At 45.6% G+C, this 57,671-nt stretch carries 34 protein-coding genes (2 of these 34 cut by a window edge); 18 read left to right on the forward strand and 16 right to left on the reverse strand.

Annotated elements, in window-relative coordinates; translation table 11 throughout:
- On the forward strand, nt 1-123 hold the 3' portion of the coding sequence (locus tag M1P97_RS17855; RefSeq protein WP_249389780.1) for a phosphoethanolamine transferase. 1,386 nt of this gene lie to the left of the window's left edge; 123 of the gene's 1,509 nt are visible here — the last part of the coding sequence; its start codon lies off the left edge, out of view; it ends in the stop codon at nt 121-123.
- Here the strand turns inward: M1P97_RS17855 and M1P97_RS17860 are convergent.
- The 3 genes from M1P97_RS17860 to M1P97_RS17870 all read right to left on the reverse strand — a co-directional run bounded on the left by M1P97_RS17860 (nt 120) and on the right by M1P97_RS17870 (nt 4,469).
- Nucleotides 120-1,001 (reverse strand): YitT family protein, encoded by an 882-nt coding sequence (locus M1P97_RS17860; RefSeq protein WP_129730848.1) that lies wholly within the window; start codon nt 999-1,001, stop codon nt 120-122. The two genes, M1P97_RS17855 and M1P97_RS17860, sit on opposite strands and share 4 nt — an antisense overlap.
- Nucleotides 1,002-3,839 carry a leucine--tRNA ligase gene (gene leuS, locus M1P97_RS17865; RefSeq protein ID WP_249389781.1) on the reverse strand — a complete coding sequence of 946 codons (2,838 nt, stop codon included), beginning with the start codon at nt 3,837-3,839 and terminating at the stop codon, nt 1,002-1,004.
- 63 nt (nt 3,840-3,902) lie between these two features.
- On the reverse strand, nt 3,903-4,469 hold the full coding sequence (locus tag M1P97_RS17870; RefSeq protein WP_195370515.1) for an ORF6N domain-containing protein: 567 nt from the start codon (nt 4,467-4,469) through the stop codon (nt 3,903-3,905).
- Between the two features lie 249 nt (nt 4,470-4,718).
- On the opposite strand from M1P97_RS17870, the gene M1P97_RS17875 reads away from it, so the two are divergent.
- Complete coding sequence (locus M1P97_RS17875) at nt 4,719-6,545, forward strand: thiol protease/hemagglutinin PrtT (RefSeq protein WP_249389782.1); 1,827 nt, start codon at nt 4,719-4,721, stop codon at nt 6,543-6,545.
- Between the two features lie 102 nt (nt 6,546-6,647).
- Here M1P97_RS17875 and M1P97_RS17880 read toward each other — a convergent pair whose 3' ends face one another.
- Entirely contained in the window at nt 6,648-8,087 is a 1,440-nt protein-coding gene (locus M1P97_RS17880; RefSeq protein ID WP_249389783.1) for an arylsulfatase, read from the reverse strand.
- Nucleotides 8,088-8,245: 158 nt separating this feature from the next.
- On the opposite strand from M1P97_RS17880, the gene mutS reads away from it, so the two are divergent.
- Complete coding sequence (gene mutS, locus M1P97_RS17885; RefSeq protein WP_229058351.1) at nt 8,246-10,867, forward strand: DNA mismatch repair protein MutS; 2,622 nt, start codon at nt 8,246-8,248, stop codon at nt 10,865-10,867.
- A gap of 19 nt (nt 10,868-10,886) precedes the next feature.
- On the opposite strand, the gene M1P97_RS17890 is transcribed toward mutS, so the two are convergent.
- From M1P97_RS17890 to M1P97_RS17900, 3 genes are all read right to left on the reverse strand, one after another.
- Nucleotides 10,887-12,131 (reverse strand): acyloxyacyl hydrolase, encoded by a 1,245-nt coding sequence (locus M1P97_RS17890; protein WP_249389784.1) that lies wholly within the window; start codon nt 12,129-12,131, stop codon nt 10,887-10,889.
- A gap of 272 nt (nt 12,132-12,403) precedes the next feature.
- Entirely contained in the window at nt 12,404-13,303 is a 900-nt protein-coding gene (locus M1P97_RS17895; protein ID WP_249389785.1) for a DMT family transporter, read from the reverse strand.
- A 23-nt stretch (nt 13,304-13,326) separates the two neighbouring features.
- Entirely contained in the window at nt 13,327-14,547 is a 1,221-nt protein-coding gene (locus M1P97_RS17900; RefSeq protein ID WP_195370509.1) for an MFS transporter, read from the reverse strand.
- 414 nt (nt 14,548-14,961) lie between these two features.
- On the opposite strand from M1P97_RS17900, the gene M1P97_RS17905 reads away from it, so the two are divergent.
- The 5 genes from M1P97_RS17905 to M1P97_RS17925 all read left to right on the forward strand — a co-directional run bounded on the left by M1P97_RS17905 (nt 14,962) and on the right by M1P97_RS17925 (nt 21,476).
- On the forward strand, nt 14,962-16,401 hold the full coding sequence (locus M1P97_RS17905) for a glutamate decarboxylase (protein WP_249389786.1): 1,440 nt from the start codon (nt 14,962-14,964) through the stop codon (nt 16,399-16,401).
- Nucleotides 16,402-16,412: 11 nt separating this feature from the next.
- Complete coding sequence (glsA, locus tag M1P97_RS17910; protein ID WP_195370507.1) at nt 16,413-17,378, forward strand: glutaminase A; 966 nt, start codon at nt 16,413-16,415, stop codon at nt 17,376-17,378.
- A gap of 87 nt (nt 17,379-17,465) precedes the next feature.
- Nucleotides 17,466-18,395, forward strand: a complete 930-nt coding sequence (locus tag M1P97_RS17915) for a tyrosine-type recombinase/integrase (protein WP_195370506.1) — start codon at nt 17,466-17,468, stop codon at nt 18,393-18,395.
- Between the two features lie 427 nt (nt 18,396-18,822).
- Nucleotides 18,823-19,584: a DUF4469 domain-containing protein gene (locus tag M1P97_RS17920; RefSeq protein ID WP_195370505.1), complete on the forward strand. Its 762-nt coding sequence runs from the start codon at nt 18,823-18,825 to the stop codon at nt 19,582-19,584.
- Between the two features lie 170 nt (nt 19,585-19,754).
- Entirely contained in the window at nt 19,755-21,476 is a 1,722-nt protein-coding gene (locus tag M1P97_RS17925; protein WP_249389787.1) for a T9SS type A sorting domain-containing protein, read from the forward strand.
- Nucleotides 21,477-21,594: 118 nt separating this feature from the next.
- Here the strand turns inward: M1P97_RS17925 and M1P97_RS17930 are convergent, their stop codons facing one another.
- Nucleotides 21,595-23,295: a SulP family inorganic anion transporter gene (locus M1P97_RS17930; protein ID WP_195370503.1), complete on the reverse strand. Its 1,701-nt coding sequence runs from the start codon at nt 23,293-23,295 to the stop codon at nt 21,595-21,597.
- Nucleotides 23,296-23,601: 306 nt separating this feature from the next.
- On the opposite strand from M1P97_RS17930, the gene rbr reads away from it, so the two are divergent.
- From rbr to M1P97_RS17970, 8 genes are all read left to right on the forward strand, one after another.
- A complete protein-coding gene (gene rbr / locus M1P97_RS17935) occupies nt 23,602-24,180 on the forward strand; it encodes a rubrerythrin (RefSeq protein ID WP_129730887.1) in 579 nt (192 codons plus the stop codon).
- A 147-nt stretch (nt 24,181-24,327) separates the two neighbouring features.
- Nucleotides 24,328-25,221, forward strand: coding sequence for an ABC transporter ATP-binding protein (locus M1P97_RS17940; RefSeq protein WP_249389788.1), 894 nt, complete (start codon nt 24,328-24,330; stop codon nt 25,219-25,221).
- A 21-nt stretch (nt 25,222-25,242) separates the two neighbouring features.
- Entirely contained in the window at nt 25,243-28,560 is a 3,318-nt protein-coding gene (locus M1P97_RS17945; RefSeq protein ID WP_195370501.1) for a golvesin C-terminal-like domain-containing protein, read from the forward strand.
- Nucleotides 28,561-28,576: 16 nt separating this feature from the next.
- On the forward strand, nt 28,577-30,073 hold the full coding sequence (locus M1P97_RS17950) for a TolC family protein (RefSeq protein WP_195370500.1): 1,497 nt from the start codon (nt 28,577-28,579) through the stop codon (nt 30,071-30,073).
- 6 nt (nt 30,074-30,079) lie between these two features.
- Nucleotides 30,080-31,141, forward strand: coding sequence for an efflux RND transporter periplasmic adaptor subunit (locus M1P97_RS17955; protein WP_249389789.1), 1,062 nt, complete (start codon nt 30,080-30,082; stop codon nt 31,139-31,141).
- A gap of 18 nt (nt 31,142-31,159) precedes the next feature.
- Nucleotides 31,160-34,261, forward strand: a complete 3,102-nt coding sequence (locus tag M1P97_RS17960) for an efflux RND transporter permease subunit (protein ID WP_249389790.1) — start codon at nt 31,160-31,162, stop codon at nt 34,259-34,261.
- 19 nt (nt 34,262-34,280) lie between these two features.
- On the forward strand, nt 34,281-39,083 hold the full coding sequence (locus M1P97_RS17965; protein ID WP_249389791.1) for an efflux RND transporter permease subunit: 4,803 nt from the start codon (nt 34,281-34,283) through the stop codon (nt 39,081-39,083).
- 1 nt (nt 39,084) lies between these two features.
- Complete coding sequence (locus tag M1P97_RS17970) at nt 39,085-39,798, forward strand: hypothetical protein (RefSeq protein WP_195370496.1); 714 nt, start codon at nt 39,085-39,087, stop codon at nt 39,796-39,798.
- Between the two features lie 88 nt (nt 39,799-39,886).
- On the opposite strand, the gene M1P97_RS17975 is transcribed toward M1P97_RS17970, so the two are convergent.
- The 6 genes from M1P97_RS17975 to M1P97_RS18000 form a co-directional block, all read right to left on the reverse strand.
- On the reverse strand, nt 39,887-41,428 hold the full coding sequence (locus tag M1P97_RS17975; RefSeq protein ID WP_195370495.1) for a sulfatase: 1,542 nt from the start codon (nt 41,426-41,428) through the stop codon (nt 39,887-39,889).
- An 18-nt stretch (nt 41,429-41,446) separates the two neighbouring features.
- Entirely contained in the window at nt 41,447-43,525 is a 2,079-nt protein-coding gene (locus tag M1P97_RS17980; protein WP_249389792.1) for a Sip1-related alpha-galactosidase, read from the reverse strand.
- Nucleotides 43,526-43,533: 8 nt separating this feature from the next.
- Nucleotides 43,534-44,865, reverse strand: a complete 1,332-nt coding sequence (locus M1P97_RS17985; RefSeq protein ID WP_394803930.1) for an alpha-L-fucosidase — start codon at nt 44,863-44,865, stop codon at nt 43,534-43,536.
- A gap of 65 nt (nt 44,866-44,930) precedes the next feature.
- A complete protein-coding gene (locus M1P97_RS17990) occupies nt 44,931-46,391 on the reverse strand; it encodes a sulfatase family protein (protein ID WP_249389794.1) in 1,461 nt (486 codons plus the stop codon).
- Nucleotides 46,392-46,555: 164 nt separating this feature from the next.
- A complete protein-coding gene (locus M1P97_RS17995) occupies nt 46,556-48,466 on the reverse strand; it encodes a RagB/SusD family nutrient uptake outer membrane protein (RefSeq protein ID WP_249389795.1) in 1,911 nt (636 codons plus the stop codon).
- 14 nt (nt 48,467-48,480) lie between these two features.
- Nucleotides 48,481-51,717: a SusC/RagA family TonB-linked outer membrane protein gene (locus M1P97_RS18000; protein ID WP_195370490.1), complete on the reverse strand. Its 3,237-nt coding sequence runs from the start codon at nt 51,715-51,717 to the stop codon at nt 48,481-48,483.
- Nucleotides 51,718-51,987: 270 nt separating this feature from the next.
- Here M1P97_RS18000 and M1P97_RS18005 point away from each other — a divergent pair, with 270 nt between their 5' ends.
- A complete protein-coding gene (locus tag M1P97_RS18005) occupies nt 51,988-56,025 on the forward strand; it encodes a hybrid sensor histidine kinase/response regulator transcription factor (protein ID WP_249389796.1) in 4,038 nt (1,345 codons plus the stop codon).
- 323 nt (nt 56,026-56,348) lie between these two features.
- Here the strand turns inward: M1P97_RS18005 and M1P97_RS26300 are convergent, their stop codons facing one another.
- Complete coding sequence (locus M1P97_RS26300) at nt 56,349-56,483, reverse strand: hypothetical protein (RefSeq protein WP_262923242.1); 135 nt, start codon at nt 56,481-56,483, stop codon at nt 56,349-56,351.
- A gap of 34 nt (nt 56,484-56,517) precedes the next feature.
- Here M1P97_RS26300 and M1P97_RS26455 point away from each other — a divergent pair, with 34 nt between their 5' ends.
- Nucleotides 56,518-56,649: an alpha-L-fucosidase C-terminal domain-containing protein gene (locus tag M1P97_RS26455; RefSeq protein ID WP_365359294.1), complete on the forward strand. Its 132-nt coding sequence runs from the start codon at nt 56,518-56,520 to the stop codon at nt 56,647-56,649.
- A gap of 51 nt (nt 56,650-56,700) precedes the next feature.
- Here M1P97_RS26455 and nadB read toward each other — a convergent pair whose 3' ends face one another.
- Nucleotides 56,701-57,671, reverse strand: partial view of an L-aspartate oxidase gene (nadB, locus tag M1P97_RS18010; protein WP_195370489.1) — the 3' portion only. It continues 601 nt past the right edge of the window; 971 of the gene's 1,572 nt are visible here — the last part of the coding sequence; its start codon lies off the right edge, out of view; the stop codon is at nt 56,701-56,703.

A 57,671-nucleotide genomic window follows, 5' to 3' on the forward strand; every position in this document is an offset into this window, starting at 1 on the left:
TATACGAAAGCAAAAGAGAATTCAGTAAAAAGATTCAGAACCGATTACCTGTTCCATAGTATATTGGATGCAGGAGGAATCGGTTCTGAATATATAAATGATTCGATGAGTATATTCCGTTAAGTTTTTATCTGGTCAAACCCTTCTCCATATACTCCACGGACGATACTTTGTGAAATGAATGCCTGGTGGTCTATTTGTTTTACCAGCCGGAAGATAGATACGGATTCTGACTTCTTAGCCAGCAATACGACAACTTTGACAGGCTTTTTGGAATAGCCTCCTACACCATCCAGAATAGTACATCCACGATCCAGATCATGGATGATCCGATCGGCTATCTCATCATATTTTTGTGAGAATATAAGGAATTGTACGGATTGACGGTTGCCGTTTAGTACCATGTCGAGGACATAGTTGCTGATAAGCATTTCAACAAAACCGAATACGATCTTATCCACATTATGGAAGAGTAGGAAAGAAGAACTGATTATGAAGAAGTCGCAGAACAACAAGGCACGTCCGATAGATATGTTCTTGTATTTGTTTACGATAGCTCCGATAATATCGGTTCCTCCTGTACTTCCGTTAGCAGAGAATACTAGTCCCAATCCGGCACCGCAGAGGAGTGCACCGATCATGATCGCCATAAACGGTTGATCATGCAGTATAGGATTTCCTTTCAGCAACCATTCAAAAAATGACAGGGAAGCAGAAAGAGAGAATACTCCAAAGATTGTCTTTATCAGGAACTTAAGTCCTAAAATCTTTAGAGCGGCTAATAGTAAGACTACATTGATAACAAAGTAAGAAACTGATACCGGTATGGCGCCTCCGGTAGCAAAGAATATCAATGCACAGATACCACTGACACCACCGGTAACAATTTCATTAGACAGGATAAATGCGTTAAATCCGAAACCATATAAAATGGTTCCGAATAGAATCATCAGATAATCCTGTATAGAAAAAAATACTTTATAAAACTGAGCTGTTCTCATTTAGATAACGATATTAACGATCTTACCTGGAACGACAATTACCTTTTTAGGAGTCTTGCCTTCCATCCATTTAGCGGAACTTTCGTGGCTGAGAGCAACCTTTTCTACCTCTTCACGGGGCATATCAGCCGGGAGTTCCAGATTGAAGCGGGCTTTTCCGTTGAATGAGATGGCGTAAGTAACTGAATTTTCTTTCAGATACTCTTCGTTGTGCTGCGGCCATGGAGCATCGCATATAGTTGTGTCGTGACCACATACATGCCATAACTCTTCTGCTGTGTGAGGTGCAAACGGAGCAAGTAAGATAATGAGTTGCTCCAGGATAGCACGCTTATTACATTTCAGGCTGCCTAATTCGTTAATACAGATCATGAAAGCACTGATAGAAGTATTGTAAGAGAAATGCTCGATATCGAATGTTACTTTCTTGATCAGTTTATGTAATGATTTTAATTCCTCAGCTGTAGGTTCAGCGTCTGTGATCTGCAAACTTTCAGTGTTACCATAGAACAAAGCCCACAGTTTCTTCAGGAAGCGATGAACACCGTCGATACCATTTGTATCCCAGGGTTTAGATTGTTCCAACGGGCCTAAGAACATTTCATACAGACGTAAAGTGTCTGCACCGTATTTGTCTACGATCATATCCGGATTTACTACGTTGAACATCGATTTAGACATCTTTTCAACAGCCCATCCGCAGATATATTTACCGTCTTCCAGTATAAATTCTGCATTATGATATTCCGGACGCCATTTTTTGAAAGCTTCGATATCCAGTATATCATTGGATACGATGTTAACGTCTACGTGAATAGGAGTTACTTCATACTGGTCTTTCAGGTTCAGGGATACGAATGTATTTGTATCTTTGATACGGTACACGAAGTTTGAACGTCCCTGGATCATACCTTGGTTGATCAGCTTGCGGAACGGTTCTTCTTCGCAGATTGTTCCCATATCATACAGGAATTTATTCCAGAAGCGGCTGTAAATGAGGTGACCGGTAGCATGTTCCGTTCCACCGATATACAGGTCTACATTACGCCAGTATTCATTCACTTGTTTATCTACCAGGCCTTCATTATTATGAGGATCCATGTAACGCAGATAATAAGCGGAAGAACCGGCAAAGCCAGGCATAGTACAAAGTTCCAACGGGAAGATTGTTTTATTGTCTATTTTGGATGTTTCTACAACCTTTTTGTTTACAGAATCCCAAGCCCATTTAGTTGCATGTCCCAATGGAGGTTCGCCTGTGGCTGTCGGCAGGAATTTATCCACTTCCGGCAGTTGTAACGGTAATGCTTCGAATGGTAACATCTGAGGCATTCCGTCGGCATTGTAATAAACAGGGAACGGTTCGCCCCAATAACGTTGGCGGCTGAAGATGGCATCGCGCAGACGATAGTTAATCTTTACACGTCCCAGTTGATGTTCGGATACATATTTTTTGGTAGCAGCGATTGCTTCTTTTACAGTTAAGCCGTTTAATGACAAGTCGCAATAAGGAGTTACATCCGGTCTCGGTGAATTGCAGACAATACCTTCTTTGGCATCGAAGCTTTCTTCGCTTATATCGCAGCCTTCGATCAACGGAATGATAGGCAGGTTGAAATGTTTTGCAAATGCATAGTCGCGACTATCGTGTGCCGGAACTGCCATGATAGCACCTGTTCCATAGCCGGCCAATACATAGTCGCTGATCCAAACGGGTACTGCATCACCCGTGAACGGATTGATAGCATACGAACCACTGAATACACCGGTTACAGAACGATCGGCAATACGTTCACGTTCCGTACGTTTCTTGGTACGATCCAGATAAGCATCTACTTCCTGCTTTTGTTCAGCTGTCGTCAACTGAGCAACCAGTTCGCTTTCGGGAGCCAATACCATGAAAGTTACACCGAACATAGTATCTGCACGGGTTGTAAAGATGGTAAATTCTATATCACTATCTTTCACTTTGAATTGGATTTCGGCACCTTCGCTACGACCTATCCAGTTACGCTGTGTTTCTTTCAGTGAATCCGTCCAGTCGATCGTATCCAGTCCGTCCAGCAAACGTTGTGCATAAGCAGATACACGCAAACACCACTGGCGCATCATTTTCTGTTCAACAGGGAAACCACCGCGTTCGGAAACACCATTCACGACTTCATCGTTAGCCAGTACGGTTCCTAGTTCGGAACACCAGTTAACCATTGTATCACCCAGGTAAGCGATACGGTAGTTCAGCAATATAGCTTGTTTTTCTTTATCGCTTTTAGATTTCCATTCTTCAGCGGTAAATTGCATTTCTTCACCACAAGCAACATTCAGGCCTTCCGTACCTACTGTTTCAAATGCTTTGATCAGGCTTTCGATAGGTAATGCTTTCTTTGCGTCGTTACAGTAATAGCTGTTGAACATTTTAATAAATGCCCATTGTGTCCAGTGATAATACTCCTTATCACATGTGCGGATTTCACGGCTCCAGTCGTAGCTGAAACCTATTTTGTCCATTTGCTCGCGATAACGGGCAATGTTTTGTTTGGTTGTTACTTCGGGATGTTGTCCGGTTTGGATAGCATATTGTTCTGCAGGCAGACCGTAAGCATCATATCCCATTGGGTGTAATACGTTAAATCCCTGTAACCGTTTGAAACGGGAATAAATATCAGAAGCGATATAACCGAGCGGATGTCCAACATGTAGTCCTGCACCGGATGGGTAAGGGAACATATCCAACACGTAGTATTTGGGTTTATCTTTGTTTTCTTTCACTTTATAAACCCCGTTGGCAATCCAGTATTCTTGCCATTTTTTCTCGATTTCTCTGAAATTGTACTCCATAATATCTAATCGTTTTTTATCGTTTTCAGTTTAAAGCCACAAAGTTAGTCAATTTATTTTGTTTTACTTCACATAACCTATTTTCGGTCTGGAGTTACCAGGCTTTTCTTTATTTTTAGAGGCAAGTTCTGCCAGGGCAAGATAGATATCGTCAAAATGTTGCTCATAGTTTTCATGATCTTTACTGAGACTTTCAATGTCTTCCTGAAGAAATTTGACTTGCTGCTCCAGTTCTGATAGCTTCTTATTAGTAGACAGTTTATCACAATTTGAGATAAACTGTTTTCTCATTTGAACAAAGGCACGCATGATGTTACGGTTTATTTCTATGGCAATGTCACTATTTAATACTGAAGATAACATGGCTACACCTAATTCGGTGAAAGCGAAAGGCATGTATTTGAAGTTCTTTCCTCTTCCTTTGTTCAAGGTCACAATTTGTGACCTTGAAAGTTCCTCTTTAGAAAGTTCAAACATAAAGTCCTCACCTTCGAATCGCTTTATATTACGTTTTACGGATTGTTTTAATACTTTGGTTTCAATGTTATATAATTCTGCAAGATCAAAATCCAACATAACTTTTTGTCCTCTGATCTCATAAATCTTGTTTTGTATTATCTGTAAATTCATAGTTTATAAATTTTGGTGATTAATAAGTGGCTAAATGTATGAATAATATTTATTTGTCAGAAGATTTCGATATACTTATTTTAATGATCTATGCATTCTCATTCAAATAAAGTGGAAAGGAAAACTATTTTTCTCCTTTCTTTGTTATAAGAACACCTTTATTAAGGAATTAAGTAAAAAATGCCATTAATACCCTTCAACCAAACCTCTGATAAACGCAAACTAAGTTTAAACTAAAAAATGACGAGTATGAGAAGATGTACTTTTATTTTCTTTATCGCCTTGTTGACAATGTCGATAAGTGCTGCACCTATTGATGTAAAACAGGCGAAGAGCGTAGCCCTCAGTTTCCTGAAAAGTAATTTTCCGCAGACAAAAGCTTCGGAGTCGGGAGTGACACTGGTCTGGTCGGATGCCGGAGCGGTTACCAAATCAGCCGGTTCCGTACAGGATGCTACCTTTTACGTATTTAACCGTGAAGATGCCGACGGCTTTGTCGTTGTAGCCGGTGATGATGTCGTATATCCTATTCTAGGTTACGGTATGCAGCAACTGTTTGAAAAAGACTCCATGCCGTCCAACCTGCGTGGATGGTTTGAAAGTTACCAGCGCCAGATCAACTGGATACGTGAAAATAAACCGGAGGTTTCGAAGGACGTCACAGCCGCCTGGAACGAAGTTCGCCAGGGCAAGATGCAGTTGAAATCGACCGGAACGTTGTTAACAACTGTCCTTTGGGATCAGATGACACCTTATAATAACTTATGCCCGGTAGTAAATAGCCAGCGTACGCCGACGGGGTGTGTTGCCACCTCGACGGCTATCGCGATGCAATATCATAAATGGCCGGACGTAGGGCAGGGGAGTCATTCTTATACTTCGCAGACCTACAATCTGTCTCTTTCCGCTACTTTCGATACTCCATACCAGTGGGATAACATGCCTTCTACCTACACGGCAGGGCAGTATACAACTGAGCAGGCCCAAAATGTAGCTACCCTAATGTACGATTGCGGTGTTTTCTCAGAAATGAATTATGCTCCCGGTAACAGCGGTGCCTTGACATTGACTGCAGCCCAGGGGCTTGTCAATTATATGAAATACGATAAATCCCTTCATGTCCTGCAACGCGATAATTATCAGAAAGACGAATGGGAAGCGATTATCAAAGGTGAACTGGATGATAATCGCCCTGTTGTCTATGGTGGTGAAAATGATCAGAAAGAAGGTCATCAATTTATCATCGACGGTTACAACGATGCCGATTATTATCATGTGAACTGGGGATGGAGCGGACTGGCTAACGGGTATTACCTGTTATCTGTCCTCGAACCCGAAGTGCAGGGAACTGGTGGTAATAGCGGAGGTGGTTTCTCGCTTGGTCAAGATGCTATTATCAGTATGAAAAAGCCGGTGGAAGGTTCTACTTATCAGGATGTATTAGCCTTTTTCTATGGGGAAAATCAGGGAACAGTCTTTGCCGGCCTTGAAGCCACCACAGAAGATTTTGAAGAAAATCAGCTTTTCGGTGTTCAGTATGGTTATGTAGGCAACATGAGTATCCGTGATTTTTCAGGTAACCTGGTTGTCGCTCTTGTAGACAAAAACGGGAATACAAAAGAATTTATCTCCAGTGAAGAGCCTGTTACTATCCAGATCGAACGTGGAGTAGGACAGGAAGTTCCTTGTACGATCACAAAAACGATTGCTCCCGGTGACCGTATCCGTTTGTTATATAAAAGTAGTGACGGGAGTGAATGGAAATGGGTGAGAGGCAATAATAATACGACCGGTGAGATCGTGGTAGCTGCCGATTCTTCTACTTCAACGGAAAATATAACAGCCGAAACAGGTGTTTCCGTTTCTTATGACGTAGCCGGAACGGTTCAGATAACTGCCCCTATTGCAATTAAAGAAGTGGTCTTGTATGATATGAACGGACGATTGATGAAAAAACAATCAGCCAGTAATAATACTCAATTATCACTTTCTTATGATAGCTATCCGGCCGGAGTTTATGTATTGGAAGTTATGACTGTGGAAGGACGAAGTAGCCATAAACTGGTAAAGAAATAATTAGGTATTATAAATAAAAGCAGGCTGGATTATTTTATTAATTAATCCAGCCTGCTTTTATATTTATCTTCGATCATTTCGTCGAAGCCAACGATATGGTTTTTACTTTTTCAGCAATGGCCAGTTCGGATCTTCAATATGTTCACGAACCATGATCTCTTTCAGCTCGGCCACCTTTTCTGGATATTTATCCAACAGGTTGTATTTTTCCGAAGGATCGGCTGCTAAGTTATAAAGTTCATAATACGGTTTATCTCCACGGATATTCATGTGTACCAGTTTCCATGAACCCTGGCGTACAGCCTGACGGCCATTCATTTCCTGAAATTCGAAATACAGAAATTCATGTTCCTTCTGTCCTTTGCGGTTTTGCAACAGCGGCAGCATGCTTACGCCGTCCATTTCTTTCTGTTTTGCTTTCGGATGGATGATCTCTTCGAAAGTAGGCAATACATCCCAAAAAGAACACATGAAATTTGTTTCTGTTCCCGGTTGTATATGTCCCGGCCAGGAGATGATCATCGGCACACGGATACCGCCTTCATACAGGTCACGTTTGTAACCACGGTAGATGCCATTGCTGTTGAAGAAATCAGGATCGGCGCCACCTTCCATGTGAGGGCCGTTATCGCTGGCGAATATAATAATCGTATTATCGTATAATCCTTTGTCTTTCAGTTTCTGTACGATCTGTCCCACATATACGTCCAGGCGATAGATCATCGCTGCGAATGTAGCATGCGGATAAAGCTGTGTGCAGTAACCCCCTTTACGGAATCCCGGATTGCCCGGTTCTGTTCCTTTATAAGCTTTTTCCGGATACATACCACGGAACTTTTTGATGATGCTGTCTTCCGGCACGATCAGTTCGGCGTGAGGTAAAATAGTCGGATACCACATGAAGAACGGTTCGTCTTCTTTTAGATTATCCAGGTAATCGAGTGCTTTGGAGTGGATCAGGTCTTGCGAATAGGTTCCTTTTCCATATTCAACATCCAATACGTTATCTTTCAGTTCGACACGTTGGTCGTTATCCCACAGATGGTCAGGATAATAGCTGTGAGCCAATAGCTGGCAGTTATATCCGAAGAATGTCTCACAACCCTGGTTTTTAGGATCACCGGTAGTGCCAATGTAACCTAATCCCCATTTACCGAAGGCAGAAGTCTTGTATCCTGCTTCCTGCATGACATGGAAGATAGTACGTGCATCGGCGGGCAATGGGAATTGTCCTTCCGGGTCTAATTCCTTGTTTCCACGGATAGGAGTATGTCCGCTGTGCGTACCTGTCAACAGGCAGGAGCGGGAAGGGGCACTGACAGTTGTTCCTGAGTAACACTGGGTGAAACGCATACCGTTTTGTGCCAGTTGGTCGATGTTGGGAGTGCTGAACTTTTCCTGTCCGTAACAACTCAAATCGCCGTATCCCAGGTCATCTGCCAGGATGAATACGACATTCGGTTTTTTGTCTTTGTTTTTCTGTGCATGCACAAAAGGGATGGCCGCAATCAGGCCGGAAGCGAGTAAAATAGTTTTTTTCATGAATCTAAGATGTTTCTTGTCAGACATATCGGCAAAGTTATGTTTTTTTTCTGAATTATTTCCTACCTCCATACTTTCACAAAAAATTGTACCTTTGTACGGTTTAGTATAAATGATAAAAGCATATTCCCGTGGCAAAAATAGTTGAAACCCCCTTAATGAAGCAGTATTTCGATATTAAAGCGAAACATCCTGATGCTGTCCTTCTGTTCCGTGTAGGAGACTTTTACGAAATGTATGGCGAGGATGCCGTGGTAGGAGCCGAAATACTGGGTATCGTGCAAACTAAGAAAGCCAACGGGCCGGGCCAGTTTATCGAAATGGCTGGTTTCCCGCATCATGCCCTCGATACTTATCTTCCCAAATTAGTGCGTGCCGGCAAACGTGTAGCGATCTGCGATCAATTGGAAGATCCGAAGATGACCAAGAAGCTGGTGAAGCGTGGGGTGACGGAGCTGGTGACACCGGGTGTTTCTATCAATGATAATATCCTGAACCATAAAGAAAATAACTTCCTTGCAGCCGTTCATTTCGGTAAAGATGTCTGTGGTATCTCTCTATTGGATATTTCGACCGGCGAATTTCTGACTGCTGAAGGGACAATCGACTATATCGATAAATTGCTCAATAACTTCTCTCCGAAAGAAGTATTGATCGAACGCAATAACCGCAAACGTTTTGAGGAGTCGTTCGGTCCCCGTTTCTTTACCTTTGAAATGGATGATTGGGTTTTCTCCGACGAGGCAGCCAACGATCGCCTGTTGAAGCATTTTGAAACGAAGAACCTGAAAGGTTTCGGCGTGCAGCATCTGAAACTGGGTATTGTTGCTTCGGGAGCAATCCTCTACTATCTGGATCAGACGGAACATAAACATATTTCGCATATCACCGCCTTGTCCCGTATCGAGGAAGACCGGTATGTGCGCCTGGATAAATTTACCGTACGTAGCCTGGAACTGGTAGGAACGATGAACGATGAAGGTACCAGCCTGTTGGATGTGATCGATAAGACAGTTTCTCCGATGGGTTCACGTATGCTGCGTCGTTGGGTACTTTTCCCTCTGAAAGATGCGAAACCGATACAGGAACGACAGGATGTGGTGGATTATTTCTTCCGTCATCCGGAGGTAAAAGAACTTTTGGATGCACATATCGACCAGATTGGCGATTTGGAGCGTATCATCTCGAAAGTGGCCGTGGGACGTGTATCGCCGCGTGAGGTCGTACAGTTGAAGGTGGCTCTTCGTGCCATCGAGCCGATAAAGGATGCTTGCATGGGCAGCGACGAACCCAGCCTTTGCCGTATCGGTGAGCAGTTGAATGCCTGTCTGGAGATTCGTGAAAGGATAGAGAAGGAGATTAATAACGATCCTCCTGCCTTATTGAACAAGGGAGGCGTTATTGCCCAGGGGGTAAATGCCGAATTGGACGATCTGCGTGCGATTGCTTACTCCGGTAAAGATTATTTGTTGAAGGTGCAACAGCGCGAAAGTGAAAAGACCGGTATCCCCAGTCTGAAGATTGCTTTTAATAACGTATTCGGTTATTATATCGAAGTGCGTAATGCCCATAAAGATAAGGTTCCGGCAGAGTGGATTCGTAAGCAGACACTGGTGAATGCCGAACGTTATATCACTGAAGAACTGAAAGAATACGAAGAGAAAATATTAGGTGCCGAAGAGAAGATTCTTGCATTGGAAGGTCGCCTGTTCAATGACCTGGTGATTTGTCTGGCTGAATTTATTCCTCCCATCCAGTTGGATGCGAACCTGATCGGACGTCTGGATTGTCTTCTGTCTTTTGCCAAAGTGGCTGAAAGTAACCGTTATATCCGTCCGATGGTGGACGACTCGGAGGTGATCGATATCAAGTTGGGTCGTCATCCGGTGATTGAAAAGCAATTGCCGCTGGGAGAACCCTATATCGCCAATGATGTGTATCTGGATAGCGAGAAGCAGCAGATCATAATTATAACGGGGCCTAATATGGCGGGTAAGTCGGCTTTACTGCGCCAGACTGCATTGATTACGCTGATGGCTCAGATCGGATGTTTCGTTCCGGCTGAAGCAGCCCGTATCGGTATAGTGGATAAGATATTTACCCGTGTAGGGGCTTCCGACAATATTTCTGTCGGCGAATCGACTTTCATGGTGGAGATGAACGAAGCTTCGAATATCCTGAATAATATGTCGTCGCGAAGTCTGGTTCTTTTCGATGAATTGGGACGTGGTACGAGTACTTATGACGGTATCTCCATTGCCTGGGCGATTGTCGAATATATCCATGAGCATCCGAATGCCCGTGCCAAAACGCTTTTTGCCACTCACTATCATGAGTTGAACGAGATGGAGCGTTCGTTCAAGCGTATCAAGAATTATAATGTATCGGTGAAAGAGGTATCCAATAAGGTGATCTTCCTGCGTAAGCTGGTTCCCGGTGGCAGCGAACATAGTTTCGGTATCCATGTGGCCAAGATGGCGGGAATGCCGAAGAGTATCGTGAAACGTTCCGACGAGATTCTGAAACAGCTGGAAACGGATAACCGCCAGGAGGGTATCGACTGTAAAGACAAGGCGAAAGGAAAAGGCAAGGTAAAAGCCAAACCTGTAAAAGAGATCGCTTCCGCCGCCGAAGGTTATCAACTTAGTTTCTTTCAGCTGGACGATCCCGTACTCAGCCAGGTACGCGACGAAATAAAGAACCTCGATGTCAATAATCTGACTCCGATCGAAGCGCTCAACAAGTTAAGCGAGATACGGAAGATCATTACAGGGAAGTAAGGAAAATGTGAAACATTTTTTACCTGTGGAACGTCGGATACTTGTTATTGAACCGGTATCCGATACCCAGCATCAGGTAATTGGGGGTATGGAAGTTTTGTAAATTATATCCGATATGGATAAAAGAACTGCGGGTGACTTCTATTTTAAGAGCTAGAACCTGGTATAATCCTTTTAAGTCACCACCGCGGTGGATTACATTTCCTCCCAGACCGATACCGACAGTGAAGTAAGGCATCACATACTCTGCCCTGGCGGAAAGTCCCAGCGCCATCTGGTAGCTGAGCGGCGGACGGTAAAAACGATCGGAAGAATATTGGTCGGCATAAATATTGGCACTTTCATCATAGACACCATCCAACGATACTCCTGCCCGGAAGTTATACCCGAAATTATACATCGGATTAATGTTGAATCCCGCTACGGCAAAAGCTCCCGGGGCGGCCACTTGCCCATCTCCGACATAAACACCTTTGCGTCGCCATGAACCGAACAGAACGACATCATAGCTGATATGACGGGGGAAATTTGGTACAGGGGACTGGAAAAAAGGCTTGGAAAAACAATCTCCGTTCCTGTTGAAGTTATAAACTAATCCGACTTTTAACCCGACCGTATTCAGTCCGGCATTCGGGAATCGAGTGTTTCCATTCGAGAAATGCGTCAAGTCAACACCTGCTGTCAGATCTATCTGCTTCGAAAGTATATAGTTCAGATAGAAGTTTACATTGATATAGGCATTTATTTTCGATCCGATGACCTTGTTGTACGTATTGTAATATTCATCATAAGGTTTCCAACCAAACGATACCCCGAAATTCCATTCGTAGTTAAGCGACAGGCGGGGATTGAACCGGGCGATACGGGCTCCCTGGAAGAGGTAAACAGCCAGAGGGTTTCCAAGTTCTTCTTTATTCTCAAACGAATACCAACTTAATCCGATGCCCTGGTAAGCACCTCTGTAAATACGATCGGTATAGCTGTTCGGGTAGTATTGGAAAGAGTATTTCAAATGGGCGGAGATAGATTGCCGGATCGGTTTCTGATCCCAGTTATCTCCTTTCAGAAAAGAATTGGTAGGGAAAATGTAAGCCGGGCGTCCGTCGATGCCTAATCTATGTATCAAACGACGCGACCAAGCGACAGAATCGACCCCGTCTCCCGGTATATTTTTATTTCCTTCTTCTGCAAATACGATATCAGACATGAAAAGCATTGTTACCAAAGTAACCAGTACTTTCAACCTCTCTATTCCACTTTTCATACGCTGCTCCACTGTTTGTTATTTGATAGGTACTCCGGATAGTAAGCCGGAGTATCCGCAAATGTAAGGATATATTTGGAATATGAAAAGGGATATCTTTTTTACTTATTGATCTCTTTTGTAATCTCTTGAATGTCTTTTAGTGTGAAATTCCCGGATAATTGGATCACATTGAAGCTGTTGTTCCGGCCCCTCTGATGCGTGCTTTGTGGAGAGCCTTCATAAGAGAGACGGGATCGAAGAATAAGTTGTTACAAAGAAAGGGAAAATATTTACTTTTTATCCTTACTTTCCGCTATTTCAACGAAGTAGACACTTGAGCAGATCAGTGCAATAGCAATCATCTGGTACCAGCTGAAACGATCCTGTCCGATGGAAAGGGAAACGATGGTGGCAACGATCAGTATAATGTAGCCGTATAAAGCGACCAGTGTAGTACTTAAGTATTTGAGGCCTATCGGAATTAAAAGGTAACTGATTGTGGTAGGAAAGATCAGAACGAACATCAGTATAAGGAAAGGCTGCCATTCGAAATGACTGAACAGATGACCGTCGAAACCGGTAAAAGCCATAACGATCAAAGAGGAAACAGCCGCTCCCAGAAAGCTATACCGCAACATATTAAGTGAACTGACCTTTCCCAGTACTATATTACTAATGATCAGATAGGCCGCATAAGCAATTGAACTGAATAGGCAGAGCATGTTACCCGTAAAGGCATCCGAGGCCAGATCATCGCTTTTCTGTGTCAGGATACAGAGCAGTGCACCGCCTAGCCCGATCGCAATACCAATTATTTTCATAACTGTAATCCGTTCCCGCAGGAAGAGGACCGACAGGATAAATACCCAGATCGGCTGCAGGCTGCTGAACAGCGAACTGGATACCGGTGTCGTCTTGCTGACCCCGAGCAGATAGAAGAACATAAAGCCATATAAACCGATTGCCCCCAGCAGGAACAGGGTGATCTTCTCCCGCCGGGTCGTTTTGTCCTGTTTCCAGAAGATACTGATGATCCAGAACATGATGGCAGCGAATACGCAACGGAACATAACCCCTGTCAGCGGAGCGATCCATAAGGGAAGGAGATATTTGAGTGCATTCGCATTCAGGCCGCTGAAGGTTTTCGATACGATCATACTAAGGTTGGCTTCTGTCTTCTTATTCTTCATACTGTTTGACGTTTTTAAGTTATTTACATATTGTCATTGAACAGGAATGAGTCCTGTTTGATATACGCCCATACGGCAGCAATCAGTGCAATGATCAGATTGAATATGAACGCAAACTGCTGTGTTTCTATATGTAATAAATCTTTGAATACATTTATAATGAACGGACAAAGCAGGATAGCCAGGTAATTCATCGCCATGACGAAAGCCAGTGCCAGTGTTACCTTTTCCGGGATAGCTGTCCGGGTTGTTTTGTCATAGGCAATAGGCTGGATAACGCCGTACCCTAATCCGGTAAAGATACAACCTAATCCGATCAGCCACTCTGTCCGCGAGATAAGGATCAAGGCCATACCGAGGGCGATGGAGAGCAGGCTGTAGAATTTGGTTTTCTTCCCGCAATAATCGACGATCTGGTTCAGTACGAATCCCGGAGCCATAATAGCCAGGAAGAAAAGAGAGATCATAATACCCGAGTTACCGCTGGTGAAGTGATATTCCTTCATCAGGAAAGGCAGATTGAAGCTAACGATAATCACCAGATAAGTTGCCAGCCCGTAGAACCCCATGATTTGCATCAAATGCCTGATCTGTATGCCCCGTTTTCCGAATGAAGGATCGGTTGGGGCCGCCTTGTTTTCAGCAGAAGCCGTTGCATGGACGGGTAGGGGGCTGATATTCTTTTTCAGATAGAATGACAGTACGATCGAAATAAGCGGGAACAGATAAACGAGGAACGGCAGATGCCAGTTGATTTCCGCCAGATAACCCGTCAGTACGGTTGCCAACACCAGCGTCACATTGGTGATAGCCGAACTCAGCCCGAATTGCTTTGTCCGGTAAGTCCCGATAAAGAACCTCGAAATAAGGCCGGTCGACAGTGGAACGATCAACCCCGAACCGATACCCAGCAATGCGCTGACGGCGATCAGTTGCCACATCTTCGTCGAAAGCAGATACAGGAGACCGCTGACGGCAAAAATACTTAGCCCGATTTGTAACAACCATATATTATTGATCTTCTCAGTCAGTTTTCCGGACAGGATAATAAACGGTATGATCAGCAACGAAGGTAGCGATGATAACATCTGTATATCCAATTCCGTCGAATGCGGAAATATAGCCGAAAGTTTTCCCAAGATAGGGGAGACTGCCAACCCCGGTAGCGCATTCAATGCCGAGATTGACCATATACCTATTAATGTAATAAGGGGAATCGTCCCTTGTCCTGTCTGTATTCTCATACTTAAATAGCTGTTTTATAAGACAGGAAACAATTCTTATGGCTGAATGTTCATTTGAAAGGTTATTTCCGTTACTAAAAAAACTATCGGTATCGGCAATCCTTAGAGGAAGCAGAGCTTCCTTGGAAAGGCCTCAGCTGGCGAGCGTTAAGCGCAGCAGCCGGAGTGAGCGCCCGGAGGCTGCGTTGTTTGAGCGAAGCGAGTTTCGCAGACGACAGCGAACGTAGGATGCGGAGTAGCGAGGCAGGTGCAGACTTGATCTTTTGTTTACTTTTGGATCAAGCCAAAAGTAATTAAATATTGCAGGATTAACCAAAATCGAAGAACAATTGCCGATGGAGGCTGTTTTTGCACTACAAATCGACGCACGAATGTCGGTTGCGCCAATTCTTAAATAATTAAAAACAAAAAGACATGAAAGATTCAAGTTTTAGAGAAGGTGATGCCAAAACTGCGATTTTTGGCTCGAATGCAATGTTGCATCCGGCTCCGGTAGACGTAATTCCTGATGGCCCTACCACTCCGGAGATTGCGTATCAAATGGTAAAAGACGAAACTTTCGCCCAGACACAACCCCGTCTGAACCTGGCTACATTCGTTACTACCTGGATGGACGATTACGCAACTAAGTTGATGAACGAAGCAATCAACATCAACTATATCGACGAAACTGAGTATCCGCGTATCGCTGTGATGAACGCGAAATGTATCAACATCATGGCTAACCTGTGGAACAGCCCCGAACAGGCACAATGGAAAGCCGGCGCGTTGGCTATCGGTTCTTCCGAAGCGTGTATGTTGGGTGGTGTTGCAGCCTGGTTACGTTGGCGCGAAAGAAGATTGGCCCAGGGCAAACCGGTCGACAAACCTAACTTTGTGATCTCTGCCGGATTCCAGGTTGTATGGGAAAAATTCGCCCAGTTGTGGCAGATCGAAATGCGCCAGGTGCCATTGACACAGGAACATATCACGCTCGACCCGCAGGATGCCCTGAAGATGTGTGACGAAAATACGATCTGTATCGTTCCTATCCAGGGGGTTACATGGACAGGTCTGAACGACGACGTGGAAGCTCTCGACACTGCCCTCGATGCATATAATGCAAAGACTGGCTACGATATTCCTATCCACGTGGATGCCGCTTCCGGTGGTTTCATCCTGCCATTCCTGAAACCGGAACTGAAATGGGACTTCCGTCTGAAATGGGTACTTTCCATCAGTACTTCCGGACATAAATTCGGTCTGGTATATCCGGGTTTAGGTTGGGTCGTTTGGAAAGATAAGAAATACCTTCCGGGTTCCATGTCTTTCAGTGTAAATTATTTAGGTGCAAACATCACTCAGGTCGGTTTGAACTTCTCCCGTCCTGCTGCACAGATTTTAGGACAATACTACCAGTTTATCCGTCTCGGCTTCCAGGGTTACAAGGAAGTACAGCAGAACAGTATGGCTGTAGCCGATTACCTGCATGCTGAAATAGCAAAGATGGCTCCGTTCCAGAACTACAGTAAAGAGGTTGTGAACCCATTGTTTATCTGGTATTTGAAACCGGAATATGCAAAGAATGCCAAATGGACATTGTACGACTTGCAGGACAAACTGAAACAAAGCGGATGGATGGTTCCGGCTTATACATTGCCTGACAACCTTGAAAACTGGGTAGTTATGCGTATCGTTGTCCGCCAGGGCTTCAGCCGCGACATGGCCGACCAGTTACTGGGTGACATCAGCAATGCGATTGCCGATCTGGAAAAACTGGAATATCCTACTCCTACCCGTATTGCACAGGACAGAAACCAGAAAGTAAAAGGTTCTGTTTTCACTCATACAGGTATTCCCAAATCAACTAAGTAAACTATTTGAGTATGGATAAAAAGATTTCCGTTTCACAAATAAAGGAGGCGGCTCAGGAAGCCTATGGGATGTACAAGGCCAACACGGACGGAAAGAATGCCGATTACATCCCTTATCTGGCCAATATAGATAAGAACCTGTTCGGTATCAGTGTCTGTCTGATGGACGGGACGATCATCCAGTTGGGTGATTCCGAATACCGCTTCGGTATCGAATCTGTATCTAAAGTACATACCGCTGTACTTGCTTTGCGCCAATACGGTGCAGAGAAGTTACTGCAAATGATCGGTGCCGATGCAACCGGACTGCCTTTCAACTCTATCATGGCTATCTTGCTGGAGAAGGATCATCCTTCTACTCCGTTGGTCAATGCGGGTGCGATCACTGCTTGCAGTATGGTTCAGCCGATAGGTGACGCCGCCAAGAAGTGGGATGCCATTGTTGCCAACATTACCGATCTTTGCGGCAGTGCTCCCCAGTTGATCGACGAATTGTATAAGTCGGAATCGGCCACCAACTTCAACAACCGCTCTATTGCCTGGTTATTGAAGAACTACAACCGTATTTACGACGATCCGGATATGTCGCTCGACCTGTATACCCGTCAGTGTTCACTGGGAATCACGGCAGCTCAATTATCTGTCTGCGGAGCTACTATTGCTAACGACGGCCTGAACCCGGTATCGAAGAAGCAGATATTCGACGGCTCATTGTCACCGAAGATCACATCTCTGATCGCAACCGTAGGTTTCTACGAACATACCGGTGATTGGTTATATACTTCCGGTATCCCTGCAAAAACAGGTGTAGGTGGTGGTGTAATGGGCGTAATGCCCGGCCTGTTCGGTATCGCTGCTTTCGCTCCACCAATTGACAGCGCAGGAAACTCTGTGAAAGCTCAGTTGGCGATCAAATATATAATGAATAAACTGGGTCTGTCCATTTTTAATGGCGACCGGGTAACAATTACTGAATAGAACAGTTTATTCTTTTAATTGGCAAGCCTCTTTGTTCCTCGTTCAGAGGACGGGAGGCTTGTTTTGTTTATTTCTAAATTATATTGTATGATAACCTTTTTCTTCACTTATGCCGACACTTTGGTGAAGCGTAAACGTAAGGCCGGGCATTTTTCGACTGCCGACCTCTACCGTGCTTCCTCCAACTGGCTCCGGCAGTTCCGGGGTGATGATTCCCTGTCGTTTGACGATATCACTCCCGGCTTGATCGATCGTTTCCGTGAATGGCTTCAGTCATTGGGACATCTGAAAACAAATTCGATAAACAGCTATCTGAGTAGCTTTCGTGCCATCTTTCATATGGCTGTGCGCGAAGGGTTGGCACCGTCGAACTGCCTTTCGCCTTTTGCGCACCTCAACCTCCGGCAAGGAGAAACTGCCAAACGTGCCCTTCGTAGGGAAACAATCGAAGAGATTGTGCAGATGGATTTGTCGGATAGTCATGAGTTGGAGATGGCAAAAGACTTTGCCCTTTTCTCCTTTCTGGCTTGCGGACTGCCTTTTGTCGATCTGGCGCATCTGACAGCCGACAATATTATCGCCGGTGAATTAGTCTATAACCGCTGTAAGACTGGTACCCTGGTACGTGTCTGCATCACCCCCGGGATGCAACGACTGCTCGATAAATACATGCAACCCGGTAGCCGTTATCTCTTCCCCATTCTGTCCGAAGAGAGTAATGGGGAGAAGCAGTATGAAGCCTATAAGAAAGCCCTTCATCATTACAACAGTTGTTTGAAAGAAATCGGTCAACGTCTGGTCATCCCTATCCATCTGACTTCGTATGTTTTCCGCCACACCTGGGCGACAGAGGCATTGCGTAACGATACGCCGATAGCAGTTATCAGCCAGGCCCTCGGCCATACGTCGGAAAGGACAACACGTAACTATCTGACTACACTCGACCAGTCGAGGCTCAATGCTGCCAACAAGATTATTATAAAAGGACTGGATAGTTTGATAGGAGTGAGGGCCTAAGAGACCTTATTTGTGAAATAAGGGTGTTTGCCCCATTTTATGCCAGCTTTGAAAATCACAGCCTTTTTAGTATGGGGACGGGGCAAAGATAGAAATTATATTTAAACAAAGACAAACTTGCTTGCTTATAATTTAGGTGGGTGGGGGATGATTTGTGCCTTTATAAAGAATTGGGGCGTTTTCGGCTGACGTATGGACATAGCGGGGCTAAGGGTAACCTTTCCCCTCTGGAGAGGGGGCAGGGGGTGTGTCACTAGCCGTCTATATAGCTCGTTTTAACACACCCCTCCCCCCCTCTCCGAAGGGGAAAAGTTACTCTCTACCACTAAATATCCAATACAAAGAACTACCCTTATTTCACAAATAAGGTAATCATCAAAAAAGGAAACGCCCAGCCCAACCAGCAGGCATAAATTTATTGTTAATCATGGCTGAAAAAATCATTTTGACTGCCGACCTTTACGACAACGCCGTCACGGAACGTAAAGGTGACTACACCGCAAAGCCCCGTATCACCGGAACGGTACGCAACAAACAAATTGCCGAACGCATTCTGGCAAGAGGTTCTGAATTACGCCTGGATACGATCGAATATATCCTGGGTATGAGTGATCAGGAAAAAGTAACCGCTATTGCCGAAGGTAAAAGTGTTGTTGATGGTGTAGGCCAGTACATGGCTACTATCACTGGTTCTTTTGAGGGTGAAAAAGCAGCTTTCGACCCTACTAAAAACAAACTCACTGCCAGTTATGTACCCGGTAAACTACTACGCGACACATTGAAGAATGTAGAGATAGATACCCGTACTGCCGTTACCGGCCCAGTCATCAACTCGATTATCGACTCTACTACCGGTGAAATGAACACACAACTTACCTCTGCAGCTCCTGTCGTTATCTCCGGATCGAATATCAAAGTAGCCGGCGATGATGCAAACCTGGGTGTTTTCTTCACTAAGACAGGCGGTACAGCTCAGAAATGTCCGTTGCTGGTTCACAACAATCCTTCTGAACTGACTGTGATGTTGCCTGCCCTCGAAGATGGCGAATACACATTAAGTATTGTTACCCAGTCTGCAGCCGGTAACAAACTTGTAAAAGAGCCACGTACTTATAAGTTTCCGGTACTACTTTATGTAGGTGAAAAACCGGGTGGCGGTGGTGAAGATGACCGTCCTGTTATTGAATAGTCTTTCTCAGTGCCGTTGGAGAGACTGTCTAACCAACGGTACTTACACACATTTACCAGAGGCACTTAGTTCGTCTAACCAATGTTGGTTAGACGGTGCGCCTAAAATATGTTAATGCCTGAAAACAATATTTGAATTTAGTAATATGTCTAACTTAATTTTGAATGAGTATGAAGAAAATTTTTACTTTGGCAATGGCTTTTCTGGCTGTTGCGTGTGGTGTGAATGCACAAACAAATGAAGGAGCATTCGCTTCTATGGAGATTGATAAACCTGTCAAGTCATTAGATTATGTCGTATCACCAGTTCAAACAAAAGCTGATGCCTCTTCTTTCGCTGGTGGTTCCGGTACAGAGGCAGATCCCTATCTGATCGCTACCAAGGAACATTTACGTAATCTTGGCGCATTGTCTTCGGATGATTCGGGTACATTCCCACAGAAATTGAAGGGGGTTTACTTTAAGCAAATAGCCGACATCACTTTTGGAGAAGATGACCCGATGACCTTTATCGGTAACGGAGCCTGGTTTACCGGAACGTATGATGGCGATGGCTATGCTATAAAGAATTATACATTGAAATACAATACACAAAAGGCTAGTAATATGTATATGGCTCTTTTCGTGAATTGTGGAGGGGCAACTCTTAAAAATATTCGTATGGTCGGTACAAAGATCGATATTGACGTGGAAGGTACCGATTACTTAATGATGGCTGCAGGATTAGCGGCCAATGTCCAGTATGGGAAGATAATCAACTGTACAACAGATGGTACTTATAACTTACGGACTAAAGGAAAAGTATCCGGATCGGTAATTGGTGGTTTGGCTGCAGCTTTAAGTAATAGTACAGTTGAAAACTGTCGTACTTATGGAAATTATCAGAATGAGACTGTACTGAAAGATGGAGAATTATGTTACGCTGAGGTCGCAGGTCTTGTGGCTGAAATGTACGATTCGAAAGTTATTGATTGTATTAGCCACGTTAAATTGGACAACCAGGTTTCCGGGAATACTACTGATTTGGTGGTTCGTACGGCAGGGACGGCTGCTTTTACCCAAAATAGTCAAATTATGAACGTTGCAAGCGTAGGAGAGTCTATTGTATCGATAGCTGATAATAAGCAGGAAGAAGGTAAGACAAATGTATATACAGCAGGTGTTGTAGCTGTTTTGAATACAAAAAGTATACTGTCAAATGCGTGGAGTGCAATAACAACGTTGAAGAGTGAAAATGTAACTACTCCCACTGAACCTGCTTTTACTTCTTTCGTGTTTGGAGAATCTAAAGCAGAAAACTGTTTGTATGTGTTAAAAGAAGAAGATGCAAAGGCAGAGGAGTTTGTAGAAGAACTTAATAAGTTATTGCCTGAAGGTACTACACGCTGGCAGTTTAGAAAAGACGATTACCCAGCTCTTCAAGCCTTGCATAATGTGACCTTGCCTCTTCTGACAGGTGCAACAACCACGCCGGGCGAAGGTGTCTCTGCGATAGAAGATGGCGAACGTTTCCGTTTCTCTTTGGTATTGGAGGAAGAATATAATCAATCCAAACCGGTTGTAACCGTTGGCGATAAAACACTGGAACCGGATGCCAACATGAATTATGTGACAGAACCGGTAACAGCCGATATGGTCGTTAAAATCGATGGCATTGTCAAGAATACGGAAACAGCCAATGAAGAGATCAACGCTACCGCTCAGAAAGTATATGCAGCAGACGGTATTCTGTATATCCAGCCGGAAGCAACTGCCCAGGTGAACGTATTCAATATGCAAGGCCAGTTGGTGAAATCAGCCTTGGTTTCCAGCGAAGCCCAAATACAACTGCCGCAAGGTCTTTACATTGTCCGTTTGAATGATCAGAGCTATAAAGTTCGCATAAGCGAATAAACAGCTGTCATGGCATAAATAAGGCTGTGCTATCCCTTTCATGGGGGAATCAGGCACAGCCTTTTTTATTAGAAATAGGTTTGAATTTATTGTTTAGCTAAATAATCGGTAACTTACATCAGTGCATATTTTCAGCAGGTTTTGATACCACTGCCTCTTCTGCCTTCTTCACAGCCTCGTTTATGTTTGAACATATATTATACGCACCTATCTTTTGATCGAAGCCGGATTTGATCAATACACGGCGCACATCATCGTTTACTCCCGAAAGGATCATGTGTATATTTTCAGCTTTCGATAAACGGAACAAACTTTCCAGGTTATGCAGGCCTGTCGAATCCATGAACGGGACTTTACGCATACGGATGATACGTACTTTGGGTTTGTCACCGATCACCTTCATCACATCATCAAATTTGTTCGCTACACCGAAGAAGAACGGACCGTCGATTTCGTACACTTCAACCCCTTTCGGCAAAACCAATACCTCTTCATCATGGCGTATCTCTCCATCATCGGACAGGTCGATTTCGTCTTTGGTTACTGAAACGCGAGTTGTCTCTGCCACACGATGCATAAACAGGAACATGGCGATCAATAAACCGATCTCGATGGCAATAGTCAGGTCGAAGATAACGGTCAGGAAAAAAGTAACCAGTAGTACGGAAACATCGCTTTTCGGGTTTTTCATCAATGAACGGAACGTGCGCCATTCACTCATGTTGTAAGATACGATAATCAACACACCTGCCAGGCAAGCCATTGGGATATGTTTGGTTAACGGTCCCAGGAACAGTAAGATCAACAACAGTACAATAGCATGGATTATACCGGCTACCGGTGTACGGCCACCGTTATTGATATTGGTCATTGTACGGGCGATAGCTCCGGTTACCGGAATACCTCCGAAAATAGGGACGATGATATTGGCAGCTCCCTGTGCGATCAGTTCGGTATTTGAATTATGTTTATCTCCGGTCACACCGTCGGCCACTGTGGCAGAAAGAAGCGACTCTATCGCACCCAGCATCGCAATGGTAAATGCCGAGGGGAGCAATAGGTTGATTGTTTCCATATTGAAAGAAATGGCTTCCGGTTGCGGGAGGGAAGCATTAATGGTAAAACGGTCGCCGATCGTTTCTATGCCTGTTATACCCAGCTGATTTCTCATGATATAGACAATGATCGTCATCACAATAATAGCAATCAATGAACCCGGAATCTTTTTGGAAAACCTGGGTGAGACGGCAATTATAACAATGCTGATAATTCCGATCACGAACGACCAGGGATTGATCGTATGGAAATGTTCGAAGTAAGCAATCCATTTGGATATGAAATCGGCCGGAACCTTTTCCATTGTCAGCCCGAACAGATCCTTCATCTGTGTAGTGAAAATGGTCAACGCAATACCGCTGGTAAAGCCGACAACGATCGGATAAGGTATAAATTTGATAACCGTCCCCAGTTTTAATGCTCCCATTACTACCAATATAATTCCGGCAATCACCGTAGCTATAGCCAATCCTTCGATACCGAAATTCTGTATAATTCCGTATACGATAACGATGAAAGCTCCGGTCGGACCACCGATCTGTACGGAATTTCCTCCCAGAAGAGAAACGATAAATCCACCGATTATTGCCGTAATCAATCCTTTTTCCGGACTTACTCCCGAAGCGATACCGAATGCGATGGCCAGTGGAAGGGCAACAATACCCACGATGATTCCTGCCATCAGATCGGTCATAAACTTTTCTTTGGAATAATTTTTCAGCGCCGATATAAGTTTGGGCTGAAAATCAATTTTGCTTTTCATCTTTCTGCCTATTATGTTAAATTTTGATGCAAAGATACAATAATATTTATCGAAAGTGTATATAATCGGGTATTTTGCAATGTCGACATTTCAAAAAAGCCAAATTTGGGTTGGGGTTTATGCAAAGTCGGTTACATTCTTCTAAAAGCTATCGGTAAATACTGCCGGATGATAGACATAGTTTATAATCCGATAGATATATTTTAAGTAAATGAATGAATTAAATTATTAAACAATTTCATAACTTTGAGAGTTATTTGAATAGGGCGATTTAGACAAACTCATTTTATATTACATATTAGCATTATGGAAAAAAGTATTAAAGGTACACGTACAGAACAGAATCTGTTGAAATCATTTGCCGGAGAATCTCAGGCAAGAAGTCGTTATACATTCTTCGCAAGCACAGCCAAAAAAGAAGGCTACGAACAAATTGCCGGTGTATTTATGGAAACTGCAGAACAAGAAAAAGAACATGCAAAGCGTTTCTTTAAATTCCTGGAAGGTGGCATGGTTGAGATCACAGCATCTTATCCTGCCGGTGTAATCGGCACAACAATGGAAAACCTGGCAGAAGCTGCTGCCGGCGAAAACGAAGAGTGGGCTGAACTATATCCTGCATTTGCCGATATTGCAGAAGAAGAAGGTTTCAAACAAATCGCTGTTGCTTTCAGAATGATTGCAAAGGTTGAAGCTGAACACGAAAGACGTTATCGTAAGTTGTTGGCAAACCTGACTGAAGGTAAAGTATTTGAAAAAGACGAAGCTATCTTCTGGCAGTGTCGCAACTGTGGTTTCGTGATCGAAGCAAAGAAAGCTCCGATGAAGTGTCCGGCATGCGAACACCCGCAGGCATTCTTCGAACCAATGAAGCAAAATTATTAAAAAATTTCCTTATCAGGATTTAATTTAGGACGTTCCCAACTAATATATTTTGGTTGGGAACGTTTTTTATTTGTAGTGAAGTGAATAAAATATATCTTTACCAACGTATTACGACTTAATTCTAACTTTTCGTGAACCTTTGACTGAATGAGTATATCGATAAAGAACCTTAATAAGGTATATCCGAACGGAAACCACGCATTGAAAGATGTGAATCTGGAGATACCGACAGGAATGTTCGGACTGTTGGGTCCGAATGGTGCCGGAAAGTCTACATTGATGCGTATCCTGGTTGCTCTGATGGAGCCGACTTCCGGTCAAGTGGATATCTGTGGGTATGATCTGCTCAGGCAGCGCAAAGAGATCAGAGGCATATTAGGTTATCTTCCGCAGGACTTCCGTTTCTTCGCAAAGTACAAAACACATGAGTTTCTGGATTATGCTGCCCGTCTGTCGGGTATGACTAACGGTAAACAAAGAAAGCAGGCTGTAGATGCTATGCTCGAAAATGTAGGTTTGTTCGATGTGCGCGAACGGTATGCAAATAAACTATCGGGTGGTATGAAGCGGCGTTTGGGGATTGCCCAGGCATTGATCCATCATCCGAAAGTGATCATTGTGGATGAGCCGACCACCGGACTCGATCCTGAAGAACGTATCCGTTTTCGTAATCTGCTTTCGGAAGTGAGTGAGAATGACGTAACGATCATCCTTTCTACCCATATCGTGGGAGACATATCCAGTACTTGTAATTGTATGGCGCTGATGAACAAAGGACAGGTTTCTTTTTACGGTTCACCGCAGGATATGTTGAAACAAGCAGAAGGAAAAGTCTGGCGTATAAAAGTAACCGGCGACCAATTGCACGAGGTAGATAAGAAATACCCCGTAATCTCGACCATTCCTTCCGGCTCCGGTTGGGAAGTGCAGGTTGTGGCTGATGAGATCGTAGGATATGAAGCTGAATCGTATCCTCCCAATCTGGAACATGCTTATGTGTATTATATGGAGAATAAACTGAACCTTTGGACCAACGATTAATAACCTTTTAATTGACCCTCTATGTCGTTTATCAACAATATACAATCGGTAGCAAAATACGAAAGTAAAATTCTGATCCGGAGCTGGTTCTTTAAAGTGTTTACCATACTGGCCATTCTGATACTCGGATTTTTTGACTTTGCTCTGCTGATCATGGAAGACTCCGGTGGTTTTTGGCTGGTGAAGGCCATACCGGCCAATCTCCCTTACTTGAACCTGCTCTTATTAAATACCGGACAGGCGGTGATCTGTATATTTCTTTCTTCGGAATTCCTGAAGAGGGATAAGAAACTCGATACTTCGGAGGTGTTTTATGTCCGTCCGTTAAGCAATGCCGAATATGTGATCGGTAAAATATGGGGAAACCTGCGTGTTTTTCTGATCCTTAACCTGATCATCATGGGAATAGCTTTGCTGTTTAACTTTATGACTTCAGGAATGGCGGTAGACTGGATGGCGTATATTCTTTATTTCCTGTTGATAAGTATTCCGACGTTGGTTTTTATCATCGGGTTATCCATTTTCCTGATGCTGGTATTGAAGAACCAGGCACTTACCTTTATTATCCTGTTGGGATATATCGGTCTGACAATCTTTTATATCAGTGATAAATTCTATTATTTATTCGATTATATGGCTTACAGCCTGCCGTTGGTAAAATCTACGATTGTCGGTTTTACCAATTGGGAGACAGTCTTAAACCATCGGGCGATCTATTTCTTTGCCGGCCTGGCCTTTATCTTTTTTACGATCTTTCTGTTCAGACGTCTGCCTAATTCTTCACGCAGCAATTATCCCTGGTTGTTGCTTTCCCTTTGTATGCTGTCGATCAGTGGAGCTGCCGGTTATAAACATGTACATTCCATATTGCTGGAGAGCGATATGCGTGCGTTGTATACCGCTATTAATAATAAATATGTGCATACCCCTAAAATGATTATAGACCGGTATGATATTTCATTCGAGCAACTACCGGAAACATTCTCTTCGGAAGTGACAATGAAAGGAACGGCATTGGAGCCTGCTTCTGTCTTTACTTTCTGTCTGAATCCGGGTTTGCAGGTACAGGAAATAACATGGGGAGGGAAGAAGCTGGATTTTGAGCGGGATAACCAGATCCTGTTGGTCGATTTCGGTGAAAAGATCGTTCCTTCCGATACGGTTACTTTCTCTGTTAAATATGGTGGAAGAATAAACAGCCGGTTTTGCTATCTGGATATTCCGGCTAAGGTATTGCAGCAGGAATATAAAAATTTCCTGTTCAATATAGATAAACAATATGTGTTCCAGACGCCGGATTATGTATTGTTTACTCCCGAAACATATTGGTATCCTCGTCCCGGTACGGCTTACAGCGATCTTAGTTCTGATTGGCAACAGACTTATTTCAGTAAGTTCGGGTTGCAGATAAAACCGCTTCCCGGCTTGGTTCCCTTATCGCAGGGAGAAAGTGTGAAAGCGGAAGACGGCAGCTATTCTTTTGCCGCCGAATATCCGGCACAGACGGTTTCATTGATTATCGGTAAATATAAACAACAAACACTGGAGTCTGACAGTACCCTATATAGTATCTGGCATATTGAAGGGAACGATTACTATACGGCTACTTTTGATTCGATCCGCGATACGATCCCTTCTTTTATTCATAATATCAGGGAGAATCTGGAGCGTACCTACAAACTGTCTTATCCGTTCAAGCGTTTTTCTGTTGTAGAGGTTCCCGTGCAGTTCTCTACCTATCCCCGCGCTTGGTCGCAGGCACAGGAAGCAGTACAGCCGGAAATGGTTCTTTTTCCGGAAAAAGGTTGTGTATTCGGACAGTTGGATGTCGACAGGGCCTGGAGGAACCAGCTTAAATGGTCGAAAAATGGAGGCCGTGAAATTACTGAGAAAGAAGCAAAAATACGGACATTGAATAACTTTCTTTGGATATTTACCCGTCCGGAGGGGAATTATAACTTCTCATCCAGTGGTCGTGGAAATTATAATATCTCGTCACAAGCAAACCCCTACTTCCTGTTTCCACAGTTATACAATTTCCGGTATAATATATTTTCTCCCGAATGGCCGATAGCGAATACGGCTATTGAACTGTACTTGCAAAAAAAGTCGGATAACTCGGGTTGGGAACGTGATATCAATGGTATCAGTAATAATGAAAAGGCAAGCCTGCTGATGGAGAAGCAGACTTTTAAAGAACTGCTTACGGACGTGGAATACCGCGATCTATTGAATAATATCATCAGTCTGAAGACGTACCGGCTGTTTGCCGTACCCGAAATCAATATCGGAGTGGATGCTTTCAGGGATTCTCTTTATACATTGCTGGAACGGAATACGTTCCGGAATATCCAGTTTGAAAACTTATTGGATACGCTAGGCCGGGTGAGCCATGCAGATATTCGTTCGGGTTTTTCGGAGTGGGAACGTCTTACGCCTCTTCCTTATTATAGTGCTGAACGGTTTGAGGTAACTAAAGTGACAAACAGAGGGGAGGAGAATTTTGTGTTGAAAGTACAGATAAGTAATAATTCGGATAATGAAGGTATCGTCCATCTCGAAATACAGGGGGTACAACGGGGTGGTGGGAATCCCGATCCGCGTGCTAACCGTAAAATCGTACTGGAACCGCATCAGACGAAATTGTTGGTATCCGTATGGGAGAATGCTCCGCGGTATGTAATGGTCAACACTATGATCTCCGGGAATTTGCCGAGTGTAATCAGTCAGCAGATAGGAAATATAAAAGAAGAGAGAAGGCGAGATGTGGATGTCGAAGGAGATTTTATCATTTCCGGTTCTTCACGTGAAAATACGGATGAGATCATTGTCGATAACGAGGATGATTCTCTATTCGTTCTATCTGAACCGGATGTAGTGGGACTGCTTCCTAAATGGTTGGATAAAGTGGAAGATACCTCCTTTAAATATTCCGGTGTTTCCGACTGGCGTCCGCCGTTACAATGGACGGCTACAACCAATAACAACTATTATGGTAAATACATCCGCTCTGCTTATGTGATAAAAAGCGGCAATGGAAGTCAGACAGCCACCTGGAAGGTCCCTATACCGGCCGAAGGACAATATGATCTCTATTATTACGTGAGCAAAAGTAATGAATTGCGGTATAATGACCGGGTAGAAGGTGAATACCATTTCAAAATAAGGCAGGGAGAGGAGCCGGAAGATGCCTATATCAACCTGCGGAGAGCCAATGAAGGCTGGGAGCAGTTGGGTGTTTATTATTTCACGGCCGATACGGCTTATATCACCCTGACAAATGAGTGTAAACTAAGAAGTGTAGCGGCGGATGCCGTTAAACTGGTCAAACGATACTAATTAATATGATCTGAATATGCAAAGAGAGTTACTATTGATGAAAAAGATGATCCTTACGATTGCCGTACTGCTGGGAGTGCCGCTGACAGTTCACGGACAACTGTCTCTGACCATTGAGAAAGCGTTGGATATAGCGGAAGAGAACAGTCCGACTCTGCGTCGTTCGCATATGAATCTGGACCGGTATCAGGAGAATCTGGTTGCCCAACGGGCTTCCCTTAAATCCCGGTTCTCATTAGATCTGAATCCGGTGGATTATAATAAAAACCGCCGGTTCGATAACCGCCTGTCGCAGTGGTACACCAATGAAACGTTCAGTTCGAGCGGTACATTCCGGGTAGACCAGCCTATCTTGTGGACGGATGGTGTAGTCTCTTTGATAAACACCTTCGGCTGGCAGGATAATAACTCGGATGTGGAAGGTTCGACGAATAGTAACAAGGCATTTAACAATAACCTTTACCTCCAACTCTCGCAACCTATCTTCACTTACAACAAGCGGAAAATGGAGCTGAAACAGATCGAGTATGATTACGAGAATGCCAATATCAGCTATGCCCTGCAACGGCTGAATACCGAAAAGGATATAACTAACCAGTTCTATAATGTCTATATGGCGCAGAGCCAGTTGGCTATCACCCGCGAAGAACTGGTGAATGCCCGGCAAAGTTACGATATTATAAAGAATAAGGTAGAAGCCGACCTGGCGGCAAAAGACGAACTCTTCCAAGCGGAACTCAACCTGGCTACCGCCCGTTCATCGGTAGAGGAGCAACAGGTTTCACTTGAAAATGCGAAGGATAAGTTAAAACAGACATTGGGTATGAATCTGAATGAAGACTTGATGGTGTTTGCCGAAATAGATATCAAACCAATCGATGTAAATCTGCAACAAGCAATTTCACACGGCCTGGAATCGCGCCTGGAACTTCGCCAGCGTGAGATAGAGAGTGATGAACTGGGGTTTGAAATGATTAAAACGAAGGCGCTGAACGAGTTCAAAGGTGATATTGCCGTCTCTTTCGGTTTGATCGGTGACAACCGTAACCTGAAGAATATTTATGATAATCCGACACAGAACCCACGTGTTGCGATCAGCTTCTCTGTACCCATCTTCGACTGGGGAGAAAAGAAAGCCCGCGTTCGTGCACAGAAAGTAGCACAGAAGATTAATGAACTCGATTTTCATGAAGACAAGGTAGACATCGAATTGAATATCCGTCAGGTATGGCGTAACCTGGAGAACCTGCGTACACAAATAAAAATTGCCGAACAGAACGTAACGAATGCCCAGCTGACTTATGATCTGAACTTGACCCGCTACCGGGAAGGGGATCTGACCGGTATGGAAATGAGCCAGTTCCAGACACAGCTTTCCAATAAGAAGATCTCTTATACACAGGCCCTCATCAACTACAAGATCGAGTTGCTGAATCTTAAAATACTCTCGTTGTACGACTTCGAGCAGAATACTCCTATCGTTCCTATGAAAGACTTAATATCAGAAAAATAATCAGTCATGAAACAATATAGTCATACCCTTGCTACTCTTTTATTTGTAGCAGTAATAACTACCGGTTGTAACAATCAGCCGCAGAATGCTCCCAGTGATATTGCCACGCCGGTTTCTGTAACAGAACTGAAAAAAGGCTCTATTAGCAAGCTGATCAATACGACCGGCACGGCACAGCCAACCTATGGCGTGGACCTCAACTCTGAAATGAGCGGTCTTTATAAACTTCAGACTAATCCGAAGACAGGCAAACCTTTCAAACTGGGCGATCTTGTTGCGAAAGGGCAACTGATCATCCGCCTGGAAGATAAAGAATATGAGAATGGCATTGCCATCGATGCCAAAGAACTCAGCCTGGAGATAGCCGAGCAGGAGCAAAACAAACAAAAAGCACTGTATGAAAAAGGAGGAGTAACACTCAGTGAAATGCGTAACACCGAAGTAAAGGTGACCAATGCCCGTTACGATCTGGAGAATGCAAAACTTAGTCTGGAAAAGATGAACGTAAAGGCTCCTTTCGACGGTGTGATCGTCAACCTTCCTCATTATACGGCGGATGTGCGGGTGGAACAGGGCAAGCCGATGGTCGGAATTATGGACTATGCCCGGATGTATATGGATGTCAACCTGCCGGAAAGTGCTATCGGTTATGTGAAGGCGGATCAGCCGGTATATATCACCCACTACACATTGCCGGAAGATACGCTGAAAGCAGTGATCAGTGAACTGTCGCCGGCTATCAGTACAGAGACACGTACTTTCAAAGGAAAGGTACTCATACAGAACGGTGATCTGAAACTGCGTCCCGGAATGTTTGTCAAGGCTGATATCGTGGTAGACCGTGCCGACAGTGCTATTATCATTCCGAAAGATGTGGTACAGTCCAACCGTCGCCGCAAATATGTATTCATCGTGGATAAGAACACCGCCATTCTCCGGAATATTAAGACCGGAATGGAAGATGAGAATACTATCGAAGTACTGGAAGGATTGAACGAAAATGACAACCTTGTGACCAAGGGCTTCGAGACGCTGAAGGAGAATAGCAAAGTGAAAGTACAAAAATAGTGACCGATAGATTATAGTATGAAGAAGATCGTCAAATTTGCGGTAAGCAATCCGGTTACTATCTGTATGGTTGTACTGGCTATCCTGTTGTTGGGAAAGATCTCATACGACCAGCTGAGTGTCGACCTGCTGCCCGACCTGAATAACCCCCGGCTGTTTATCGAACTGAAGGCAGGCGAACGTCCTCCGGAAGAGATCGAGAAGCAGTTTGTAAAGAATATGGAGTCGCTGGCGATCCGTCAGAGCGACGTCACACAGGTCTCGTCGGTGGTGAAGGCCGGTTCGGCCCGTATCACGGTAGAATATACCTGGACGAAAGATATGGATGAGGCCTTCCTCGACTTACAGAAAGCCATGAATCCGTTTTCGCAGAATAAGGATATCACCGAGTTGAAGATCACACAGCATGATCCAAACCAGTCGCCTGTCATCCTGATCGGTATGTCGCATCAGCATATTACGGATATGGCGGAACTCAGGAAGGTTGCCGAAAGTTATATCCGCAACGAGCTGATCCGGTTGGAAGGTGTGGCCGAAGTAACACTGTCGGGGCAGGAGGAAAGTACATTGACCATACAGACCGATCCCTATAAACTGGATGCTTTCGGGTTGAAGATAGAAGATATCGCTTCCCGTATCGAAGCGAATAACCAGAGCATATCCGGTGGACGGGTCAGCGAGTTGGGTTTGCAGTATCTGGTAAAGAGTTCGAGCCTGTTCGCTTCGGAGGAAGATTTCGAAAACCTGATTGTCGGTTATAAACCGGTCAGCAAGCAGGAAGCGGGGACGAATGCAAACACTTCTTCTACGGCTTCTGCGGCGGCAACAGGGGATAAAGCCCCTCTTTTTCTCCGTGAAGTGGCAACAGTGAAGTTTGAAAATGCCCGTCCCGATAATATCGTCCGTATCAACGGGGAACGGAGTATCGGATTGTCTGTTTATAAAGAGATGCGTTATAATACGGTAAAGGTGGTGGACGGTGTCGCCCGTCAGCTGGGCATTATCGAACAGGCATTGCCCGGTTATCATTTTAAGGTGATAAGCAATCAGGGTACGTTTATTAAGAACGCGATAGGCGAGGTAAAGGACAGTGCTGTATTGGGGATCATTCTGGCGGTGGTTATCCTGTTCGTCTTCCTGCGCCGTTTCGGGACGACATTGATTGTCAGTATGGCTATTCCTATTTCGATTGTGGCGACATTCAATCTGATGTTCTTCAACGGGCTCACATTGAATATAATGACGTTGGGCGGACTGGCGCTTGGAGCCGGAATGTTGGTGGATAATGCGATTGTAGTGATCGAAAGTATCTTCCGCAACCAGGAGAAAGGCCTCTCTGTGCGCGAAGCTGCTATCAAAGGAACGTCGGAGGTGGCAGGGGCTGTGATTGCTTCCACGTTGACGACGGTGGTGGTCTTCCTGCCGATCGTTTACCTGCACGGGGCTTCGGGCGAGTTGTTCAAGGATCAGGCCTGGACGGTGACGTTCTCGTTGGTATCGTCCCTGTTTGTGGCCATCTTCGTTATTCCGATGTTGTATGACCGGTTGATGAAACGACCCTCTGCGTCGTCTGCGTTCGGTAATACTTTTTTGACTGATCGTTATTCTCGTCTGCTGCGCCGTCTGATCGGCCATCGCCGGATCGTTATTTCCGCAGCCGTTTTATTAATGGTGGCAACGGCTCTTCTGATCCCGTTTATCGGGACGGAGTTTATGCCGCGTATGGAAAGCCGGGCGTTTACCGTGGTAGTGAAGATGCCGGAAGGAACCCGTCTGGAACGGACATCCTCGGCTGTAGGAAACCTGGAGGAGATGCTTTATACTATTTCGGGAGATTCCTTATTGACGGTTTACAGCCATATCGGCGAAGGCAGTGGCTCCGAGAACGCTATCTTCGAAGGGGAGAACACGGCGATGATGAAGGTCCTTCTTTCACCGGAATGTCCTGTATCACCGGAAGCCGTGATCGAACAGTTCGTGCGCACGGCCGAAAATCCCGACGGACTGGAACTGACCATCCGGCAGGAGGAAAACTCCCTGAGTTCGCTATTGGGGAGTGAAGGTGCCCCTATCGTGGTAGAAGTAAAAGGGGAAGAACTGGATGAAATAGCCGATATCACCGAAGAGGTAAAGACCCGTATGCAGGGCGTAGGCGGATTATACAATATCGTTTCTTCCATCGAAGACGGTGCCCCGGAAATAACTATTTCCATCAACCGCACGATGGCGGGTATCAACAACCTGAGCGTCGCGACCGTTATCGAACAACTCAAGCAACAGCTCGGCGGCAAGGATGCCGGAAAGATGGAATACCGTGGTGAGATGCGCGATATCATTATTAAGACGCCCGATATTCCTCTTTATGCGCTGGGCGACCTGGTGATAAAGAACGGGGAACAGGAATTCCGCCTGCGGGAGATCGCTACCTTCGGCGAGTCGCAGGCCCCGAAAGAAATATACCGCCGGGGTCAGAACCGCATCAGCCGGGTGATGGCGAACATGGATGCCGGCCGGTCGCTGGACAAAGTGGCGGAAGAGATCCGCCGGTCGGTACGTGGCATTGAGCTTCCCGCCAATTATTCCATCACCGTGACGGGAGAGGAGGAAAAACGGCAGGAGTCGATCGACAGCCTTTTGTTTGCCCTTGCCTTGTCCGTCATTCTGGTTTATATGGTGTTGGCATCCCAGTTCGAATCGCTGTTGCATCCCTTCACGATCCTGTTGACCATTCCGTTGGCGGTGGTGGGAGCCATCCTGCTTTTCTTCATCACCGGAACGACCATTAATATGATGGGTGTGATCGGTATCGTGATGCTGGTGGGTATCGCTGTAAACAATTCGATCATCCTGGTAGACCGTATCAACCAGTTGAAAGCCGACGGTGCCCCGCTGACCGATGCTATCGTAGAGGCCGGGCAGCAACGTATCCGCCCGATCATCATGACCACGCTGACGACCATCCTGGCGCTGCTCCCGATGACGTTTAGCTTCGGGGAAGGTGCTTCGCTGCGCTCGCCGATGGCCATTGCCGTGATCGGAGGGTTGGTGACGTCTACTTTGATGAGTCTGATGGTGATACCATGCGTTTATTATGTATTGGAAAGGATGAAGAGCAGATGAAAAATAAAATGTGAATGATATGAACTTTTTACTACATAGAAGAATAACGATCTCGATGCTGTTCATAGCACTGTCCCTGTTGGGTTATGTGTCGTACCGACAGCTTCCGGTGGAGTTATTGCCCAATGCCGAACTGCCGATGCTCTTCGTCCAGGTCTCTTCCGGCCAGGATATGGACCCTTCGTATGTGGAATCGGAGGTGATCATCCCGCTGGAAGGCGCCATCAGTTCGATCGGAGGGGTGGATAAGATACAATCGACGATCGACAGCCGGCAGTCCAGTATACAGGTGGACTTTAAGAACACGGTCAACTTCAAGATCACCTCCCTGCGCCTGCAGGAGAAGATCAATGAGGTGGCAGCCACTTTCCCCGACGGCTTCACTGTGCAATTGCAGAAGGTGGATGTTTCGCAGTTGGCGAATAACTTTATGGTGCTTCAGGTGCGTGGCTCGGGCGGTATCGACCGTGTACGTAATATCGTGGATAAAGAGATCCGTACCGACCTGGAGAATGTCGACGGGGTGGCCTCTGTCAATATCTACGGCGGAAGGGAGAAAGCCATCGAGATACGCCTCAACCCGGAGGCGTGCCGGGCGTTGGACCTTACTCCTTCTAAAATAAGCAGCCTCCTGACGCAGAATACGCAGGATAAGGCCTTCGTGGGCTTTGTAGACGAGCCCGACAGTAAGTATTTCATCCATGTCAATTCGCTTTATACCCAGGTGGGCGATCTCGAGAACATTGTCGTGGCCCCCGGCCCTGTCCTGTTGAAAGATGTCGGAACCGTCTTCTTCGACTTGAAAGAAGAAAACTCTTTCAGCCGCGTGAACGGGAAAGATGCCGTGTCGGTTGCCCTGATGAACGACTCGCAGGCAAACCTGATCGACCTGTCGCACCGGGCTACCGAAGCAATCGAAAAGCTGAACCGGAAACTGGAATATCTCGACGTGCAAGTGGTGGTGCAGGAGAATACGGCAGAGACGATGGAGAATAATATCAACCAGATCATCAATCTGGCACTTGTAGGAGGCCTGTTGGCCATATTGATCCTCTGGCTTTTCCTGAAGAACCTGCGACTGGTGTTCTTTATCGCCCTCTCGATCCCGATCTCCGTCTATACGGCATTCAATTTCTTCTATGCTTTCGGGATAACGATAAACAGCCTGACATTGGTCGGCATGGCGTTGGCTATCGGGATGCTGCTCGATAACAGTGTGGTGGTATTGGAGAATATCTACCGCCTCTCCGCTTCCGGCGCTACGCCCGAACGTTCCGTGACGCAGGGGACGCGGGAGGTTTGGCGCTCTATTGTGGCGGCAACGCTGACCACGGTGACGGTCTTCCTGCCCTTTGTCTTTTCCGATAACTTTATGATCAAGCTGATCGGACATCATATCGGTGTTTCGATCATCTCCACGCTTACTATCTCGCTGTTTGTTGCCCTGTTGTTTATCCCGATGGCGACTTACACCTTGCTCCAAAGAAGGAACACGGACCACGCGGACTCGCACGGATTTAGTATAAGAAGTCTCTTTCCGCGGAAATCCGCGTGGTCCGTGTCGTCCGTGTTCCCAAAGAAGGACACTGTCTTCTACGAAAAAGTATCCATTAGCCAGCGTCCCGTACAGATCTACCTGGTTGCTCTCAAGACCTGTATGCGTAATCCGGGAGCTGTGATATTCGGTGCGATCATCCTTCTTTTCGTCACCCTCATCCTCTCCATCACCCTGAATGTCCAGCAGATGAAAGATGTCGATTCCGACCGTTTCAACATCTATGCCACCATGCAAACGGGCAGCACGCTCGACAATACCGACAAAGTCGTAAAGGTAATGGAAGAACGGCTGGCAGACTTTCCTGAGAAGCAAGACCTGATCTGCCGTATCCGTGAGACAGATGCCGTCCTTACTTTAGTCTTAAAGGCAGACTACCGGAAGATCGGAAAACGTCAGATAGCCGATATCAAAGCCGATGTGCAATCGAAACTGGCCAATATCCAGGGTGCCGAAATATCCGTGGCCGAAGCGATGGGCGGTGGCGGAGTCGGTGGCGGTAGTTCCGCTATGAGTGGCCTGGGTAGCTTTATGCGCCTGTTGGGTATCGGCGACAACCGTGAACGCATTGTGATAAAAGGTTCCGACTTCGACGTGATGCAACTGGTGGCTGAAGACTTCCGTTATTATCTCGATGAACAGGAGTTTATCCGCAATTCCAATGTATCCTACAACCGTCGTCAGCCGGAGATACGGCTTGATTTCGATCCTGTCTTGCTGACCTCGTATGATATATCCCGTGCCAATATCTCCACCGGACTGACGGCACTCAATTCGGAGTTCTCTTCCGGCTCCTCGTTCAAGATCGGCGAAGATACATATGATATTATCATTCGCAACGATGTCCCCGAAGAGGAAACGGACGGCGAGGAATCAAAGAAGAAAGAAAAGACAGTCGACGACCTGCGTGCCGTGCAGATAGAAAATGCCGCCGGAGGATTGCATAACCTCCAGGATCTGGCTTCTATCAATTATGGGCGGGGACGGTCGCGTATTATGCGTGTCAACCAGGATAAGCAGATCGAGGTGTTCTATAATTTCTCTAAGGACGTGGAGTCGTCCAAAGACTTGCTGGAAGGTTATCGCTCGGATATCGACCGGTTGGTGGCAGGTTATAACCTGCCTGCCGGAGTGGCCGTAGAGGTCTTTCACGAAGAAGACGAGTTTGCCGATTTTAAGTTCCTTATCCTGGCAGCCTTTGTCTTGATCTTTATGATACTGGCTTCTGTGTTCGAATCGTTGGTGACGCCTTTTGTCCTGCTCTTCTCCATTCCGTTGGCAGCTATCGGTTCCTTATTGGCCTTATTATTGACAAATAACAGCCTATTGAATGCCAATACCTTGACCGGATTCCTTATCTTGTTGGGAGTCGTGGTAAACAACGGTATTATCCTGATCGACTACTCCAATATCCTCCGTAAGCAAGGGTATCGCCGCAACCGGGCCCTGATGACAGCCGGCCTGTCGCGTATCCGCCCGATCCTGATTACTTCGATCACTACGATCGTTGCCATGTTCCCGCTGGCGATGGGCGATTCGGAATATGCCGGAGCGATCGGTGCGCCGTTTGCCATTACGGTCATAGGAGGTTTGGCTTTCTCAGCCTTGCTTACATTGATCCTGATCCCGACCGTTTGTATGGGGTTGGAAAATACATTGCAATGGTATCGTGGTTTGTCTCCTAAAATATGGATACTCCATCTTGTATTGTTTCTTCTGGGACTAGCCTGTATCTGGCTGTATGCCGATGGCATGTTGTGGCAGGCCATTTATCTGCTAATCCTTGTTTTCGGTATTCCGGGAGTGACTTATTTTGCACAAACCAGTTTGCGGCGGGCACGCTCGAAAGTGATTGATCCCGGAGAGGAGATTCATATCTCTGTTCGTAATCTGGTGAAGATATACGATTGGCCGGGGCGTATCAGTCGCCAATGGAATAGCGGTCTGTATATTCGCCGGCATTTGGGATTGAGTAATGAGTACCATTCCCTGAAGGATTTTGTGAATGTGATCTGGCAGTTCGGCATGTTGCATTTCGGTATCTGGTTCACCTGGTTCTTTATCAGTAACAAGCTTTGGATATTCCTGTTGTCGTTTGCCATTTATGCGACCGCCCTTTACCTGTGGCGGAAAGTCCGGGAATATCTCTACTTCCGTTTTGCGGAGAGTAAGGCTGTGAAGTATATAAACCGTATCATCTTCTGGAGTATCCCTCCGGTAATCCTGTTCGTCTTATTCCGGAAGATGGATAATACGAACCTGGTCGGTGTAGTCGGATTGATATGGGTGTTCTGTATAGCCGTTTATATCTCTTCCCAATATCTGTATGAGAAAGAGGTCAATATTGAGCGTATCAAAGGACGTCTGGCCGGTCTGCGCCGTTCGTGGTTCCGCATGGTGAAAAGTATCCCGCTGATCGGGAAACAACGGAAGCCGTTCAAGGCTTTGCGTGGAGTCTCTTTCGAGATCCGCACAGGGATGTTCGGTTTGCTGGGACCTAACGGAGCCGGTAAATCCACCTTGATGCGTGTGATCTGCGGTATTCTGGAGCAGAGCTACGGAAGCATTTGGATCAATGGCCTGGATACCCGTATCTACCGGGAAGAATTGCAAAGCCTTATCGGATTCCTTCCACAAGAGTTCGGTACCTACGAGAATATGTCTTCCTGGGAATTTCTCGATTATCAGGCGATATTGAAAGGTATTACGGATAACGAGGTGAGGAATGAACGCCTGGAATATGTCTTGAAAGCTGTCCATATGTATGAACGGAAGGACGACAAGATCGGTTCTTTCTCCGGTGGTATGAAACAGCGTATCGGTATTGCCCTTATCTTGCTCCATTTGCCGCGTATCCTTGTGGTAGATGAACCTACGGCCGGGCTCGATCCGCGTGAACGTATCCGTTTCCGTAATCTGCTGGTCGAACTGAGCCGCGACCGTATCGTTATTTTCTCTACCCATATCATTGAAGATATATCCAGTTCCTGCAGTCAGGTAGTGGTGATCAATAAGGGTGATCTGAAGTATTTCGGTGACCCGATAAATATGGTGGATATGGCTGCCGGTAAGGTATGGCAGTTCCATATCGGGCGTGATGAATTCGAGAAAGTACTGGATAAGACAATGGTGATACATCATATCCAGGATGGCGATACGATCCAGGTGCGTTATCTCTCTATCGTATTGCCTTATGAAGGTGCCGTACAGGTGGAGCCAAACCTGGAAGATGCTTATCTCTGTTTATTAAAGAATATGAATAACTGATATGACGACGAAACAACTCATACAATTACTACCTAAAGTAGTTAAATATAACCTGAAGATCATCTTTGCCGGGAAGTTCATCTGGTTCCTGTTGGCAGCCTTTGTCTTCTTTGCTTACTTCATGTTTCAGGCTGCTTGGAATCGGGCGGAGATCAACGAGGGGCTTATTTATAACCTGTTGATGTTCCCCTGTGTGTTACTTGTTTTCTATCCGGCCGTTTTCGGTATCCAGAACGATGAGGACAACCGTATACTGGAGATATTGTTCGGTATCCCTGACTATAAGTACAAGGTGTGGGGAGTGCGCCTCCTGATGATTTATGTGGCTATCTTCTTTATCCTTGTGGCCTTCTCCTATGTGGCGACCTTATTGCTTTATCCGGTTAATCCGTTTGAAATGTCCATTCAGTTAATGTTTCCATTAGTCTTTTTCGGAAATCTGGCCTTTATGCTATCTACCATTACCCGTAGTGGCAATGGGACAGCGGTACTCACGATAATCCTGGCAATCCTTCTGTTGATAACCAGTGAAATGGATATAATAGAACGTTCCTTCTGGAATATCCTATTGAACCCATTTAAAGTCCCGGAAAACTTTCTTCCGGTGATATGGGAAGGACTTATCATTAAAAGCCGTATTTTCCTTTTTATCGGAGGAATCGTCTGGATGATGATAGGATTGCTGAATTTACAGAGAAGGGAGAAGTTTGTATAAAAAGGAAGAAGGTGTTGTAAAATTATATTTACAGCACCTTCTTTTATAAGACATATTATTGAAAGAGAGTGGTGATCCTCGTTAATATTTATATCTCATCCGGCCAGGGGCAAGGCTTTCCTGTCGCCTTGAACGATGGGCGCTGTGCCTCCATTTTTCGTAATTGCTTGCCCAGGTCTTTGGATAGTTTCTTTACCAGTTTGGGATGGGTAGCGGATAGATCATTCTTTTCTCCTATATCGTCGGGAATGTTGAACAATTCCTTCTTTCCGGTCTCGTAATAATAGATCAGTTTCCAATCCCCCTGGCGGATCGTGCAGGTTGCCCCGATACCCGGGCCGGTGTTTCCCCAAAGATTCGGGAAGTTCCAGTAGAGACTACGACCTTTCGAAGGATCGCCGGTGTTGGTCAGTAACGGCATGAAGCTGACACCGTCGACAGGCTGGATCGTTTTGTATTTCTTTATGCCTGCCATTTCGAGGATGGTAGGGAAGAAATCTTCGATGATGAGGTATTTATCTGTCTTGGTTTGCGGCTGTACTTTTCCCGGCCAGCTGACGATCATCGGTTCGCGGACACCACCTTCATAGGCGGAACCTTTACCGCTGTTCAGCGGGGAGTTCTGGGTATGGGGGACACCGTCACGCCATTCCGGTTCGGCAGCAAGTCCGCCATTATCCGACATGAAAAGGATAATGGTATTATCTGCCAGGTTATTCTTCTCCAGGTAATCCATGATATCTCCCAGGCTCTTGTCCATTCCCTCGATCAGGGCGGCATAAGCGGCCTCTTTCTCTCCCAATCCCTTGTCGATATACTTCTGGTAGAAACGCATATCCTTGTCGATCGGGACGTGGATGGCGTAATGCGACATATACAGGAAGAACGGCTGGTCGTATTGTTGTGCCTTATCCAACGCTTTCATGGCTTTCTGGGTTAAGGCTTCCGTGATGAAAATATCTTTTCCCCAATACTCATCCAGTCCCGGAACAGCAAACCAGGGACTCGGCTTCCCGTCTGTCCGGTTACCGAAATTGGCTTCTCCCAGATAGCTTGCCAGTCCGCCACCGGCATGTCCTGCAATATTCACTTCAAAGCCAAAATGATAGGGGTTCTCTCCCGGTGTATCGAGAGCTCCCCAATGGGCCTTCCCGCAATGGATGGTATGATAGCCGTTATCTTTCAGTATTTGGGCCATAGAAGTAACCTGGTAGGTATGTTCGATACCGGGAACTTCGCAGATACCGTTCACATTCCAGTCCGGCAATTCCAGTACATCGCTTTTACGGTCGGTGGAGGCATTCTTCGGATAGGTCCAGTTCGTTACCCGGTGACGGCCGGCATTCATACCGGTGTAGAGGCTGCAACGGCTCGGCGAACTGATACTGGAAGCATAAGCCTGGGTAAACATCATACCCTGACGGGCGAGACGTTCCATATTGGGTGTTTCGTATACTTCGTTGTAATGTGTCTTTTCCTTCCAGAAGGGAAGGGAAGTATCCTGCCAGCCCATATCATCTACTAAAAAGAGAATAATATTCGGCCGGTCCTGCGGGGTTGCCGCTTCGGCTTGTCCTGTCGTTCCCAGTAAGGGAATTGCAGCCAGGGAAAAGAATAGTCTCTTGTTCATATTCGTATCTTTTGAATGTTATTTGTTGATTGTTATTCTGCCCGGAGCAGATACCGGGATGCTCCGTAGTTCCCGTTTATTTCCTGATTCTACCCATACTTTAACGGTGCCCGGACAGAGAACATCCAGAGTGAGTTGTTTATCATTACGGGTAAGGATGCGGACTGTCGACGGCGAAAGGAATTTTTCCTGTACACCGATGACTGCCCAACCGTTAGCAACAGGGCAAAGATGATATAATTGGTCAGTGAAACCTTCCAATATGATTTGTTTATCCGTAGTCAGTTCGGTGGCAGCCTGTTTAGCCCAGTCATAAAGGATAATCCGCTGATCTTTGGGGCTTGCTTTCTCCGTCATCGTCTCACGCAGCAGATAATCGGCTTTACTGATCATAGCTTGCACGTTATGATACTGGGGAGAGGTGTTCAGGTTATAGCATATCAGCGATACGGCTTCATCACCGGTAGGGGCAAATACCCGGTAAGCTTTACCATCCTGTAGCGGGTTTGTGATAACCGATTCGGGTGTCGGGATGGCTGGAGCCTCGGGACGGAACAGCTTTCCTTCCTCATCGATCAGCGGTAATATGTTTTCTTTGATAAAATCAGCGGGAGAGTCTGACAGATAAACCGGACCACCGGACAGGGCTTTCGACCGGGCCATCAGGCTTCCGCAGACGGTATCGCAGGAATGGAACATATCATGGTCGGGCCATACGGTCTGCCCTTGCAATAACGTGTTGGTATAAGACTGGAACAGATGAGATTTTGCCATGTTCTCGCCATATTTTTTGTAATCGATGCTGACACGGGTTACACTACTATACAATGTATGGTCGATGTTCAGGATATTCTGTGCCATACAGTTCATCAGGCCGACCTGCTGGTTGTGCGTTTGCTCTTCCAATGCCAGGTTACACGCTTTGGCCTGACGTATAACTTCCGTATTTCCCATGTAAAGGGGCAACAGGAACGACTGGTTATCTATTTTAAGGAAATCGAAACCATAGTCTTTCAATGTCCTGACATAATATTGGTAGAATGCCCCGATATTCTCCTTCTCTTTTCCGGGAAGCATGCTGCCGTTATAGAGGTAAAGCGATTGTTTGATCTTTTCCGGGAAGTCGTTTTCCGGTGATATTCCCATCCAGTAACCGCAGAAGTTATACCATAATCCCATCCATTTTACTTTATTCTCCTTTTTCCGGGCCATGATGTTTTTCCATCCGTCAGGGAATCTCTCTTTATCCGGAACGAAGCTGGTAAGCTGGCGGTTCTTATTAGCCAGGTGTCCGTCGTCTATCAGGACATAGCGGATAGGGAGGCCGGACGCTTCGATACCGTCCAGGTCGTTCAGCATTTTTGTTTCGTCGATGTCAAAGTGGTAGTGCTCCCACGAACACCAGCCCAGATACTTGAAGGCTTCGAAGTAGTCTTTGTCCGACCTTTTTTGTAATGCCGAGATCTCCTTATTGCCTGTTAATGTTGTATATGCTTTGCGGATAGCGTCATAAGCCGTTTCCCCTTTTTGTACTAACAGGACGGGAGCTTGCGGACTGAGTCTATCTGTTCCTAATGTAGAGAGACAGACGGTGAGCGAACTGTCTTTATTTATCTGGAACCAACTGATGCTGTTATCTCCGGCTACCGCTTTGGTATATAAGAATTGCCCGTCGGTCAGCTCCAGTAATAAGGCATCTCCCAATACGGAAGGCGTTCCGTTTGAAGGAATGCCCGGATAAGTATCTTTTGTCAGGTCTTCCAGGCGGGTGAATACCCAGGGCAATAACCGGTTGGTATTGTTGGGCCACTGATAGTCGCCGGGACGGAAATCGCGGCTGAAGAAGATGCCTTGTTTATATTCCGGGACTTCTATTTTATAAGACAGGGTTTGCTGGCCGTCGGGAATTGCCTGTTCATAGAATACAGGTGCCTGTAATTTTGCCAGGCTGACAGCCTTAGTCATTTGAAAGGTTATTATATCATTGAATATTTTCCCTTTCTCGTAGACAAACGATGTCTGCCCCAAGACGGGAGGAGATAACCATACAGCACTCCCCAGCAACAGTGAAAAAAGATATGTTTTATGTTTCCTCATCTTCTCATTTATTCAACGTTATAAACACTGAAGTTGCGTATATCCGGTTGTGCTACCGATTGAGAGACCGTCAGGCGCAGAGCCGATGCTTCGATTGCCGGGAATTGTTCGATACGTTTATGTCCGACCGACTCACCCTCGCAGACGGTTTGCCATTTACCGTTTACTTTGGCTTCCACTTTATACCGGCGGATACGTTCGCCATTAGCGATATTCTCCTGGATAATGCAATGGTTGACTGCTTGTGGTTTATCCAGTTTCAGTGTCAGGCTTTTCTTTTGTCCCGATGCAGAGGCAATGGGAGAGGAGAAGCGGCGGTTGATCTCGTCGCCCCATTCTTTCAGCCGTTGCACATCGCCGGTAGGGATCAGTCCGGTCGTATCGGGAGTCAGTCCGACGATCAATGTAGCATTCCTTCCGACCGACTTGTAATACATGTTCATCAGGCTGTCTACCGGATAGACGGTATTCTCGTCGTCCGGCTCCCAGAACCATTCGTGACGTCCGTTCATGCCACGTAGCGGAGTGTCTGCCATAGCCGGGACCCAGTATTTACCATCCTGGTCGCCATGTTTCAATAGATCGTTATGGTTGCGACTTCCTTCCGTGTTGTTACTGTGTGAGTAAGGGTAGGGGAAAGAGGACCAGCAGGGATAACCGACCGTACCCGACTCGGAACCGCCCCAGCGGAAATCCGCCCGGTCTACATTATGATAGAAAAGGCATTCCGGCTGGTACTTGCTGACGATTGGCAATACATCCGGCCCGTCGCCTTTCGGATCGTCTGCGCCACCGTCAAACCAGATCATAAACAAATCTCCGTAGCGGCTGCAGAGTTCTTCCACCATGCGCTCGCAGAAATGTTTATACCATTGTTGACGGTTGGCGGCAAACTCTCCTTCTCCCTGCACCTTGAAATTATGAACGCCAAAAAGTGAATTCCATCGGATGCCGACATAGATGCCGGGCATTATATCGTATTTTCTACATGAATTGACGAAGTCGCGGATGATATCTCCTTTGCCGTCGCGCCATTTCAACGCTTTCAGGCAATAGGGGTTGACATCGCTCTGGTAAATGGCGAAACCCGTTTCGTGTGTTGCGGTCAGTACGGCGAACTTGGCTCCTGCCGCTTTGGCGGCCTGTACCCATTGATCGGTATTCAGTCGAGTCGGGTTGAAGATATTATAATCTTCTATCGGCTGGACGCGGTTATTACCCTGACCGTATTTAATGCCATCGAAGACATGGAGGTCATAATGGAAGACGACGCCCATTTCCGATTCGTGCCACTTCAACTGGTGAGGTGCCGGACGGGGGATCTCCGTTTGTTGTCCCATTGCCGGGAGAAAACTTACTATCAATAAGATTGCCAGGTAAAAATGTGCTTTCATGTGTATATTATTTACAGACAGTTTATAAAAGGATCGTTTGTCTTCTTCAACCAGTCTTTCAGCTGGCTGGAAAACTGGTTAATCAATTCCGGCTGATCGGGGGCGATGTTGTTTAGCTGGAAGGGGTCCTGTTCACGGTCGAACAGTATCCATTCGTCAGTCCGGCCGTTTGTAGCATGTACCGCAAATGTATATTTTTTTGTCCGGAAACCTCTGTAACCAGTCGTTAAATTTTCAGAGGAGACTTGATAATAAGGCTGTATTACCTCCCGGGCCTTGTCGGGGGAAAGGATGGAAGCAGACAGATCGAACGTCTCCACTTCGGCAGGTATCTCTTCCTTGAACCCCATTAACGACAATAGCGAAGGATAGAGATCGGCAAAACCGATCATCAGTGTCGAGTCGCGGCGCGGTGCGATCTTCTCCGGCCAGGTAAGTATCATCGGGACGCGCATGGCTTCCTCGTAGTAAATATTCTTTCCGATATGATCGTGCATCCCCATGCTGTCGCCATGATCGGAGGTGAATACCACAATGGTATTGTCGAAGAGGCCACGCTCTTTCAGTGCACGGATAATGCGGCCGACCTGGTCGTCTACGCCGGTCATGCAGGCATAATAATCCAATACGCTCTTCCGGTAGAAATCACCGTATTCCGTTCCTTTCGGTGCGATGATGGGAGAGTGGCACAATGATTCGACATCTACATTCCGGTATACCTCTTTGTATTTGTCGGGAACCAGGTTGTAACCGGTGTGAGGCGGGTTCATGGAGACGACCAGAGCGAAGGGCTTATCCCCGTCGCGGAGTTTATTATCTTGATTGGCGATATAGTCGATGGCCCGGTCGGCTTCATATTCCGGCCCCCATTGGTCGACGAAATAAAATTCTTCGCGGCCGGCATCCGTATTCCAGTACATAGGCTTCAGGTGATAATCGTAGGTGCCGTAGGCGATCCAATGGCTGAAACCGTGGCGGCGTTCTTTGGGACACCATTCGTTCCAGGCTATTTTTCCTTTGTTGTTATTTGTTTCGATGTAAGGTTGGTAAGGGGCATCCAGATGCCATTTCCCGATGTAACCCAATTCATATCCCTGGTCTTTCAGGACGTCCGACCAGCAACGTGCCGAGGCGGGTAGTTCGACATGATAAGGTGTATTATCCGAATTACAGTTACCCGTAACCTTGCTGCCGATCGGATATCTGCCCGTCATCAGCATTCCACGGGCGGGCGAAGATACGGGATAGCTGCTGATAGCATCCGTAAAATGTATGCCTTCGGCGGCGAGTTTATCCAGATTGGGAGTCTGTACGGGTTCTACACCCAGATAACCGATTGCCTGGCCGCGCCATTGGTCGGCCATGATGAAGACGAGATTGGGAGCGTCCGTTTTTACCTGTGCCTCTACCCGGTTCGGACAGGCTAAAAGGCCGGTAGCTATCAACAGCAAGTATTCAGATTGTATTTTCATATTCTTTTCGGGTATTATAAACTGTTTGCAGGACCGATTTTCCGGGTTGCCGAGGGAGTCGGATCGCTTTTGAACTCGAATTCGATCCCTCATGAGCTATTTTTTATCGCTTGCGAAGTCAAATTTAGATGTTGTTTGTGACTTCGCAAGCGATAGGACTTGATTTATTTCATGGCACTTGTTCCCGCCTGGACTTCCCAACCCGGGTTCTGGTAGATGTAAGCGGTGCTTATATCGCCACCTTTTTCCGGTGTACTCAGGCGGATCACGTCGTAAGCGATAGGAGCCAGGTAATGAGCTTTCATGAAAGTATATCCGTTGAATGCCTTGTTGTTGCGGTGTATCTGGTACGGGCGGAGATACTTGCTCGACTTACTGCTCGAAACGTTCGGTTCGTCGGTTTCGCCTTCCACTTTCAGGTCGTCATACAGTTTGTATTGTTCGTCCCAAAGGTTGAAACCTTCTACCTGGTAATCTTTCATCCGGTCGAGCGCTCTCCAGCGATACAGGTCGTCAAGACGCAGACCTTCGGCGATAAATTCCGAACGACGTTCGCGACGGATGTTATATAAGGTAGCATCCACCTGCTGTTCACCGGAATATACGGCGAAGTCGTTTTCTTTGGAAAGATCGGTTGCTGCAATCGTTTTCTGGATATCGTCGTCTACGCCGGCACGGTTACGCAAGGCTTTCCAATAAGCGATACTCTTGGCATCCAACGAATTGTTCAATACATAATGAGCTTCCATATAATTCAGGTAAGCTTCGGCTGCACGGAAGATTACACAACCGGTGTTGCTAGGCAATGTTGCTCCCATATTCGGGTCTTGATTCAAACCTTTACGCAAGCAATAGCCGGTTGTATTCTTATTTTCGGCGATAATCGTGATACCTGGACGACTGAATATATTGCTCGGGTTGATCTGGTCACCAGTGATACTCATTGATTCACGCAGGCGGTTGTCGCGGTTGGTAGCCACATCTGTCAGTGTTTTGTCTCCTTTATAACCGGAACCGGCTGCATAGATCGGCAGACCGTTTTTCATCAGATAACTTTCTACCAGCGAACGGGTAAAGCCGGTATTACCGCATCCGTTGCCACCAGGGTAAACGGCTTGCAGATAGGATACCACATAATGGAATATTTTCAATCCGATGTCATATTTTCTCCAAAGAATGACTTCGGGTTTGTCTGAAAGATCGATGCTGTTGAACATGCTGGAGTAATCTCCCAATGGGAACTTGTCTGCTACCTGTTCTGCAGCCTTCTTGGCTTCAGTCAGGAAGAACTGTACTTCGCTGTCCAGGTTGATGCTAAAACCGTTCAGGTAACTGGCGTTGGCACCCGGCCATCCCGGTCCACCCGGTACGCGGTCGGTTCCTGCGTGATATTTCAGCCAGGTTCCTTCATATAAAGCTACTCTCGATTTCAATAGAAGAGCTGCGTATTTTGTCAGACGATTAGCTTCGGGAGGTGTTTCCTTCAACATATCGGTAGCCTTATCCAGATCGGCGAGGATGAAGCGTGCCACTTCGTTCTGAGGGCGGCGCTGGTTGGCTTCGGCCAGTTCGACATAGTCATCCGAGAGCGCTTTGTCTACGATCGGGAAGTCGCCGTATTTCTTCATAAATGTGAAGTACTGGAAGGCACGGAAGAAATACATTTCGCCGATATAGTGACGGATATTTTCATCCAGGCCGGTAATCTTACCTTCTTCATATTTAGGTAATACGGTTTCAAGGAAATAGTTACAGTCGCGTATTTTCTTGAAGTCCCATTCTCCGCTGGTCGGTACGCGGCGTTCACCAGGTACGAAGTTGTCTTCTTCGGTTGTAGCGCATTGGTTATCGCTGTTGTTGTCTGTTTTGAAGACACCGATGCTGTATTCACCCGGTTTATGTGATGGTAATTCGCTGTACTGGGCAGCTCCGAAACTGGCTAACTCGGCTTCTGTGTTCAGATAGTGATCCGAAGTAACGGACGATAGCGGTTCGCGGTCGAGGAAGTCGTTACACGCAGTGAAACTCAGCGAACCGACTGCCAACGATAATATAATGATTGATTGTCTTTTCATGATGCTTTTAATTATTAAAATGAAACATTTACTCCGCATGACAGTGTTCTTGAAAGCGGATAGATCTTACCGGCACCCATTGCTCCGCCTACTGCTTCAGGATCGAATACGCCGAAGATGGAAGAGATGGTAAACAGATTATCACCGGAGAAGAATACGCGAACCTTGCTCAAACCTGCTTTTGATGTCAGGTAGTTAGGTACGGTATAACCGATTTGAAGGTTCTTCAGACGCAGATAGGCGGCGCTTTGCAGATAACCCGATTGGGTCTTATGGTTCTTTGTCGCATTCCCATCGAAGTAGGGTTTCGGGAAATAAGCGTTCAGGTTCGCTCCCATCTCGTCGCCGGACGGACGGAAATAGTCGAAATGCTCTTTATATCCGATCGATTGCCACAGGCCGCCGTCTACTGCTCCCCAGAAGAAGTTCCCGTCCAGCCAGATATCGCGTTTGCAGACACCTTGGAAGAAGGCGCGGAAGTCGAAACCGTTCCAGTCGGCTCCCAGTGTGATACCTACTTGGTAGCGGGGAGTTTCGTTACCGATGATCTTGCGGTCGCCCGGATCACCTACCGTATTGGAGCCGGTTGTGATCTTACCGTCGTTGTTGATATCCTTGTACATGATATCGCCTGCCCCCCATTTGCTGCCGATCTGTGACTGGTCTGTTGTAGCCAGGTGATCCTGCATTTCCTTGTCAGTTTTGGCAATGCCGATGGTTTCAAATCCCCAGATGTCCCCCATGTATCTGCCGTTGTAAGGAACGTATTCCATATTCCCGTCTGAGTTTTTGCGGTCGATGATCTGTGCGTCATTCGGGTATTTGGTGATCTTGGTTCTGGCATCTGCCAATGTAAATCCGACTGTATAGCCTACCTTGCCGATTTGGTCGTTCCAGGTCAAAGCCAGCTCCCATCCTTTGCTTTGCATGGCTGCGTTGTTAATACGCGGCAACTTGTCGTTATCGATACCGATAATCGGCGATTTTTCTTCAGGAGGACCAACCATGTCGTCTGTCTTTCTCGTATACCATTCAAATGAACCGGTCAGGCGGTTGTTCAGGGCACCAAAGTCAAAACCGATGTTGGTTGTTGTGATCTTTTCCCAGGTCATTAGGTCGCTGACCATCAGCGGAGCAGTAGCTGTAGTCGGTTGTTGTCCGCCGATTAACCATTTACCGTCTTTCAGTCCCAGGGGCTGTGCTGGATAGAACGGATAGAATTCCTTGGTGTTCTGGTTACCTAGTTTACCCCATGAGAAGCGGGGTTTCAAAGTACCTACATATTCCGACAGGTCTTCCCAGAATGCTTCACGTGCGATGTTGTACCCCAAAGAGAAGGAAGGGAATACATTCCAGCGTTTGTCGCGCAGGAAGCGTGAAGAACCGTCATAACGAATGTTGATTTCAGCTAGGTAACGACCGTCGTAGTCGTAGTTCAAACGTCCGAAGAAACCGGCAGTAGCCCATTCCTTTTTGTTGGCAGATGTATAGTCCTTACCCATGCTGGTGTCGATACTCGGTACTTCGTCGCTGATCACATCGTCGCGTTTAGCATACACATAGTTCTGCTTGTAGAGTTCGGTGTTGAAACCGACCATTACCTTGAAGTTGTTTTTGTTGAACGACTTGAAGTAATCGGTATACAAGCTGGTTGTCAGTAAATTGTTGTCCTGTGCGGAAGACCATGCATACGTCGCACCAGGACCGTAGCTACCGGCAAACGCCAGAGGCACCGGTTCGTTTTTTGAGTTCCATTCATAGATTTTAGCCAGGTTTTCGTCTTTGTTTATATGTTCTGCTTTCAGACTTACGTCTCCGCGGATGTTCCAGTCTTTCAGTGGAGTAATAGTTACGTTAGCTTGTGTATAGATGATGTCTTTTCTGCGTTTGTAACGTCCTCCGTCTTCTATCTGGATGATTTTGGAGTTACGCATGTAATGGCCGTTCGGATCCTGGAAAGGCATAGTCGGCCAAGTACGTGAGATGTCGTGATAATATAAACCTACACTGATACCGTTTGCCGTATTATCCGGATCGTCGTTAGCATAGGTCGGACGGTCCAGCTCTTCACGGATAAAACGGGTACTCAAACCAATCTGTAACCAGTCGTTTACTTTCGAGTTAATCTTGGCTGATGCGTTCATACGTTTGAAGTCGTCATCGCCGTAACGCATATTACCGGCCTGATTCATGAAGGCACCCGACATGAAATAGGTCAGTTTCTCAGTACCGCCGCTTACGTTTACGTTATGTTCGTGGCTGAAACCTGTTTTGAAATGGTTGCGTGTCCAATTCTGATTGTCGTTCGCTCTTTGGTGGAATTCATACATTCCATTGCCTGGATTTGGTACGGTTGTTGTCGAAATTTCTCCTTTTTGATAAGCAATGATACGTCCTAATGTTTCGTCATTGAACGGAGTATCCTGACCGCTGTTCAGTGCAGCTGCATTAAAATATTTAGCAAATGTATAGGAATCCATCATATCTGGAAGATTGGTGGCGGTAGACCAGCGGAAACTGTTATTATAGGTAACCTGTGTCTTTCCGCTCTTTCCACTTTTCGTCGTGATAAGGATGACTCCGAACGGGGCGCGTGAACCGTAAATACTGGATGCGGCTGCATCTTTCAGTACCGAGATGTTTTCGATATCATCCGGGTTCAAAGCATTCATATCTCCCTCGATACCGTCGATAAGGATCAATGGAGCATCATTCGAACCTTCGCCGATCGTACCTGTACCGCGGATGTTTACTTTCAGTGCATTACCTAGAGCACCTCCCTGATTGTTCAGTGAAAGGTTCAAACCGGGAACAACACCTTGCAGGGCTTGTCCCACTTGGGCGACCGGCCGTGACTCCAATGCTTTGGTATCGACGGTGGAAACGGCTCCCGTCAGGTTTACTTTCTTCTGTGTACCGAAACCGACAACCACTACTTCGTCCAGTGCCTGTGTATCTTCACCCAATTGGATGGTAAAGACTTTCTGTACGCCGTCTATTTTGATAGTTTGCGGTTGATAACCGATATAGGAAATATGCAATATATCTCCTTTTGAAGCTTCTATGGAAAACTTACCGTCCATATCGGTAACAGTTCCATTGGTGGTCCCTTGTACCAGGATGGTTGCTCCGATAACCGGATCGCCCAGACCTTTGTCTATAACAGTACCAGTAATGGTCAACTGCTGTGCGTATATATAGGATATACTGGCCATCAGCAGCGCAATTAATAATGTGACTCTTTTCTTCATCCTTTTTTAGTTTTAAGGTTGTGAATACTAAATTTTAAATAATCTTTGATGAGCAAAAGTATTTGCTATATAAAGAAGAGGTAACAGGCATTTTATTCATTAACAGCAGGTGTTTTCTTATATTTACTTCTTGATATACAGTATAGTGGGTGATTTGTTCATAAACAACTGGTGTTTTAATCAATTATTCTTTTTCATCTGTTTTATTTGCTCCGATCAGGAGTATTCTCCTTCTTTTTTTCTTTCTTTGTATGACTTATCGTTTTATGTATGGGGAGATTTATCGTTGCGTTATTATTGTTTGCCTTCTGTCATACTTCCGGATATGCTTTTTTTGAGAAAGACATTCGGGTACTTACTATGCAGAACGGATTGGCTGATAATACCGTTTCCTGTATCCATAAAGACAGCAACGGTTTTATGTGGTTCGGTACGGATAACGGGCTGAGTCGTTATGACGGGAAAAATATAAAGAACTTCGGACCTGATAATAGTTATGTAAAAGTATCGCAGGTACGTGAAACACCTAACGGTATCCTTTGGCTGGTAGCCAATCAGCAGATCTATTGTTTTGACCGGAGGCTGGAACGGTTCATCCCTGTTCAGTATACCGGAAAGAGGGATCGGGATACCAGAGTCCAGGATGTACTAATTCAAAACGACTCTTCTTTCTGGTCACTCTCTTATGATAATCTTTCGCTGGTTTCAATAGATTATGTGAAAAGCAAAGCAGGAAATATCGAGGGAGTAAACCTCAAAGTAGAAATGGAGTTTGCTTCACTGGTTAATGAAAAGACAAATTTACTGGCTTTTTGCCAGTCACCGGACGGAATTATATATATCGGAACGGACTGGGGGAATATTCTCGCTTTTGATCCTGCCACTTATACGATCCTGCATAAGGGAGATCTTCCCAAAGTGGAGAAAATACATATTCATCGCCTGCTATATTCAGAGGGTTATGTTTGGATCTCTACCTGGGCGAACGGGGCTATCCGGTATAATCCGGTTTCAGATACTTATTCGCAATACACGTATGACCCTAAGAACAAGAAGAATTCCTTATCTCACTGGGATGTCTATGAGATCGTTCCGCTTAGTAACGGACGTTACCTGACAGCTACCTGGAATGGGTATGCTATCCTGATACCGGATAAAGAAGACTCTACCCAATATTCTACGGAAGTTTATAATAATACGGCCTCACAGCTTCACCGCAATCTGGAAACCCGCATGATCTCGGCTTATTACGATTCGGATGGACTCCTCTGGATCGGAACGCAGGGAGGTGGTGTATATTCTTCCGATCTGAGAAAGCAGTTCTATCAGCGTTTTCATCAAGACACGCATAATGAAATATGTGCGATGACTACCGATAAGGACAATCATATCTGGCTGGCGACGTTCCACAAGGGTATTATGAGGAGTACGGAAGCCTTTGATCCGCAACACCGATTGTCTTTTGAACTGGTTCCGAACAATGCCGGGAATACTGTACTGAGTACGGCAGCCGATAAGGACGGTGATATCTGGTTCGGAAATACAAACTCTGAACTGATCCGTTATCATTCGGCCGATAAAACATTCGTTATCTACCCGATACGTTTGTCTGATACCCCGGCGTGGAATGGTTCTGTATGGTCCCTGTTCTTTGACAGTCTGGATCGTTTATGGCTGGGGACGTCGGATGGATTATTGCTATTCGATAAAATCTCCGGACTATTTATACGGTATGAGATCTGCCCCGGTACGATCCGGACAATAGCGGAAACGACGGATAAAAACTTATGGCTCGGTACTACGTCCGGACTTAAGAAATTCAATCTGAAAGAAAAAAGCCTGCAAGGTGACTTTGAAAAGGAGGCTACTATTCCGGCACGTGAGATACGCTCTCTTTTCTCTTCTTCCGATAAGAACCTTTATATCGGATATACGGACGGGTTTGGTGTTTTGAACACAACCTCCGGCCGGATCGATACTTTCTATACAACACATGACGGTTTGAGCAGCAATTTTATCGGTTGTATCAGCGAAGATACGAAAGGACATCTCTGGTTAGGCTCCAATTCCAGTATCTGCCGTTACAGCAAGCATCAGAAGCTATTTTACAATTACTATATATCAGGAAATAACCGCTCGGTGATGCTTTATAACGACTATTTGTTCTGGGGTAATAACAAAAACATTACTTACTTTACATCGGAGGATGTAATGGATGAACATCCTGTCCCGGATAAAGTGGTAATAACCCGGATAGAGGTGGATAATAAACCTGTAGAAATAGGGGAAAAGATAAACGACCAGGTCATTCTTACCGAAGGGGTTCCTTATATCCATGACCTGACATTGTCCGGCACGAATAATAGCTTCTCTCTTCTTTTCAGCAATCTGACCTATTCGGAGACGTTGCAGAAATATAGTTACCACCTGGCTCCTTATCAACCGGAGTGGTTGATCTCGGGGGAGGGAGAGAAGGTATCCTATACGAATCTTCCACAAGGCGAATATCTGTTTGAAGTGAAAAGTATCTTTCCTGACGGTTCCAGCGGTGATGTGACATCCTTTGTCATAAAGATCTTGCCTCATTGGTATGAAACGGTCTGGTTCCGCCTGACTGTGTTGTTTTTTGTGGTATTGGTCCTGTATTACTGGATGCGCCGCGTAAAGATCCAGCAGGCCCGCTTGAGGAAAGAGGAACGTTTGAAGCATGAACTGTTTGTTGCCAATCTGGAGCGTGAGAAGGAAAAACAGATTAACAAGGAACGTGAGAACTTTTTCACCAATGTCTCTCATGAATTGCGGACACCGCTTACATTAATTCTTTCACCTTTACAGGAGTTGTTGCAGGCGGATCGTCTTTCACAAGCTTTACATGAAAAGCTATCGCTTATCTATAATAATGCGTCCTCATTATCTACCCTGGTGAACCAGCTTTTATATGTTCAGAAAATAGAAGCCGGAATGGTGCAGCTTTATTTGTCAGAAGTTGATATTGTTGCTTTGGTTAAGAAGGTTATGGTCTCGTTTAAACACATGGCTGAAATAAAGAATACGGAGTACATCCTGGACTCTGGTATCCGGTTTCTCAATCTCTGGCTAGATCGTGAAAAAATAGAATCCGCATTAAAAAACCTTTTATCGAATGCGTTCAAATATACTCCCAGCCATGGAAAAATAAGCGTTTCATTGTCTGAAAAGGAACTCGACGGAATAAAGTTCTGTCTTCTTTCTGTTGCAGACAATGGCCCCGGAATTGCCGAAGAGTTGCAGGAGCATATCTTCGATTCTTTTATTACGGGGAAGAATGAACCCTCATTTTCTACCCGGATGGGTATCGGTTTACGTATCGTAAAAAACACGATGGATATGCATCACGGGAATGTTTTATTGGAGAGTTCTCCGGATAAAGGGACAGAATTTACTCTTTATATCCCATGTGGAAAAGAGCATTTCAGGGATGATCACTATGAATTGATTGAAAAAACGAACGAGCCGGATGGAAAGGATACTTATTTTGAAGTGGAGAAGCAGAGTGAACCTTCCCAACCGAATTCGGGTAAAAAGCTTCTGATAGTAGAGGATAACGATGAAATAAGGGGTTATATCAATACCTTATTCAGCAAGGAATATCAGGTTTTGGAAGCACATAACGGAAAGGAAGGAGTGGAGACTGCCATAACAGAAATCCCCGATCTGATCGTTTCGGATATAATGATGCCGGTAATGGATGGATTTGTTTGTGTACGGGAGATCAGGCAACATTTGCAGACAGCCCATATCCCTGTCATCATGCTTACGGCAAAGGCTGAGGAGGAGGATCTGCTGAAGAGTACCCGGATGGGTGCGGACGATTATGTGATGAAACCGTTCAACCCGGAAGTGCTCAAAGCAAAAGTTGAGAATCTGATTCATATGCGGGAGCAGCTGAAACGTATTTATACAAAGACATTGATGCTGAAACATACGGCAGAAGAGCCGGAAGAGGAAGGGAAAGATCCATTCATGCAACAGGTTATCAACATCATCGAAGTCAATCTGACGAATCCCGATTTCAGCGCAAAAGCTCTTGCCGGATTCTTGAATATAAGCCAGCCGACTTTATACCGGAAGATCAAACAGCAAAGTAACCTGTCCATCATAGAAGTGATCCGCAGCATCCGTATCAGTAAAGCGGCTTCATTGATCATGCAGCGGAAGTTTTCTGTCCAGGAAGTTGCAGAAATGGTCGGATATAACGATATAACAACGTTCCGTAAGCATTTTACGAACCAGTTCGGGGTATCGCCGTCGCGGTATAATGCCTTATAGTCTCCATTACCTTCCGGATATAGCAGATTATCCGGCAGATGTTGCTGTTTACCCGGAATGTACTGCTACTAGTAACCGTTTCTCTTTCATACCACAGTTGTGGTATGAAAGAAACTCATCTGTGGAACAAACGAAATGCAGCTGTTATTTATTAGGTGTTCAGAATGACATCGGATTTTATAATAAATATTGTCACAGGAGGAATAAAAGATTACATTTGCATAATGTTGATAGATGAAAAGATCCTTCAGGAGGTTTGATTGGGATATGGATAATATAAGTTTCAGTGATATTTAGAAACTGTTTTGAATTTATTGTTTGATTCAGTTCTTGACAGATTTGAATGTAGTGTCGTTGGTAGGGGCGGTTCGCGAACCGCCCTTACAGGCGCCGTCACAATGGAACAGGCAGGTTCGACCGTAGGGGCGGGGTCTGCCCGCCCCTACAAAACCTGTCATTTGGTTTCACATTTTGCTAAAGTAGAATCAAATTCTGTTAGGATGTGATAAAGAAATACAATGGAAACAGGAAGGTCGTGATCTTCTGGTAACAATGCCTGTATTCGCTTTTGATGAACTTCCATGCCATTATACATGGACACTCAAATTAGAGCGTGTGAAGTGATGGAAGAGAAAGGCCGCCATTATTTTTTGAAAAGCGGCCTTCTTTTTATCTTTATTCCTTTTTAATAGGCGGATAATCCAGCGTATAATGTAACCCTCGGCTTTCCTTTCGTTCGATAGCCTGTCGCATGATCAGATACCCCACATTGATCATATTACGCAGTTCGCAGATATCCTTTGAGGCAACCGACCGTTTGAAGAGGCTTTCTGTTTCTTCATAGATGATATCCAGGCGGTCCCAGGCACGTTTCAGGCGCAGGTCGGAACGAACGATACCGACATAAGTACTCATAATCTGTCCCACCTCTTTGACACTCTGGGTGATCAATACCATTTCTTCCAGGGAAGTGGTACCTTCGTCATTCCATTCCGGGATATTCTCCTGATATTTTAACGAGTCGATGATATTGAGACAGTGTTTAGCAGCAGCGTCTGCATAAACAACCGCTTCGATCAGTGAGTTGGATGCCAGGCGGTTTCCTCCGTGCAGGCCTGTACATGAACATTCTCCAACAGCATATAGGCGGTCGATTGAAGAGCGGGCATTCAGATCGACCTGAATACCTCCGCAAAGATAATGGGCAGCAGGAGCGACCGGAATATAATCTTTAGTAATATCAATTCCCAGGCTCAGACATTTTTCGTAAATGTTTGGGAAATGTTTTTTTGTTTCTTCCGGATCTTTGTGAGTGACATCCAGATAAACATGATCATCCCCCCGAGTATCCATTTCGTTCTTTATGGCACGTGCTACAATATCACGCGGAGCCAGTGAGAGACGTTTGTCGTATTTCTGCATGAATTCTTTGCCGTCTTTCGTACGGAGCACACCACCATAACCGCGCATTGCCTCCGTGATTAGGAAAGATGGGCGGTCGCCCGGATGGAACAAGGCAGTTGGGTGAAATTGTACGAATTCCATATCTTTTACAGTCCCTTTGGCACGGTAAACCATTGCAATTCCGTCACCGGTAGCCACCAACGGGTTGGTGGTTGTCTGATAAACGGCACCGACACCACCTG

Source organism: Parabacteroides leei, from assembly GCF_023369805.1.
Lineage (GTDB): Bacteria > Bacteroidota > Bacteroidia > Bacteroidales > Tannerellaceae > Parabacteroides > Parabacteroides leei.

Coding starts and splice junctions, on each gene's coding strand:
- mutS (WP_229058351.1), top strand. CDS start 8,246: ATGAAGCAGTATTTCGATATTAAAGCGAAACATCCTGATGCTGTCCTT.
- M1P97_RS17950 (WP_195370500.1), top strand. CDS start 28,577: ATGCAAAGAGAGTTACTATTGATGAAAAAGATGATCCTTACGATTGCC.
- leuS (WP_249389781.1), bottom strand. CDS start 3,839: ATGGAGTACAATTTCAGAGAAATCGAGAAAAAATGGCAAGAATACTGG.
- M1P97_RS17860 (WP_129730848.1), bottom strand. CDS start 1,001: ATGAGAACAGCTCAGTTTTATAAAGTATTTTTTTCTATACAGGATTAT.
- M1P97_RS17915 (WP_195370506.1), top strand. CDS start 17,466: ATGATAACCTTTTTCTTCACTTATGCCGACACTTTGGTGAAGCGTAAA.
- M1P97_RS17945 (WP_195370501.1), top strand. CDS start 25,243: ATGTCGTTTATCAACAATATACAATCGGTAGCAAAATACGAAAGTAAA.
- M1P97_RS17900 (WP_195370509.1), bottom strand. CDS start 14,547: ATGAGAATACAGACAGGACAAGGGACGATTCCCCTTATTACATTAATA.
- M1P97_RS17955 (WP_249389789.1), top strand. CDS start 30,080: ATGAAACAATATAGTCATACCCTTGCTACTCTTTTATTTGTAGCAGTA.
- M1P97_RS17905 (WP_249389786.1), top strand. CDS start 14,962: ATGAAAGATTCAAGTTTTAGAGAAGGTGATGCCAAAACTGCGATTTTT.
- M1P97_RS18005 (WP_249389796.1), top strand. CDS start 51,988: ATGGGGAGATTTATCGTTGCGTTATTATTGTTTGCCTTCTGTCATACT.
- M1P97_RS17975 (WP_195370495.1), bottom strand. CDS start 41,428: ATGAACAAGAGACTATTCTTTTCCCTGGCTGCAATTCCCTTACTGGGA.
- M1P97_RS18000 (WP_195370490.1), bottom strand. CDS start 51,717: ATGAAGAAAAGAGTCACATTATTAATTGCGCTGCTGATGGCCAGTATA.
- M1P97_RS26300 (WP_262923242.1), bottom strand. CDS start 56,483: ATGACAGGTTTTGTAGGGGCGGGCAGACCCCGCCCCTACGGTCGAACC.
- M1P97_RS17980 (WP_249389792.1), bottom strand. CDS start 43,525: ATGAGGAAACATAAAACATATCTTTTTTCACTGTTGCTGGGGAGTGCT.
- glsA (WP_195370507.1), top strand. CDS start 16,413: ATGGATAAAAAGATTTCCGTTTCACAAATAAAGGAGGCGGCTCAGGAA.
- M1P97_RS17960 (WP_249389790.1), top strand. CDS start 31,160: ATGAAGAAGATCGTCAAATTTGCGGTAAGCAATCCGGTTACTATCTGT.
- M1P97_RS17930 (WP_195370503.1), bottom strand. CDS start 23,295: ATGAAAAGCAAAATTGATTTTCAGCCCAAACTTATATCGGCGCTGAAA.
- M1P97_RS17875 (WP_249389782.1), top strand. CDS start 4,719: ATGAGAAGATGTACTTTTATTTTCTTTATCGCCTTGTTGACAATGTCG.
- M1P97_RS17940 (WP_249389788.1), top strand. CDS start 24,328: ATGAGTATATCGATAAAGAACCTTAATAAGGTATATCCGAACGGAAAC.
- M1P97_RS17970 (WP_195370496.1), top strand. CDS start 39,085: ATGACGACGAAACAACTCATACAATTACTACCTAAAGTAGTTAAATAT.
- M1P97_RS17920 (WP_195370505.1), top strand. CDS start 18,823: ATGGCTGAAAAAATCATTTTGACTGCCGACCTTTACGACAACGCCGTC.
- M1P97_RS17890 (WP_249389784.1), bottom strand. CDS start 12,131: ATGAAAAGTGGAATAGAGAGGTTGAAAGTACTGGTTACTTTGGTAACA.
- rbr (WP_129730887.1), top strand. CDS start 23,602: ATGGAAAAAAGTATTAAAGGTACACGTACAGAACAGAATCTGTTGAAA.
- M1P97_RS17870 (WP_195370515.1), bottom strand. CDS start 4,469: ATGAATTTACAGATAATACAAAACAAGATTTATGAGATCAGAGGACAA.
- M1P97_RS17985 (WP_394803930.1), bottom strand. CDS start 44,865: ATGGGACAACAAACGGAGATCCCCCGTCCGGCACCTCACCAGTTGAAG.
- M1P97_RS17880 (WP_249389783.1), bottom strand. CDS start 8,087: ATGAAAAAAACTATTTTACTCGCTTCCGGCCTGATTGCGGCCATCCCT.
- M1P97_RS17895 (WP_249389785.1), bottom strand. CDS start 13,303: ATGAAGAATAAGAAGACAGAAGCCAACCTTAGTATGATCGTATCGAAA.
- M1P97_RS17990 (WP_249389794.1), bottom strand. CDS start 46,391: ATGAAAATACAATCTGAATACTTGCTGTTGATAGCTACCGGCCTTTTA.
- M1P97_RS17965 (WP_249389791.1), top strand. CDS start 34,281: ATGAACTTTTTACTACATAGAAGAATAACGATCTCGATGCTGTTCATA.
- M1P97_RS17925 (WP_249389787.1), top strand. CDS start 19,755: ATGAAGAAAATTTTTACTTTGGCAATGGCTTTTCTGGCTGTTGCGTGT.
- M1P97_RS17995 (WP_249389795.1), bottom strand. CDS start 48,466: ATGAAAAGACAATCAATCATTATATTATCGTTGGCAGTCGGTTCGCTG.